Origin of the sequence: Enterobacter sp. RHBSTW-00994 (assembly GCF_013782625.1) — a bacterium.
Taxonomy (GTDB): domain Bacteria; phylum Pseudomonadota; class Gammaproteobacteria; order Enterobacterales; family Enterobacteriaceae; genus Enterobacter.
Genome location: NZ_CP056199.1, coordinates 748852 through 806522 on the forward strand (window position 1 = coordinate 748852; position 57671 = coordinate 806522).

48 protein-coding genes and 1 riboswitch (2 of these 49 only partly in view) are annotated in these 57671 nt (G+C 52.5%); of the genes, 31 read left to right on the forward strand and 17 right to left on the reverse strand.

Annotated elements, in window-relative coordinates; translation table 11 throughout:
• The 4 genes from polB to araB form a co-directional block, all read right to left on the reverse strand.
• Positions 1–1298 carry the 5' portion of a DNA polymerase II gene (gene polB, locus HV346_RS03575; protein WP_181622222.1) on the reverse strand. The gene continues 1060 nt to the left of window position 1, outside the view, so the window shows 1298 of its 2358 coding nt (coding positions 1–1298); its start codon is at positions 1296–1298; its stop codon lies off the left edge, out of view.
• A 116-nt stretch (positions 1299–1414) separates the two neighbouring features.
• Positions 1415–2110, reverse strand: a complete 696-nt coding sequence (araD, locus tag HV346_RS03580) for an L-ribulose-5-phosphate 4-epimerase (protein WP_181622223.1) — start codon at positions 2108–2110, stop codon at positions 1415–1417.
• Positions 2111–2162: 52 nt separating this feature from the next.
• Entirely contained in the window at positions 2163–3665 is a 1503-nt protein-coding gene (gene araA, locus HV346_RS03585; protein WP_181622224.1) for an L-arabinose isomerase, read from the reverse strand.
• Positions 3666–3675: 10 nt separating this feature from the next.
• The gene (araB, locus tag HV346_RS03590; RefSeq protein ID WP_181622225.1) at positions 3676–5385 is read right to left on the reverse strand and encodes a ribulokinase; all 1710 of its coding nucleotides are present in this window, start codon (positions 5383–5385) and stop codon (positions 3676–3678) included.
• Between the two features lie 335 nt (positions 5386–5720).
• Here araB and araC point away from each other — a divergent pair, with 335 nt between their 5' ends.
• On the forward strand, positions 5721–6566 hold the full coding sequence (gene araC, locus HV346_RS03595) for an arabinose operon transcriptional regulator AraC (protein ID WP_181622226.1): 846 nt from the start codon (positions 5721–5723) through the stop codon (positions 6564–6566).
• Positions 6567–6694: 128 nt separating this feature from the next.
• Positions 6695–7462, forward strand: coding sequence for a DedA family protein (locus HV346_RS03600; RefSeq protein ID WP_181622227.1), 768 nt, complete (start codon positions 6695–6697; stop codon positions 7460–7462).
• A gap of 31 nt (positions 7463–7493) precedes the next feature.
• Here HV346_RS03600 and thiQ read toward each other — a convergent pair whose 3' ends face one another.
• The 4 genes from thiQ to sgrR form a co-directional block, all read right to left on the reverse strand.
• The gene (gene thiQ, locus HV346_RS03605) at positions 7494–8195 is read right to left on the reverse strand and encodes a thiamine ABC transporter ATP-binding protein ThiQ (protein WP_181622228.1); all 702 of its coding nucleotides are present in this window, start codon (positions 8193–8195) and stop codon (positions 7494–7496) included.
• Positions 8179–9789 carry a thiamine/thiamine pyrophosphate ABC transporter permease ThiP gene (gene thiP / locus HV346_RS03610; RefSeq protein ID WP_181622229.1) on the reverse strand — a complete coding sequence of 537 codons (1611 nt, stop codon included), beginning with the start codon at positions 9787–9789 and terminating at the stop codon, positions 8179–8181. The genes thiQ and thiP overlap by 17 nt, the downstream gene beginning before the upstream one ends.
• On the reverse strand, positions 9765–10748 hold the full coding sequence (gene thiB / locus HV346_RS03615) for a thiamine ABC transporter substrate binding subunit (protein WP_181622230.1): 984 nt from the start codon (positions 10746–10748) through the stop codon (positions 9765–9767). The genes thiP and thiB overlap by 25 nt, the downstream gene beginning before the upstream one ends.
• 31 nt (positions 10749–10779) lie before the next feature.
• A riboswitch (TPP riboswitch) is annotated at positions 10780–10883 on the reverse strand.
• A 36-nt stretch (positions 10884–10919) separates the two neighbouring features.
• Positions 10920–12575, reverse strand: coding sequence for an HTH-type transcriptional regulator SgrR (gene sgrR, locus HV346_RS03620; protein ID WP_181622231.1), 1656 nt, complete (start codon positions 12573–12575; stop codon positions 10920–10922).
• Positions 12576–12663: 88 nt separating this feature from the next.
• Between sgrR and sgrT the strand changes: the two genes are divergently transcribed.
• The 5 genes from sgrT to HV346_RS03645 all read left to right on the forward strand — a co-directional run bounded on the left by sgrT (position 12664) and on the right by HV346_RS03645 (position 20551).
• Entirely contained in the window at positions 12664–12816 is a 153-nt protein-coding gene (gene sgrT / locus HV346_RS03625; RefSeq protein ID WP_181622232.1) for a glucose uptake inhibitor SgrT, read from the forward strand.
• Between the two features lie 123 nt (positions 12817–12939).
• Positions 12940–14118: a sugar efflux transporter gene (locus tag HV346_RS03630; RefSeq protein WP_181622233.1), complete on the forward strand. Its 1179-nt coding sequence runs from the start codon at positions 12940–12942 to the stop codon at positions 14116–14118.
• A gap of 420 nt (positions 14119–14538) precedes the next feature.
• The gene (gene nrfB, locus HV346_RS03635) at positions 14539–16773 is read left to right on the forward strand and encodes a cyclic di-3',5'-guanylate-activated glycosyltransferase NrfB (protein WP_181622234.1); all 2235 of its coding nucleotides are present in this window, start codon (positions 14539–14541) and stop codon (positions 16771–16773) included.
• Positions 16770–19658, forward strand: a complete 2889-nt coding sequence (locus HV346_RS03640; protein ID WP_181622235.1) for a tetratricopeptide repeat protein — start codon at positions 16770–16772, stop codon at positions 19656–19658. Before nrfB ends, HV346_RS03640 begins: the two co-directional genes overlap by 4 nt.
• On the forward strand, positions 19658–20551 hold the full coding sequence (locus HV346_RS03645; RefSeq protein ID WP_181622236.1) for a DUF4434 family protein: 894 nt from the start codon (positions 19658–19660) through the stop codon (positions 20549–20551). The genes HV346_RS03640 and HV346_RS03645 overlap by 1 nt, the downstream gene beginning before the upstream one ends.
• A gap of 37 nt (positions 20552–20588) precedes the next feature.
• On the opposite strand, the gene leuD is transcribed toward HV346_RS03645, so the two are convergent.
• Genes leuD through leuA form a run of 4 tightly spaced genes read right to left on the reverse strand, consistent with a single transcriptional unit; the run spans position 20589 to position 25270 of the window.
• Positions 20589–21194 (reverse strand): 3-isopropylmalate dehydratase small subunit, encoded by a 606-nt coding sequence (gene leuD, locus HV346_RS03650; protein WP_181622237.1) that lies wholly within the window; start codon positions 21192–21194, stop codon positions 20589–20591.
• A 10-nt stretch (positions 21195–21204) separates the two neighbouring features.
• The gene (leuC, locus tag HV346_RS03655) at positions 21205–22605 is read right to left on the reverse strand and encodes a 3-isopropylmalate dehydratase large subunit (protein WP_181622238.1); all 1401 of its coding nucleotides are present in this window, start codon (positions 22603–22605) and stop codon (positions 21205–21207) included.
• A 2-nt stretch (positions 22606–22607) separates the two neighbouring features.
• A complete protein-coding gene (gene leuB, locus HV346_RS03660) occupies positions 22608–23699 on the reverse strand; it encodes a 3-isopropylmalate dehydrogenase (protein WP_181622239.1) in 1092 nt (363 codons plus the stop codon).
• Entirely contained in the window at positions 23699–25270 is a 1572-nt protein-coding gene (gene leuA / locus HV346_RS03665; protein WP_181622240.1) for a 2-isopropylmalate synthase, read from the reverse strand. Before leuA ends, leuB begins: the two co-directional genes overlap by 1 nt.
• Positions 25271–26076: 806 nt before the next feature.
• Here leuA and leuO point away from each other — a divergent pair.
• The 23 genes from leuO to mutT all read left to right on the forward strand — a co-directional run bounded on the left by leuO (position 26077) and on the right by mutT (position 53252).
• Complete coding sequence (gene leuO / locus HV346_RS03675) at positions 26077–27021, forward strand: transcriptional regulator LeuO (RefSeq protein ID WP_181623688.1); 945 nt, start codon at positions 26077–26079, stop codon at positions 27019–27021.
• 379 nt (positions 27022–27400) lie between these two features.
• Complete coding sequence (gene ilvI / locus HV346_RS03680) at positions 27401–29125, forward strand: acetolactate synthase 3 large subunit (protein WP_181622241.1); 1725 nt, start codon at positions 27401–27403, stop codon at positions 29123–29125.
• A gap of 1 nt (position 29126) precedes the next feature.
• A complete protein-coding gene (gene ilvN / locus HV346_RS03685) occupies positions 29127–29618 on the forward strand; it encodes an acetolactate synthase small subunit (protein WP_181622242.1) in 492 nt (163 codons plus the stop codon).
• A 179-nt stretch (positions 29619–29797) separates the two neighbouring features.
• Entirely contained in the window at positions 29798–30802 is a 1005-nt protein-coding gene (cra, locus tag HV346_RS03690) for a catabolite repressor/activator (RefSeq protein ID WP_013095565.1), read from the forward strand.
• Between the two features lie 603 nt (positions 30803–31405).
• The gene (gene mraZ / locus HV346_RS03695; RefSeq protein ID WP_181622243.1) at positions 31406–31864 is read left to right on the forward strand and encodes a division/cell wall cluster transcriptional repressor MraZ; all 459 of its coding nucleotides are present in this window, start codon (positions 31406–31408) and stop codon (positions 31862–31864) included.
• Between the two features lie 2 nt (positions 31865–31866).
• Positions 31867–32808 (forward strand): 16S rRNA (cytosine(1402)-N(4))-methyltransferase RsmH, encoded by a 942-nt coding sequence (gene rsmH / locus HV346_RS03700; RefSeq protein WP_181622244.1) that lies wholly within the window; start codon positions 31867–31869, stop codon positions 32806–32808.
• The gene (gene ftsL, locus HV346_RS03705; RefSeq protein WP_014068894.1) at positions 32805–33170 is read left to right on the forward strand and encodes a cell division protein FtsL; all 366 of its coding nucleotides are present in this window, start codon (positions 32805–32807) and stop codon (positions 33168–33170) included. Before rsmH ends, ftsL begins: the two co-directional genes overlap by 4 nt.
• A 15-nt stretch (positions 33171–33185) precedes the next feature.
• Positions 33186–34952, forward strand: a complete 1767-nt coding sequence (locus HV346_RS03710; RefSeq protein WP_181622245.1) for a peptidoglycan glycosyltransferase FtsI — start codon at positions 33186–33188, stop codon at positions 34950–34952.
• Positions 34939–36426 (forward strand): UDP-N-acetylmuramoyl-L-alanyl-D-glutamate--2,6-diaminopimelate ligase, encoded by a 1488-nt coding sequence (gene murE, locus HV346_RS03715; RefSeq protein WP_181622246.1) that lies wholly within the window; start codon positions 34939–34941, stop codon positions 36424–36426. Before HV346_RS03710 ends, murE begins: the two co-directional genes overlap by 14 nt.
• Positions 36423–37781: a UDP-N-acetylmuramoyl-tripeptide--D-alanyl-D-alanine ligase gene (gene murF / locus HV346_RS03720; RefSeq protein ID WP_181622247.1), complete on the forward strand. Its 1359-nt coding sequence runs from the start codon at positions 36423–36425 to the stop codon at positions 37779–37781. The genes murE and murF overlap by 4 nt, the downstream gene beginning before the upstream one ends.
• On the forward strand, positions 37775–38857 hold the full coding sequence (gene mraY / locus HV346_RS03725; RefSeq protein ID WP_028016681.1) for a phospho-N-acetylmuramoyl-pentapeptide-transferase: 1083 nt from the start codon (positions 37775–37777) through the stop codon (positions 38855–38857). Before murF ends, mraY begins: the two co-directional genes overlap by 7 nt.
• A 2-nt stretch (positions 38858–38859) precedes the next feature.
• The gene (gene murD, locus HV346_RS03730) at positions 38860–40176 is read left to right on the forward strand and encodes a UDP-N-acetylmuramoyl-L-alanine--D-glutamate ligase (RefSeq protein ID WP_181622248.1); all 1317 of its coding nucleotides are present in this window, start codon (positions 38860–38862) and stop codon (positions 40174–40176) included.
• Entirely contained in the window at positions 40176–41420 is a 1245-nt protein-coding gene (gene ftsW / locus HV346_RS03735; protein ID WP_181622249.1) for a cell division protein FtsW, read from the forward strand. Before murD ends, ftsW begins: the two co-directional genes overlap by 1 nt.
• Positions 41417–42481: an undecaprenyldiphospho-muramoylpentapeptide beta-N-acetylglucosaminyltransferase gene (gene murG / locus HV346_RS03740; RefSeq protein ID WP_181622250.1), complete on the forward strand. Its 1065-nt coding sequence runs from the start codon at positions 41417–41419 to the stop codon at positions 42479–42481. Before ftsW ends, murG begins: the two co-directional genes overlap by 4 nt.
• A gap of 59 nt (positions 42482–42540) precedes the next feature.
• Positions 42541–44016 (forward strand): UDP-N-acetylmuramate--L-alanine ligase, encoded by a 1476-nt coding sequence (gene murC, locus HV346_RS03745; RefSeq protein ID WP_181622251.1) that lies wholly within the window; start codon positions 42541–42543, stop codon positions 44014–44016.
• Positions 44009–44929, forward strand: coding sequence for a D-alanine--D-alanine ligase (locus HV346_RS03750; protein ID WP_181622252.1), 921 nt, complete (start codon positions 44009–44011; stop codon positions 44927–44929). Before murC ends, HV346_RS03750 begins: the two co-directional genes overlap by 8 nt.
• A 1-nt stretch (position 44930) precedes the next feature.
• Entirely contained in the window at positions 44931–45770 is an 840-nt protein-coding gene (gene ftsQ, locus HV346_RS03755) for a cell division protein FtsQ (RefSeq protein WP_181622253.1), read from the forward strand.
• A complete protein-coding gene (ftsA, locus tag HV346_RS03760; RefSeq protein WP_010426970.1) occupies positions 45767–47023 on the forward strand; it encodes a cell division protein FtsA in 1257 nt (418 codons plus the stop codon). Before ftsQ ends, ftsA begins: the two co-directional genes overlap by 4 nt.
• A gap of 63 nt (positions 47024–47086) precedes the next feature.
• Complete coding sequence (ftsZ, locus tag HV346_RS03765) at positions 47087–48238, forward strand: cell division protein FtsZ (RefSeq protein WP_181622254.1); 1152 nt, start codon at positions 47087–47089, stop codon at positions 48236–48238.
• Positions 48239–48339: 101 nt separating this feature from the next.
• Complete coding sequence (gene lpxC / locus HV346_RS03770) at positions 48340–49257, forward strand: UDP-3-O-acyl-N-acetylglucosamine deacetylase (RefSeq protein ID WP_181622255.1); 918 nt, start codon at positions 48340–48342, stop codon at positions 49255–49257.
• A gap of 276 nt (positions 49258–49533) precedes the next feature.
• Positions 49534–50037 carry a secA translation cis-regulator SecM gene (gene secM, locus HV346_RS03775; RefSeq protein WP_181622256.1) on the forward strand — a complete coding sequence of 168 codons (504 nt, stop codon included), beginning with the start codon at positions 49534–49536 and terminating at the stop codon, positions 50035–50037.
• A 59-nt stretch (positions 50038–50096) separates the two neighbouring features.
• Positions 50097–52802, forward strand: a complete 2706-nt coding sequence (gene secA, locus HV346_RS03780) for a preprotein translocase subunit SecA (protein ID WP_181622257.1) — start codon at positions 50097–50099, stop codon at positions 52800–52802.
• A gap of 57 nt (positions 52803–52859) precedes the next feature.
• Positions 52860–53252, forward strand: a complete 393-nt coding sequence (mutT, locus tag HV346_RS03785) for an 8-oxo-dGTP diphosphatase MutT (protein WP_181622258.1) — start codon at positions 52860–52862, stop codon at positions 53250–53252.
• A 31-nt stretch (positions 53253–53283) separates the two neighbouring features.
• On the opposite strand, the gene yacG is transcribed toward mutT, so the two are convergent.
• Genes yacG through coaE form a run of 3 tightly spaced genes read right to left on the reverse strand, consistent with a single transcriptional unit; the run spans position 53284 to position 54854 of the window.
• Complete coding sequence (gene yacG, locus HV346_RS03790) at positions 53284–53481, reverse strand: DNA gyrase inhibitor YacG (protein WP_181622259.1); 198 nt, start codon at positions 53479–53481, stop codon at positions 53284–53286.
• A 9-nt stretch (positions 53482–53490) separates the two neighbouring features.
• Positions 53491–54234 carry a cell division protein ZapD gene (zapD, locus tag HV346_RS03795; RefSeq protein ID WP_181622260.1) on the reverse strand — a complete coding sequence of 248 codons (744 nt, stop codon included), beginning with the start codon at positions 54232–54234 and terminating at the stop codon, positions 53491–53493.
• Positions 54234–54854, reverse strand: a complete 621-nt coding sequence (gene coaE / locus HV346_RS03800; protein WP_181622261.1) for a dephospho-CoA kinase — start codon at positions 54852–54854, stop codon at positions 54234–54236. Before coaE ends, zapD begins: the two co-directional genes overlap by 1 nt.
• Before the next feature lie 228 nt (positions 54855–55082).
• Between coaE and HV346_RS03805 the strand changes: the two genes are divergently transcribed.
• On the forward strand, positions 55083–56126 hold the full coding sequence (locus HV346_RS03805) for a GMP reductase (RefSeq protein WP_181622262.1): 1044 nt from the start codon (positions 55083–55085) through the stop codon (positions 56124–56126).
• A 34-nt stretch (positions 56127–56160) separates the two neighbouring features.
• On the opposite strand, the gene hofC is transcribed toward HV346_RS03805, so the two are convergent.
• Both hofC and gspE read right to left on the reverse strand, forming a co-directional pair.
• A complete protein-coding gene (gene hofC / locus HV346_RS03810; protein WP_181622263.1) occupies positions 56161–57357 on the reverse strand; it encodes a protein transport protein HofC in 1197 nt (398 codons plus the stop codon).
• A protein-coding gene (gene gspE, locus HV346_RS03815; RefSeq protein WP_181623689.1) for a type II secretion system protein GspE crosses the window boundary here: on the reverse strand, positions 57347–57671 show its 3' portion. Its footprint extends 1061 nt past the window's final position; the window shows 325 of its 1386 coding nt (coding positions 1062–1386); the start codon falls outside the window, past its right edge; the stop codon is at positions 57347–57349. The genes hofC and gspE overlap by 11 nt, the downstream gene beginning before the upstream one ends.

A 57671-nucleotide genomic window follows, 5' to 3' on the forward strand; every position in this document is an offset into this window, starting at 1 on the left:
AAGGTGCGAATAATCGACGGGTAAAGGCTTTTGTAATCCAGCACCAGGACAGAGTCGTACAGGCCGGGGCGGGAATCCATGACATAACCGCCGGGGCTTGCCTGCGGAGGGATTTCACCGAGGTTGGGGGCAACGTACCCAGCCCGATGCATTCGCGGCAGATACAGGTGGCCGAATGCGGCGACAGATCCTCCGTGCCTGTCCACCGCCAGTCCATTGACGGTTGCGCGTTCCAGCAGGAAGGGCATGATCTCTGTTTTGTGAAAAATCCGCGTAACCAGCTCGCAATCTTTCAGATTATAGGTCGCCAGGGCGGGTTTATCTTCGTTAAAACGCCGGTCAATCTCATCCATTCTGTCCCAGGGATTATCGATAGATTTCCCTTCGCCGAGCAGTTCCTGGGAGACGGTCTCAAGAGAGAATGACGAGAAACTCCAGAAGGCCGACTTCAGGGCTTCGATGCCGTCGATAAACAAACGGCCATTGGCCTGTGCGAAAAATACGCCGTTTTTAAAGCCGTGTTCACGCCATTCAATTTCGGTGTTGTCGCGCCCCAGCATCAGGGGAATACGGTAGCGTTCGGCATGTTTTTGCAGAACACGCAGGTCAAACTGGACGAGGTTCCAGCCGATGATCACATCAGGATCATGCTCAACAAACCAGTGGTTAAGCTTCTCCAGCAGTTGCGGACGGCTATTCACATACTCAAGCTGGAAATCGAGCGCAGCGGCGTCGCCATTGGGCGGTCCGAGCATATACACAACCCGTTGCCCGCATCCTTCCAGGCCGATGCAGTACAGCTCGCCATGGCGTGTGGTTTCGATATCCAGCGAGACCCACTTCAGTGGCGGACGATAGTCCGGGTTCGGTTTAAGGCGGGCATTAACCAGGCGTTTGCCTTGCGGTGTTCCATCAACCCAGACTGGTGCGGTAATAAACCGTTCCATCAGGAAACGTTCGGGGGGACGAATATCGGCTTCGTATAAGGTGATACCCGTTTCCCGCAGCAGCTTTTCATAGCGCATTAACTGGCGATGGGCGCGACAATAAAGGCCGTAAACAGGTTGACGATGGAAGTCTTTCAGCGCCAGTGGGGTGATGCGCCAGCCGTTTTCGCCCCGCAACATGTGTTTGGCTTTTTCGACATCAGACTCGGGGATAAAGGCGACAGATTCCTGCGGCGGTAGCGTCACGTTTAGCGGGCCATTATCTGTTGCCAGCCAGAACTCGACTTCTGTCCCCTGCGGAGTGTCCCGCCAGTGACGGGTCAGTAAAAAGCCAGCTTGTGCCTGCGTCACGCCGTTATCCCCTGAAATAAAACCAGGCGTGAGTATAGCCTGGTTGAGGGGGTTATGCTGTGGTTTTATACAGGTGTGATTTGCCGGATAATCACTCGTCCCGAAGGGGGAGATTATTACTGCCCGTAATAGGCTTTTGCGCCGTGTTTACGCAGGTAATGTTTATCCAGCAACGTTTGTTGCATATCCGGCAGTTGCGGTGAGAGCTGGCGGCAGAAAATCCCCATATAGGCCACTTCCTCCAGCACGATGGCATTATGCACTGCATCTTCCGCATCTTTTCCCCATGCGAACGGGCCGTGAGAGTGCACCAGCACGCCTGGCATTTGTGCGGCGCCGATACCCTGTTTTTCAAAGGTTTCAACGATCACATTGCCTGTTTCCCATTCGTACTCGCCGTTGATTTCCGCATCGGTCATTTTCCGCGTGCAGGGGATCGTGCCATAAAAATAGTCTGCATGCGTTGTGCCCGTCGCCGGGATAGATTGTCCGGCCTGAGCCCAGATGGTCGCATGGCGAGAATGGGTATGCACAATACCGCCAATGGACGGGAATGACTGGTACAACAGACGGTGGGTCGGGGTATCGGAAGAGGGTTTTTTCTTCCCTTCCACAACGTCACCGGTCGCGATGCTGACCACCACCATATCTTCCGCCGTCATCGCGCTGTAATCGACGCCAGAAGGCTTGATAATGAATACCCCTTTGTCACGGTCGACTGCGCTGACGTTGCCCCAGGTCAGCGTCACGAGGTTATGCCTCGGCAGCGCCAGGTTGGCTTCAAGCACCTGACGTTTAAGATCTTCTAACATGCAATCCTCCAGGAAAAGAGGCCCACCCTGCGGCAGGCCAAAGGTTCCCCTGTTAACGTTTTGAACCGAAATAGACTTCGTTCCAGCGCAGTGCATCTTTGAATGCCGGCAGACGGGTATCGTTATCGATCACCGTCAGCTCAATATCGTGGAGTTCTGCAAACTGACGCATATCGTTCAGATCCAGCGCGTGGCTGAAGACGGTGTGGTGTGCGCCACCGGCCACAATCCAGGCTTCGGAAGCTGTTGGTAGATCAGGCTGTGCTTTCCACAGTGCGTTAGCGACCGGCAGTTTCGGCAGTGCGTGCGGGGTTTCGACAGCATCGACGCAGTTCACCAGAAGGCGGAAGCGATCGCCCAGATCGATCAGGCTGGCGTTGATCGCCGGTCCGGTACGGGTGTTGAAGATCAGGCGTGCCGGATCGGCTTTGCCTCCGATGCCGAGGTGCTGAACATCGAGGATCGGCTTATCTTCGACCGCGATAGAAGGACACACTTCCAGCATATGCGAGCCGAGCACCAGATCATTGCCGTTCTCGAAGTGGTAGGTGTAATCCTCCATAAAGGAAGTGCCGCCCTGCAGACCGGTTGACATCACCTTCATGATGCGAAGCAGGGCGGCGGTTTTCCAGTCGCCTTCGCCAGCAAAGCCATAGCCCTGCTGCATCAGACGTTGTACTGCAAGGCCTGGAAGTTGTTTCAGGCCATGGAGATCTTCAAACGTGGTGGTAAAGGCATGGAAGCCGCCCTGTTCCAGGAAACGCTTCATCCCCAGTTCGATGCGTGCCGCATCCAGTACGTTTTGACGTTTGTCACCGTGTATCTGCGCGGCTGCGGTCAGGCGATAGCTACTTTCGTATTCATCGACCAGCGCGCTGACTTCCCCGTCAGTAATCTCGTTCACGACCTGTACCAGATCGCCCACCGCCCAGGTATTCACGGAGAAGCCGAACTTGATCTGCGCGGCGACTTTGTCGCCGTCGGTCACTGCAACTTCACGCATGTTGTCGCCAAAACGCACCACTTTCAGGTGGCGGGTATCCTGTCTGGAGACCGCCTGGCGCATCCAGGAGCCGATGCGCTGTTGCGCATGTTGATCCTGCCAGTGACCAGTCACCACACCATGCTGCTGGCGCATACGTGCGCCGATGAAACCGAACTCGCGGCCGCCGTGCGCAGTCTGGTTCAGGTTCATAAAGTCCATATCAATGCTGTCCCACGGAAGGGAAGCGTTGAACTGGGTATGGAATTGCAGCAGTGGTTTATTAAGGATGGTCAGGCCGTTGATCCACATTTTGGCCGGAGAGAAGGTGTGCAGCCACACCACCATGCCTGCACATTTGTCATCGTAGTTTGCATCGCGGCAAATATGGGTGATCTCATCGGGAGATGTTCCCAGTGGCTTTAACACGAGTTTGCACGGCAGTTTTGCTTCTGCATTCAGTGCATTCACGACATGCTCTGCATGTTGTGTCACCTGACGCAGTGCTTCCGGCCCGTACAGGTGCTGGCTGCCAATGACAAACCACACTTCATAATTATTAAAAATGGTCATTATTGTGTCCTTAATGTGTCAGGGTTGCCGTAGTGTCCGCGGTGTGTTTGGCCGGGGCGGCGACAGGGAGATAGTGAAGTTCGGCGCTTTTCGACCATTGCTGGTAGCGCTGATAAAGTTGTTCAAAGCGTTGAGCCTGCTCGGCGCGTGGCTGAAGCGTATTTTCAACGGCGCTTGCCATCTGTTTCTGCGCTGTCGGAATGTCTGCATGAACACCTGCGGCTACCGCAGCGAAAATAGCGGCCCCCAGTGCACAGCACTGATCGGAGGCCACAATTTGTAGCGGACGGTTAAGAACGTCGCAGCAGGCCTGCATGATCACCGGGTTTTTACGGGCGATCCCGCCCAGTGCCAGCACGTTGTTAACGTCGATCCCTTGTTCGGTGAAGCACTCCATAATGGCGCGTGCGCCAAAAGCAGTGGCGGCAATCAGGCCACCAAACAGAGCCGGAGCATCGGTGGCCAGGTTGAGATCGGTAATCACCCCTTTCAGACGCTGGTTGGCAAACGGCGTCCGGCGACCGTTAAACCAGTCGAGCACGACCGGGAGGTGATCAAGTGATGGATTTTGTGCCCAGGCATCGGTGAGTTGCGGCAGTAACTGTTTTTTACTGGCGGCGATTTGTGCCTTCAGCTCAGGATGTGCTGCGGCCAGCTGATCAAGCGGCCAGCCTAATACGCGACCAAACCAGGCGTAGATATCACCAAATGCTGATTGACCTGCCTCCAGTCCGATAAAGTCAGGAACGACACTCCCGTCCACCTGGCCGCAAATGCCTTTCACTGCGCGGTCACCCACGCTCGCTTTATCGGCCGTCAGGATGTCGCAGGTTGACGTCCCAATGACTTTGACCAGCGTATTTGGCTGTGCACCTGCGCCGACTGCGCCCATATGGCAGTCAAATGCGCCACCTGAAATCGTCACATTTTTCGGCAAGCCCAGGCGTTTGGCCCACTCGTCACACAGTGTGCCAACAGGCATGTCTGCGGTGTATGTATCCGTAAACAGGGGATACGTGAGATTTTTATTGATGATCGGATCGAGTTCATCAAAGAACGCAGCGGGTGGCAGCCCACCCCAGCTCTCATGCCACAGCGATTTATGCCCGGCGCTGCAACGACCACGGCGGATGTCCTGCGGACGCGTTATGCCGGAAAGGAGTGCCGGAACCCAGTCGCAGAGTTCAATCCACGAGACTGCGGCCTGTGCAACGGCCCTGTCGGCGCGCGTGACATGTAAAATTTTCGCCCAGAACCACTCACTGGAATAAATTCCCCCGATATAGCGGGAATAATCAGTTTTGCCTGGCTGATGGCACAAACGGGTGATGGCTTCTGCTTCTTCGACGGCGGTATGGTCTTTCCACAATACGAACATGGCGTTTGGGTTATCGGCAAATTCAGGGCGAAGGGCCAGAACCCGGCCCTCAGCATCAACAGGGGCGGGTGTTGAGCCAGTACTGTCGACGCCAATCCCGACGATTTGCGCACGCTGAGCTTCATTCAATTCCGCCAGTACGGTCTTAATTGCTGCTTCCATCGACTCAATGTAATCACGCGGGTGATGACGGAACTGGTTGTTTGGCGCATCGCAGTAGCGCCCTTCCTGCCAGCGCGGATACCACTCAACGCTGGTTGCTATTTCCTGGCCAGTTGTACACTCCACTGCCAGGGCGCGAACTGAGTCGCTGCCAAAATCGAGGCCAATCGCAATTGCCATGGTGTTGCTCCATCAAAAAACAGGTATGAAAGAACATTAGAGACTGGGGGCGAAAATCGTCAGGCAGGATCCGCTAATCTTATGGACTAACGTGCTGTTGCGGTTGAAAGTGTGACGCCGTGCAAATATTCAATGTGGACATTTCTGCCGCAGTTATAGACACTTTTGTTACTGCTGATCCGCGCTCATCAACGGATAAATCAGGGGGAAGGGCTGAGTTAAGGCGGACCTAAAAGCGAAGTGATACTTTTTAGTGCTTTCAGAGGCCCGTTTTTATACTGCTTTTTTAGATATGGACAATTGGTTTCCTTCGGGACTGCCGGGAGAACTGAAATATGGCCGAAACGCAAAATGACCCCTTACTGCCGGGCTACTCATTTAATGCCCATCTGGTCGCGGGGCTGACCCCGATTGAATCGGAAGGCTATCTCGATTTTTTCGTTGATCGACCGCTGGGAATGAAAGGGTTTATTTTGAACCTGACTGTGCGTGGTGAAGGGGTGATCAAAAATAATGACCAGCAGTTTGTCTGCCGTCCTGGCGATATGTTGCTGTTCCCGCCGGGTGAAATTCACCATTACGGGCGTCATCCGGATGCTAAAGAGTGGTATCACCAGTGGGTCTATTTCCGCCCCCGCGCCTACTGGCAGGAGTGGCTCTCCTGGCCCGCTATTTTTGCCCATACGGGTTTCTATCGTCCTGATGAAGCTCATCTGACTCAGTTCCGGGAATTATTCGCCCAGATTATCGAGGCCGGGCAGGCAGGGGGACGTTATGCAGAACTGCTGGCGATTAATCTGCTGGAACAGGTGCTACTACGGCGTATGGAGGCCATCAACGAATCGCTCAATCCACCGCTGGATAACCGGGTCCGCGATGCCTGTCAGTACATCAGCGACCATCTGGCAGATAGTCAGTTCGATATCGCCAGCGTTGCCCAGCACGTCTGCCTGTCACCGTCACGTTTGTCACATTTGTTTCGTCAGCAACTGGGAGTCAGTGTGTTGAGCTGGCGTGAAGATCAACGTATCAGCCAGGCGAAACTGTTGCTCAGTACGACCCGAATGCCTATCGCAACCGTAGGACGAAATGTGGGCTTTGAGGATCAGCTTTATTTCTCGCGTGTTTTTAAGAAATGTACCGGTGCGAGCCCCAGTGAATTCCGTGCAGGATGTGAATGAAAAGTAAAAAAAGATAAACACGCAGGTGAAGTTTCATCACAGCCAGTAAACTATTTAGACAATTGTTGTCTTGACGTGCCAGGGACCTCTTTGCAGAATCCCTGCTTCGTTTTCTGACCGGAATAGTTATGCAGGCATTGCTGGAACATTTTATTACTCAGTCCGTTATGTATTCGCTGATCGCGGTTGCGCTGGTGGCGTTTCTTGAGTCGCTGGCGCTGGTTGGGCTGATTCTACCTGGCACGGTTATGATGGCGGGCCTCGGCGCGCTTATTGGTAGCGGCGAGGTAAATTTCTGGCAGGCGTGGCTGGCCGGTATTATCGGTTGTTTGCTGGGGGACTGGATCTCTTTCTGGCTGGGCTGGCGTTTTAAGAGACCGCTGCACCGCTGGTCATTCATGAAAAAGAATAAAGCGCTGCTGGATAAAACCGAGCACGCTCTTCATCAGCACAGCATGTTCACCATTCTGGTCGGTCGGTTTGTGGGGCCAACACGCCCGTTAGTGCCGATGGTCGCAGGGATGCTGGATCTTCCCGTATCGAAATTTATCCTGCCCAACATCATTGGCTGTGTGTTCTGGCCGCCTTTCTATTTCTTGCCGGGGATTCTGGCCGGGGCCGCCATTGATATTCCTGCCGATATGCAAAGCGGCCATTTTAAATGGCTGTTGCTGGCGACGGCAGTGCTGTTGTGGCTGGCGGTGTGGTTGTGCTGGCGACTGTGGCGCAGTGGTAAAGCGGCAGTGGATCGCCTGACGCATTTTCTGCCTCGCTCACGTTTACTCTGGCTTGCACCGCTAATGTTGGGTATTGCAGTGGTCGCACTGGTGGCGCTTATTCGTCACCCGTTGATGCCGGTCTATTCTGAGATTTTATTGAAAGTGGTAAGCCGATAACTGACGAGCCCTCTGTTCTGCTTTGAGGGCATCAGTTCGCGCGGATCCCCAACAGGGAAGATGCATCCGCGGTGCCGCTTAGCAGTGCCTCCGTCTCACCATCCCAGGCAATACGTCCATCCGCAATGACTACCGAACGAGGCGCAATCCGGGCGGCATCTTCAATGCTGTGGGAAACCATCAGCATGGTGAGTTGCTGGCGCTGGCAGACCTCTTTCACCAGAGAAAGCATCTCCTGGCGCAGAGCAGGATCGAGAGCGGAAAATGGCTCGTCGAGCAGTAATACTGGCTGCTCGCGAACCAGACATCGTGCCAGTGCCACGCGCTGACGTTGTCCGCCTGAAAGCGCGCCAGGCAGACGGTCAATAAATGCGGTGATCCCCATTTGCGCTGCGATGATATCCAGTTTCTGCTGTTGCGCGGCGTTGAGTTTCAGCCCTGGATCCATTCCCAGCGCGATGTTTTGCCGGACTGTCAGGTGGGTAAACAGGTTGTTTTCCTGAAACAGCATTGATACCGGACGCCTGGCGGGCGGCGTGCGAGTATGTTCCCGGCCTTCAATCATAATTGTGCCGCTGGCAGGCGGGAGGAAACCGGCTATCAGGTTCAGCAAGGTGCTTTTCCCCGCACCACTCGGGCCGAGGACAGCAATCATTTCACCCTGCTGAACGGACAGCGTAAAACGCATCGGCAGATGCTGGTAAAGCCAGGTCACATCAATCAGTTTTAACATCACGCCCCGGAAGTTTTTCGATAACGGTAAATAAGGCGAAGCACAGTAAGAGCAGCAGCAATGCCGTTACGGCGCCATCCTGGCTGCGGTAAGAGCCAATTTGCTGATAGAGCCAGAAGGGTAACGTGCGGAAATCGTCGTTACCAAAAAGCGCAACCACGCCAAAATCACCAATCGACAAGACGCTGGCAAATGCCAGAGCCTGAGCCAGCGGGCGTTTTAACGCGCGCAGTTCCACGACTTTTAACCGTCGCCAGCCGCGCATCCCCAGCGATTGGCACAGCACGCTGTAACGACTGTTCACATCGCGCATGGGGTTTTCCAGCACTTTAAGCGCGTAGGGGATAGCCATTAGCGCATTGGTGAAAATCACAATACCATCAGCCCTTTCCGGCAGCCCAATGGTGGTGTTGAACAGTAAAAAGAAGCCTGTCGCCAGCACAATACCGGGCATCGCCAGAATCAACATGCCCGTCAACTCAAGCGCCTGCCCGGCCTTGCTGGCCTGGCGGGCGTAAAGCTCACGGCTGCTCCATAACAGCATCATGGTCAGTATTACGCATAACACCCCGGCAGCCAGCGCAATGCGCAGAGAGGTCCACAGGGCTTGCCAGAGCACAGGTTGCCATAATACGGACAACATGTTCAGGTTCAGACCATCGGCAACAACCGCCATCAGTGGCGGCAGCAGGAGCAATAATGCCAGCGTAATCAAGGCGGTATCGGTAATGCGGCTGTACAGACAATCCTGCGGATCGCGCCAGCCTGCTATTTGATTACTGCCCGGAGGAATCGCTTTACTTAAGCGCTGGCTCAGTAGCACCAGCCCCAGACAACAGACCATTTGCACCATGGCCAGCAATGCGGCCCGTCCTGGATCGTAGTCGTAGCTCAGTGCCTGATAGATTGCCAGCTCAATGGTGGTTGCCTGGGGGCCGCCGCCGAGCGAGAGGACTGTCGCAAAACTGGCAAAGCAGAGCATAAAAATAAGTGCAGCGACGGGGGGGATTTGTCGCCGCAGCCAGGGCCATTCGACAAAACGAAAGAACGGCCAGCCGCGCATTCCGAGCTGTGCTGCGAGCTGGCGCTGTTCACCGGGGATATTTTCCAGCGCCTGCAAAAAGAGCCGTGTTGCCATCGGCATATTGAAAAAGATGTGTGCCAGCAGGATGCCTTTCAGACCGTAGGGCGAAAAGGTCCACTCCAGTCCGAGAAGGCTGAACAGTGAGGCCAGCCAGCCCTGACGCCCGTAAACACTCAAAATACCGAACACCGCGACGAGCACAGGAAGGATCAACGTCATGGCACACAGACGCAACAATGCCTGTCGGCCAGGAAAATGTCGTCGGTAGAGCGCGCGAGCCAGAAAGATCGCCGGAACGACGGACAGCAATGCGGAGAGAAAAGCCTGCCAGAAGGAAAAACGGATGACATGCCAGAGATAGCTATCATGCCAGAGGGAGACAAGATCGCGCTCTGGCGCGTTTAACCACAACGCAAGGAATGCACCCAGGCTGACCGCCACCATCAGGATGGCGGCGAGCAGCCCAGGGACTAACCAGCCGGGGATTAACGGCTGACGGCGCGTTGCCATTCACTTACCCATGCAGCACGCTGCGCAGCAACCTGCTGCGGTGTAAATTCCAGTGAGGTTTGCGGTTTGGTCAGTTGATCAAAACCGGCAGGCAGCGTCACATTGGTCACCGGATACATCCAGTTGCCCGTTGGGATCGCATTCTGGAACGCAGGAGAAACCATAAACTTCAGGAACTTTTCGGCCAGTTCAGGCTGTTTGCTGGCGGTGGTACGCGCAGCGACTTCTACCTGCAGGTAGTGTCCTTCAGCAAAATTGGCGGCAGCGTAGTGGTCTTTCTTCTCAGCAATAATGTGATAGGCCGGGGAGGTGGTGTAGCTCAGCACCAGGTCACTTTCTCCTTTCAGGAACAAACCATAGGCTTCGCTCCAGCCTTTCGTGACGGTGACGGTTTTGGCCGCCAGCTTCTGCCAGGCTTCCGGTGCTTTATCGCCATACACTTTTTGCATCCACAGCAGCAGACCAAGCCCCGGTGTGCTGGTACGCGGATCTTCATAAATCACGCGCCATTTTTGATCGCTTTCAACCAGCTCTTTCAGGCTTTTCGGTGGGTTTTTCAGTTTGTTTTTGTCATACACAAACGCAAAATAGCCATAGTCGAAAGGCACGAAGGTATCGTTTTTCCAGCCGCCAGGAACGCTGACGGCATCGGTTGCTACGCCGCTTTTGGCAAACAGTTTGGTTTGTGAGGCGGCATCAAGCAGGTTGTTATCCAGGCCGAGGACGACATCGGCTTTGCTGTTTTTTCCTTCCATCCGCAGACGGTTGAGCAAGGAGACACCATCTTCCAGCGCCACGAACTTCAGCTCGCAGTTGCAGTCCGCTTCGAAGGCTTTTTTGACCACCGGGCCAGGACCCCAGTCGGCAGAGAAAGAGTCATAGGTGTAGACCGTCAGGACGGGTTTTGCGACAGCAGGCAGTGCGAAAAGCACCAGCAGGGGAAGAACTTTTTTTAACACTTTGCACCTCAGAGTTGAGTGGCAAAGGATTTTGAGCGACAGCCTCAAATCCCTTCGCCGGCGTTATCCGGATCAGGTTCGACGGGTATTATCTCAGCGCACATCAGCAGTGATGCAGCACCCCGTTGAGAACGGCGGTATTGTAATGATTTGGTGAAAATTACGAAAGTATTATGGTTCTGGTGGCGCAAACCAGGCCGATTTGAAGTCAAACCAGCCCAGGGTGTTCATGCGCAAACCACGCATACTTCGCTGGCCCTGGATCATCAGCCAGTGGTGAATGAGTGGCACAATTGCCTGTCCGGCAAGTAACTGCTGACACCAGGACGCCAGATTCATCTCGCCTGCGCGCCACTGCGCGGCATCCTGCTGCCAGTCGCGATCGATGCAGTGCTGGATCAGCGGAACTTCATACAGATGCGAAAACAGCGAGAAATCAAGCGGCAGGGTGAAGTTGGCGCTGTTCAGCCAGATATCGCTGATGATGTCACCGCGATGCCATTCATCATAGTCGACTTCCTGGATCTCCAGCTTGACGCCTTCAGCCGCCAGCAGTTTGCTCATGATTCTGGCTATGAAGCGGTGCTCGACGTGCTCGCGGTAGTAACTGAGGGTGATGGATTCCAGCCCAGCGGGTTTTTCACTGCTAATCGGGCGAGCATGATGCCAGCGGGGAAGTAATCCATAGGCCGGGAACCAGTAAGTCTGGTACTGCTCTTCGGCATGGTAAATCAGGTTTGCAGGAGCCAGAATGTGGCTCACCCATCGGCGAACATCCACGTTTGCACCGCGATGGGTCCGGGCATCAAACAGCAGATAGTAGCAGCCCTCTTCAAGGCGGCTCTCTACGGCTTTTTCCCCTGTTGTGGGGCCTTCTATTGTCAGACCAACGCTGAGTTCTTCGCTGATGTCCGGTAGCACCCAGACGTTCACTTCGTCGATCAGCGCCCGGTAGCCAAAATAGTCATCGAACGCCCGGATCTTCAACTGGTTATTATTGTTGCGTGATACCGAGTATGGCCCTGTGCCAATCGGCAGGCTGGCGAAATTATTCAGAGACCCCCATTCGGCCGGCAAGATCATGGATGGCACATAGCCAAGCAGCCAGGGCAGCCATTTATCGGGTTGGGATAACTCAATATCCAGCGTCCAGGCTGTAGGTGAGTGAATATGTAAAATGTGGGAATAAAGCGGCAGTTTGCGGGCACGCTCAAGCGAGGCAATGACATCGCTCATTTCCAGTTCACGGCCATGGTGGAAATGGATGCCTGGACGAAGAAAAAAGCGCCAGTGGAGTGGGGTAAGTTGTTGCCAGTGGTGCGCAATATCCGCTTCCAGTTCCCCGTTTTCCTCATTTATGCGCGTCAGCCCGCTGAAGATCTGGCGAGCCATGTGCGTTTCAGAGCGGCGTAATGCCGTACCAGGCAACAGATTTTTCATCGGACGGTAGTAGAGCACCCGCAGGATGTGGCGTCCCTGGCGAAAGCTGCGGCCAAGATGAGACACCAGCATCTGGCGTACAGCCGCCTTGTCGCCAACCAGTTGCACCAGTTGATCGATTCTGTCCTGCTCCAGCAGATCCTCTGCTCGTTGTTGCTGAAGCGCCAGCCCGGTATAGAGGAAGGTCAGATGCGAGCGTTTGCCGCGCCCCGCTTCGGCTTCCCAGTTCAGCCAGCCCTGCTGCTGCATGGTGTTGAGCAATGTACGCATATGTCGGCGGGAACAGTTCAGCAGTTCGGCCAGCTCGTTTAGCGTGGTGTCCTGTGATTGCCCCTCACAGCACTGCCAAAGGCGGATAAATTGTTGTTGCAGACGACCGGACGGCATAAAAGGGGAACTCCTGACAAAAAATCAGCAATTTATTAATCCCTATATTAAGCCAATAATTCTTCCCGATGAAGCGAGGAGGTAAATTATGAAGAGGTCTACCGCACGTCAGTTTTATCAGCAGTATTTTTCAGCGACAAAGGGAGTGTCCTGGCTGGCCCGCCGGTGCGCAGAACAGCGGCTGAAAATGTTGGAGGATCTGATGCAGTGGGATGTTACGAAACCGACCTCTTCTCGCTAACTCGCCTCGATCATGTGTGACTGAGTATTGGTGCTAATCACCCGCCAGCAAAATGTTTTTGCTGGCTTTTTTCGTTTATTATTCCACCCACTTTTGAATCGCTTTCTTCATAAGGATTTGCGCATGCTCTGGTTGATGACAATGGGGCGACGCCTGAACGGCGTCTATGCCGCTTTTATGCTGGTGGCCTTTATGATGGGCGTGGCTGGGGCATTACAGGCTCCGACGCTCAGCCTGTTCCTCAGCCGTGAAGTCGGTGCGCAACCTTTCTGGGTTGGCCTGTTTTACACCATCAACGCGATTGCCGGGATCCTGGTCAGCCTTGGGCTGGCGAAACGATCGGATAGCCGTGGGGATCGCCGTAAGCTGATTCTGTTTTGCTGCGCGATGGCGGTAGGAAATGCGTTGCTGTTTGCTTTCAACCGCCATTACCTGACGCTTCTTACCTGCGGCGTGTTGCTCGCCTCGTTGGCGAATACCGCAATGCCGCAGCTTTTCGCGCTGGCCCGTGAATACGCCGATAATTCTGCGCGTGAAGTGGTGATGTTCAGTTCGGTAATGCGTGCGCAACTCTCACTGGCATGGGTTATTGGCCCGCCGCTGGCGTTTATGCTGGCGTTGAATTATGGCTTCACCATGATGTTCTCCATTGCGGCGGGGATTTTTGCCATCAGTCTGGCGCTGATTGCCTTCGTGTTACCCTCGGTGGCGCGGGTGGAACAGACAGCAGATAAGCCGATAACTCAGGTGAGCGGCTGGAAAGATAAAAACGTTCGCATGTTGTTTATCGCCTCTACGCTGATGTGGACTTGCAACACCATGTACATCATTGATATGCCGCTGTGGATCAGCAGCGATCTGGGGCTTCCGGACAAACTTGCTGGGATATTGATGGGAACGGCTGCCGGGCTTGAGATCCCGGCGATGATTCTGGCGGGTTACTACGTCAAACGTTTTGGAAAACGCCCGATGATGGTGATTGCCGTCGCCGCAGGTGTAGTGTTCTATCTCGGGTTAATTTTCTTCCACTCACGTGAGGCGTTACTGGTGCTGCAACTGTTCAATGCGGTCTTCATTGGTATCGTCGCCGGGATCGGCATGCTCTGGTTCCAGGATCTGATGCCCGGAAGAGCGGGTTCTGCAACCACGCTCTTTACCAACAGCATCTCAACGGGCGTTATTCTGGCGGGGGTTATTCAGGGAGCATTGTCCCAAAGCTACGGTCATTCGGCGGTGTATTGGGTGATTGCGGTGATATCCGTTGTCACACTGCTGCTGACCTGCCGTGTCAAAGATGTGTGATAGACACGTTTTTTGAATATAGCCTGGCTGACGGAAGCATATTGTTTCCGTCATTTTCTCAGGTGTTATGAAATAGATACATGAGAAACAGCCTAAGTGTGTATGGCACACAGAATTGAGCCGCTTTAATTAATCGCTTGTTGCACTTCTGAGATCAATAAAATACTATTTTTGTGATGTAAAATATCGCCCCATTATTGATATTTTTACCTTACTGTTCAACGGACTGACGGTGAAAACTGTTGCTGGCGCACCTGCAAGAGTACGCTATTATGGTCTACGGACACACCCCAGACGGCGATGGATATGCCAGTGAAAAGTCATCTCTGCTGCCTATGAATTTCTTTAAAAAACCGCAGTTTAGCCTTCATTTATGTTGCTATTTTGCCACTCATTAACAAATTATAATCGGTAAACACGATGAATTCGTTCGTGGATATTTTTTCCGCCTATCTTTATGGTCTTAAATTTGTTGCAATTACGCTTGCCATAATGATGTTAATCAGTGGCTTAGATGATTTATTCATCGATATTGTCTACTGGTGTCGTCGCCTTTTCAGGCTATTAACGGTATATCGTCGCCACCCGCGCATGGATTATCGCGAGCTGTATAAGCCCGATGAAAAACCGCTGGCGATTATGGTTCCAGCATGGAATGAAACCGGTGTGATTGGCAATATGGCTGAACTGGCGGCAATGACGCTGGACTACGAGAATTACCATATCTTCGTGGGTACTTATCCAAACGATCCAGATACTCAGCGAGATGTGGATGAAGTCTGCGCCCGTTTTCCGAATGTGCACAAAGTCGTGTGTGCCCGGCCTGGCCCCACCAGTAAAGCGGATTGCCTGAATAATATTCTCGACGCCATTACCCAGTTTGAACGCAGCGCGAATTTCACCTTTGCCGGCTTTATTTTGCATGATGCGGAAGATGTTATTTCGCCGATGGAGCTGCGTTTGTTTAACTATCTGGTCGACAGAAAAGATCTTATCCAAATCCCTGTCTATCCGTTTGAACGTAGCTGGACGCATTTTACCAGCATGTCCTATATCGATGAATTCGCCGAACTCCACGGTAAAGATGTACCGGTGCGTGAGGCCATCGCTGGTCAAGTTCCCAGTGCAGGTGTAGGGACATGTTTTAGCCGTCGTGCGGTAATGGCACTGCTGGCTGATGGTGATGGTATTGCTTTTGATGTACAGAGTCTTACCGAAGATTACGACATTGGCTTCCGTCTGAAGGCCAAAGGGATGACGGAAATCTTTGTACGTTTCCCGGTGGTGGACCCTTCTCAGGAAGCCAAACGTCCACGCCGGTTTTTACAGAACGTCCGTTGGTCGTCCGTGATTTGTGTGCGGGAATATTTTCCGGATACCTTTACGACCGCCATGCGCCAGAAATCACGCTGGATCATCGGCATCGTTTTCCAGGGATTTAAAACCCACCGCTGGGCTGATAGCCCTACGCTTAACTACTTCCTGTGGCGAGATCGGAAAGGAGCGATCAGTAACTTCCTGAGCTTCTTTGCCATGATCATTATGATCCAGCTGGTGATGCTGCTGATTTACCAGCGGTTGTGGCCAGATGCCTGGCAGTTCCTCTCTATTTTCACGGGTGGGCCCTGGTTAGTGACGCTGCTCTGGATTAACTTCGGTCTCATGGCTAACCGAATTCTCCAGCGCGTGATTTTTGTGACAGCCTATTATGGCCTTACGCAAGGTTTGCTGTCCGTGTTGCGTTTGTTCTGGGGCAACCTGATCAACTTCATGGCCAACTGGCGTGCCCTGCGCCAGGTGATTCAGCATGGGGATCCGCGCCGCGTGGCATGGGATAAAACCACCCATGATTTCCCAAGCGTGACGGGCGAAAACCGCGCACTGCGTCCATTAGGGCAAATTCTGATTGAGCAGAAGGTGATTACCGAAGAACAGCTCGAAGATGCGCTGACAAACCGTATTTTGGGTTTACGTCTGGGCGGATCGCTGTTGATGCAGGGAATGATTACGGCGGAACAGCTTGCTGCCGCGCTGGCGGAGCAAAATGGTGTTAAAACCGAATCCATTGATGCGTGGGAGATTGATAAGTCGCTCATCGCTATGATCCCTGCTTCGGTTGCCTTGCGATATGCCGTATTACCCCTGCGCGTTGACGGTAATCTGCTGACGGTTGCCAGTGAGGATGGGATCGACCCGGTATCGCTGGCGGCGCTGGAGCGTAAAGTTGGGCATCAGGTGAATTATGTCATTGTGCCACGTGGTCAGGTGGTTACTGGCTTGCGCTACTGGTATGCACGTTATCGCAATCGGGATGACCGGGAGATGCTCCGCTCAGCGGTGACAAAAGGCTGGCTCACACCATCACAGGCTGATGACATCTGGCAATACTTCGTTCCTCGACAACTGCTCTTCGCTGAAGTGTTGACGACGCTCGGACATATCAACCACTCCGCAATGTCGGTGCTGTTGTTGCGTCATGAGCGAAGCGATATGCCACTGGGGGAATTCCTGGTGTCAGAAGGCGTCATTACGCAAGAGATGCTTGATCATGTTCTTGAATTACAAAAAGAACTTCAGGTATCCATGCGCGAGCTGTTGTTACGCGCCGGAATTAATGAGTCGCAACTGGATGAACTGGAGCAGGAACAGGCATGAACAGGGAACATGAAATCCGCATTGCACCGCGATTATTAACGGTACTGGTTGCTGCACTGCTCAGTAGCCCGGTGCTGGCGGAAAGCCAGATCACAGAGACTTCAGCCACCGCACTGGGGCTGAGTGATTATCGACACTTTGTGATTTATCCGCATCTGGAAAAGGCAGTACGAGCGCAAAAGAGTCAGGATGAACAGACTGCGCTCAAAGAGTTCCGCTACATCCATCAGCAACTTCCTGACAATGTGCCATTGACGCTGTACCTGGCTGATGCCTATCGCCATTTCGGGCATGATGAGCAAGCCCGTCAGGTGCTGACAGCGCAACTGAAACGCTATCCAGGCGATAAACGCCTGGTGCAGCGGCTGGAAGAGATCCCGGTTATTACCACCCCGGTGACGACGATTGAGCAACTGCTTGCACAGCAAAAAAGCTGTGATGCCGCACCTACTGCGCGTTGTCGGGCTGAGACGGGCCAAAATGCATTGAAGCTGGAACAGCTGGCAGTTGCCAGAGCGCAGTTGAACGATACCGCTTTTGCCGCTTCTGGCGAAGGACGTGAGCTGGAAGACGCGATTATACAGCGGGCGATTTACCTCAAAGTCTGGCCAGCGGCTGATGACATTTTTACCCGTAAACAGCAGCAAAACCGGTTGAGTGATGCCGAGAAAAAACAGTGGTTTGACGTACTGCTCGCCGGGAAACTTGACGATCGCCTGTTGGCTCTGCAATCGCAAGGTGTGTTTAGCGATGCCCAGCATCAACTGGATTATGCCGGTACGCTGGCCACGCGGGGTGATCGCGCGGCGTTGCAGCGTTACCTCAGGGAGAATAAGCCTCACTTCCAGGATGCCGCCCAGGAAAAACGCTGGCTGTACCTGATTTCCCGCTTCGGAAACGATCCGTATCAACTGCTTCGCCAGTATTCCCCACAGTTTCCGGCCAATGACATGCTGGAAGAGCGATTTGCTCTGAGTACCTCGAACCAGGATACGGCGGAAAGTATTCGCTTAGCACGCCAGATGTACCAGCGCGATCCCGGTAATCTTAAGCAACTTGATCAACTGACATGGCTGCTGATGCAGGCCAACCAGTCCCGTGATGCGGCGGTACTTTTGCTTCAGCGTTATCCTTTTGGTGGACAATCTCATGCAGCTGGACAGCTGATCGAACGTCTGGCGGGATTACTGCAGACCTATCCTGAGCTGATGACAGCCGCGCAGCGTGCGCGGCTGTCCGCGCCGCTGGCTACGGCATCTTTGCGCCAGGCACAAAGTCAGTTACCTGGGGTTAATCAGGATTGCGAGACGACACGTCGGCTGTTTGGGGATATGTCGGCTAATTATAATGCTGCGACATGGCGCAGCCTTGCCGGGTGCTACCAGCACGACAATCCTGGTATGGCGCTGCACGCGCTCCAGCAGGCGGAAAAACGTCAGCCAGATGCCTGGCAGCATCGCGCCGTGGCTTATCAGGCCTACGCTGTTGAGGACTATCCTGTCGCCATGCGTGCCTGGAAAGCGCTGAGTCTGGCGGACATGAAGAATGAAGATGTGATGGCGGCAGCCACCACGGCCCATGCGGCAGGGGATACGGCAAACCGCGACAAATGGCTTGATGAAGCCCAGCGCCGTGGACTCGACAATACCGAGGCCTGGTGGTGGTTACATGCCCAGCGTTTCCTGCCTTCGCAGCCTGAAAACGCCATCAGCGATCTTAGCCATGCGATTGCGATCCAGCCAACGGTGAAGGCGCTGCTTGCCAGAGCCGCGCTGTATCGCGAGCAGGGTAAAACGCAAACGGCTGTTGACGATTTGCGGCAGGCTTTGTCGATCGAACCCGCTAACAGCGACGCGCAGGCGGCGCTTGGCTATGCCCTGTGGAGCAACGGCGACTATGCTTCGTCGCGGGATATGCTCGAAACTGCGCTCAAGTCCACGCCTGATGATCCGCAACTGGTGCGTCAACTGATGTATGTGAATGAGCGTCTGGCCGATATTCCGCAGACCCAACAGTATGCCCGTGTGGTGGTCGATGATATTGATGCCAATGCGCAGATCAGCCCGCTGACGCCGGCGCAAAACCAGGAGAGGTTTAACGTTCGCCGCCTGCATGAGGACATTGCCCGCCGTTGGAGCTTCAGTTTTGATTCCACAATAGGTCTGCGTTCCGGTGCAATGAACTCCGCGAGTACGATACCGGGGAACGTTGCTATGGGTAAAAGCTACCGTAGCTATGGCCAGATGGAGGCTGAGTATCGTATTGGCCGTAATATGTTGCTGGAAGGCGATATGTTGTCGGTGTATAGCCGTCTGTTTGCCGATACCAGTGGAAGCAATGTGGTGCTGCCCGTCAAACAGCCGATGCTGGGAACGGGGATCCGCTGGAAACCGTTGCACGATTACACGCTGTTTTTTGCCGCAGAACAGCAAGTTCCCCTTGATCACCACCACGGTGAGGCCGATGCGATGCTACGCGTAAGCGCGTCGTTCTTTAACAACGGGCGATACAGCGACGAGTGGCATCCGAACGGACCAGGCTGGTTTGCGCAGAACCTCTATCTTGATGGCGCACAGTACGTTCGCCAGGATACGCAGGCCTGGACGGTGGATTACCGTACCAGCTGGCATCAGAAAGTTGCGCAAGGGCAGACGGTTGAGCCCTATGCGCATGTTCAGCTCAACGGTTATCGTGATGACTATACGGTGGGAAGTCAGTTAGGTGGTGTTGGTGTTCGCTGGAACATCTGGACCGGGCAGACACATTACGACGCCTGGCCGCATAAAGTCAGTCTTGGACTGGAATACCAGCACACCTTTAAATCGATTAACCAGAATGTTGGGGAACGTAATAACGCTTTCCTCACCGTGGGAGTTCATTGGTAATGTTTAAACGATGTCAAATTGTGCTGCTTCTGCTGTTGGTAAGTCCTCTGGCCTGTGCGATGAAAGGGGTGTTTTGGCAGCCACAGCTGAGAGATAACAGCGTAACAGAGGTCCAGTGGACGTCTCTGATGCAGACGTTGCGCCAGCAGGGGTTTGATACGCTGGTGCTGCAATGGACGCAGTACGGCGATGCTTTTGCTGATGAAAATGGTCGTTTTCTGTTACGCCAGCGTGCAGAGCACGCACGTGCGGCCGGGCTGAAAGTCGTGCTCGGGTTGAACGCAGACCCTGCGTTTTTTGACCGTCAGAAACAACCCGCAGCCGCGCTGGAACACTACCTGGGTCGACTGCGTGTGGCGGATATCGCTCAGGCGAAACGCTGGCGCGATCAGATGGCGTTTCAGCCTGATGGCTGGTACATCAGTGCTGAAATTGACGACCATAACTGGCGCAATACACATGCCCGCGAGTTACTGCTTAGCTGGCTGGAGAATACCCGTAAACAGCTCACTGCGGTGGAGAATAAACCGGTCTATATCAGTAGCTTCTTTGCCGGGAATATGACGCCAGAGAGCTATAGCCAGATGCTGGCAGAGATCCATGTCCGTGGCATTAACGTCTGGGTGCAGGATGGGCGGGGCGTTGGGACACGGAGTGATGCCGTTCGGGATCTTTATCTGGCGGCGAGTTCTGGTTGTCAGGGCGATACGCCTGCCAGTGGGATCGTCTATGAAATCTTTAGCGTTCGTCCTGGTAAGACATTCAGTGCTGTGCCTCAGCCTGCGGACGCCATCGCGAAAGCTCTGAGACAATCATCTTCCTGCGGTAAGGATCGGTTGTACTTCTCACTGCGTTACTTGCCTGTCGCAGAGAACATGCTGAAACATGACTAACCGATAAAAAAGGGCCTGCATGACGCAGGCCCTTTTTTTAGCCCATAAACGCAGGCTGTTTATTTTCGTAAGCGGCAATCGCATCGTCGTGTTGCAGGGTTAAACCAATGCTGTCCAGGCCATTGATCATGCAATGGCGGCGGAAAGCATCAATCGTAAAGCTGTAGGTATTATCCCCGGCTTTTACGACTTGCCCTTCCAGATCCACTTCAAACGACATCCCCGGATTCGCCTGCACCAGGTTGAACAATTCGTCGACCTGATCATCGCTCAGCGTCACAGGCAGCAACTGGTTGTTGAAGCTGTTGCCGTAGAAGATATCGGCGAAACTCGGCGCGATCACCACTTTGAAACCGTAGTCTGTCAGTGCCCACGGAGCATGCTCGCGCGATGAGCCACAGCCAAAGTTTTCCCGCGCCAGTAAAATCGACGCACCCTTAAATTGCGGGAAGTTCAGCACAAATTCAGGGTTAGGCTGTTGCCCCTGATCATCGAGGAAACGCCAGTCATTAAACAGATGCGCGCCAAACCCCGTGCGGGTGACTTTCTGCAAAAATTGCTTGGGAATGATCGCGTCAGTATCAACGTTGGCTGCATCCAGTGGGACAACCAGGCCTGTATGTTGGGTAAATTTCTCTGCCATGATTGTCTCCTTATTTCAGGCTGCGAATATCGGCAAAATGGCCGGTGACGGCAGCAGCAGCGGCCATCGCCGGGCTGACCAGGTGGGTACGTCCACCACGACCCTGACGGCCTTCAAAGTTACGGTTGCTGGTAGAGGCACAACGTTCGCCTGGGTTCAGACGGTCATTGTTCATCGCCAGACACATGGAGCAACCCGGCAAACGCCATTCGAAACCGGCTTCAATAAAGATTTTGTCCAGACCTTCTGCTTCCGCCTGTGCTTTCACCGGGCCAGAACCCGGTACAACCAGCGCTTGCACGCCCGGCGCGACTTTACGTCCTTTGGCGATCTCAGCTGCGGCACGCAAATCTTCAATACGGGAGTTGGTGCAGGATCCGATAAAGACTTTATCAATGGTGACATCTGTCAGTGGTACACCAGGTTTCAGCCCCATGTAGGCTAACGCTTTTTCTGCGCTGGCACGTTCGACTGGATCGGCGAAGGAGGCCGGATCAGGCACGTTGTCGTTGACGGAAATGACCTGACCTGGGTTTGTTCCCCAGGTGACCTGTGGCGCAATCTCTTCTGCCTGCAAGGTCACAACGGTATCAAAAGCTGCACCGTCGTCAGTTTTCAGCGTTGTCCAGTAGTTGACCGCATCATCAAAATTCTTGCCTTTCGGCGCATGCAGGCGGCCTTTCACATAGTTGAAAGTGGTTTCGTCTGGCGCAACCAGCCCGGCTTTTGCACCCATCTCAATGGCCATGTTGCACAGGGTCATACGGCCTTCCATGCTCAGCGCCTGGATGGCTTCGCCGCAAAATTCAACGACGTGACCTGTACCGCCTGCACTGCCGGTTTTACCGATGATCGCCAGTACGATGTCTTTTGCAGTGATGCCTGGCGCGGCTTTGCCCTTCACTTCAATTTTCATGGTTTTGGCGCGGCCCTGTTTCAGGGTCTGTGTCGCCAGAACGTGTTCAACTTCAGATGTGCCAATACCAAAGGCCAGTGCACCAAACGCACCGTGTGTGGCGGTATGAGAGTCACCACAGACGATGGTCATGCCCGGCAGCGTGATACCTTGCTCTGGCCCCATAACGTGGACGATGCCTTGATACGGGTGATTCAGGTCATACAACTCTACGCCAAACTCGTTGCAGTTCTTAATCAGCTCCTGCATCTGGATACGCGCCATTTCACCTGACGCATTGATATCTTTGGTCTGGGTGGAGACGTTGTGATCCATGGTGGCGAAGGTTTTTCCCGGTTGACGAACCGGACGTTTGTGCGCACGCAGGCCGTCAAAGGCTTGTGGAGAGGTCACTTCGTGGACCAGATGACGGTCGATGTACAGCAACGGGGTTTCGTTTGGCGCTTCATACACAACGTGCGCATCAAACAATTTTTCGTATAACGTCTTCGCCATGATTACACCCCTTCAGCGACATAGCGGGCAATGATATCGCCCATTTCATCGGTACTGACTGCTGCCGCGCCGCGGGCTAAATCCCCGGTACGGATACCTTCTTCTAACGCACGGTTGATGGCATTTTCGATGGCGGTGGCGGCATCGTTCGCATCCAGGCTGTAGCGCAGCAGCAGGGCCAGGGACAGGATCTGGGCAATCGGGTTTGCGATGTTTTTGCCTGCGATATCCGGTGCGGAACCGCCTGCAGGTTCGTACAGACCAAACCCTTCTTCATTCAGGCTTGCGGAAGGCAGCATGCCCATGGAACCGGTGATCATCGCGCATTCATCCGACAGGATGTCGCCAAACAGGTTGGAGCACAGCAGAACATCGAACTGAGAAGGATCTTTGATCAACTGCATAGTCGCGTTGTCGATATACATGTGTGCCAGCTCGACGTCCGGATACCCTTTTGCGACTTCGCTGACGATCTCACGCCATAAAATAGAGGACTGCAGAACGTTCGCTTTATCAATCGACGTCACTTTACGGCGGCGTTTACGCGCGGATTCAAAGGCGATATGGGCGATACGTTCGATTTCAAAACGGTGATACACCTCGGTATCAAAAGCTTTCTCATGCTGACCGCTGCCTTCACGGCCTTTAGGCTGACCAAAATAGATCCCCCCGGTCAGCTCACGCACGCACAGGATATCGAAGCCATTCGCGGCGATGTCCGCACGCAGTGGGCAGAACTCTTCCAGCCCCTGGTACAGCTTCGCTGGACGCAGGTTGCTGAACAATTTGAAATGCTTACGCAATGGCAGCAGTGCGCCACGCTCAGGTTGTTCAGCGGGGGGCAGATGCTCCCATTTCGGACCACCCACGGAGCCAAACAGGACAGCATCGGCATTTTCACAGCCTTCGACGGTTGCTTTTGGCAATGGCGTCCCGTGATTATCGATAGCGATCCCACCCACGTCATGGTGGCTGGTGCTAATTTTCATCGCAAAACGCGTGCGAACGGCTTCCAGTACTTTCAGCGCCTGTGCCATCACTTCCGGACCAATACCGTCGCCCGGTAACACAGCAATATGGTAATTCTTCGACATTACACGGTTTCCTTTTTGTTCTCTTTATTCTGAGCTTTGCGTTGCAATTCTTTTTCGACTTCGGCGGCGCGCCAGATGTTGTTCAGGACATGCACCATTGCTTTGGCAGAAGATTCAACGATATCGGTCGCCAGGCCGACGCCATGGAAGCGGCGACCGTTGTAATTGACCACGATATCCACCTGACCCAGTGCGTTTTTACCCTGGCCTTTGGCAGTCAGATCATATTTGACCAGTTCCACGTCATAGCTGGTGACGCGGTTGATTGCCTGATAAATCGCATCAACCGGGCCGTTGCCGTTAGCGGCTTCCGCTTTAACTTCATCGCCACAGGCCAGTTTGACGGAGGCGGTGGCAATGTCGCTGGAGCCAGACTGCACACTGAAGTAGTCCAGACGGAAGTGTTCAGGTTCTTCCTGCTGTTTGTTTATGAATGCCAGCGCTTCCAGATCGTAGTCGAAGACCTGGCCTTTCTTGTCGGCCAGCTTCAGGAAAGCGTCGTACAGGTGATCCATGTTGTAGTCGCTTTCTTTGTAGCCCATCTCTTCCATGCGATGTTTCACCGCAGCGCGGCCGGAACGTGACGTCAGGTTCAGTTGCACCTGGTTCAGGCCAATGGACTCTGGCGTCATGATTTCGTAGTTTTCGCGGTTTTTCAGGACGCCGTCCTGGTGAATACCTGAGGAGTGCGCAAATGCACCAATACCGACAATCGCTTTATTCGCCGGAACCGGCATGTTGCAAATCTGGCTGACGGTCTGGCTGGTGCGCCAGATTTCGTTGTGATTAATCTGAGTGTGCACGTTCATGATGTCCCGGCGCACTTTGATGGCCATGATCACTTCTTCCAGCGAACAGTTACCTGCGCGCTCACCGATACCGTTCATCGCGCCTTCAACCTGGCGTGCACCGGCATGAACGGCGGCAATGGCGTTGCCGACGGCCAGGCCCAAATCATCATGGGTATGAACGGAGATGATGGCTTTATCAATATTTGGAACGCGGTCATACAGACCGGTGATGATGTTGGCGAATTCGAACGGCATGGTGTAGCCGACGGTGTCCGGAATGTTGATGGTGCGCGCGCCGGCATTGATGGCCGCTTCAACCACACGAGCCAGGTCTTCAATTGGCGTTCTGCCGGCATCTTCACAAGAGAATTCAACATCATCGGTGTAGTTGCGGGCGCGTTTAACCATATAAACTGCACGTTCGATAACCTCATCCAGCGTGCTGCGCAACTTGGTCGCAATGTGCATCGGCGAGGTGGCGATAAAGGTATGAATACGGAATGCCTCCGCGACTTTCAGCGATTCGGCTGCGACATCAATATCTTTCTCAACACAACGGGCCAGGCCACATACACGGCTGTTTTTGACATGACGTGCGATGGTTTGAACCGACTCAAAATCACCCGGTGAAGAGACAGGGAAGCCCACTTCCATCACGTCGACGCCCATGCGTTCGAGGGCCAGTGCAATTTGCAGTTTTTCTTTCACACTCAGGCTTGCCTGTAATGCCTGTTCACCGTCACGTAAGGTCGTATCGAAAATAATGACTTGCTGGCTCATGGGTTAGGTCCTTGTCTGTCTTAGGTCGCCTTGCTACGAGCATAAAAAAACCCGCGCAATGGCGCGGGTTTCTTGTTTACTGAAGACGATTCAATGCTGAATTTCGCCCGCCAGTCTACCGCGCACAGTGGATGCGTTTAGTAGTAGTAGACCGAGTGAACGAATGTTGCGAGTCATGAATCATGCTCCAGATAAATACGATATGTATCTAGTGGTACTGGATACGGTGATTCATGTCAACCCCTTGGGGTAAAATGACATCAATTCCCCGACGTGATGCACCCATTAACTTTAGCTTATTGTGCTGGTTTTTTCTTTTATGACCATTCTAATTGTCTAATTTTGGAAATGGCATTCATCTTCGGAATGATTTAAATATAATTTGTATCAATTAAACATAATATGATTTTTACTCCCTGTGATCGTAAATCTTTTAAGTATCATTAAATTATAACTATGATGAATGATGTGGAGGCCCAAAAATGGGATGTTATGATAATGGAATGTTAACTACTGCGCGTGCTTTGGCTTTAATAGTTTAATAATACTTAAACCATCATTAACCTGACAGGTGATTGTTTATTTACATCATTTATGATTTGATCTCGCGCATATTGCTTTTTATATGTTTAGAACTCTCTTCTTTGTCAGTAAAGCGCTTGTCGTTTTCTCGTTGATTACGGCTTTATATATTCCGAATTTTAAATAATTCGCTTTCGTAGGTTGTATATGCATGGTAAATCATATTTTTCGAAGTTATTACTGCTCATTGATAAAGGGAGTTTAGTGTGACAGTGGAATCAGGAATGCCAGAAAATAATATTAAACAGGCCCGAGTGTATGATGGCGTTAAACCTCAGTTGCGCACGGTTGATCTCAATCTTTTAACCGTGTTTGATGCGGTGATGCAGGAACAAAATATCACGCGAGCGGCACAGACACTTGGGATGTCGCAACCCGCGGTGAGTAACGCTGTCGCCCGGCTTAAGGTAATGTTTAATGACGAGTTATTTGTGCGTTATGGACGAGGCATTCAGCCCACGGCCCGCGCATTTCAACTGTTCGGAGCCATCCGGCAGGCGCTTCAGCTAGTTCAAAATGAGCTTCCTGGGTCTGGTTTTGAACCGTTGGTGAGTGAGCGTGCGTTCAATCTTTGTGTGTGCAGTCCGCTGGATAATTATTTGACGTCGATTATTTACAATCGAGTTGAAGAAATTGCGCCAAATATTCATCTGGTATTTAAATCGTCGCTAAATCAAAACACTGAACACCAACTTCGTTATCAGGAGACAGAATTTGTCCTGGGTTATGAGGAGTTTCGGCGTCCAGAGTTTTCATGTGTACCGCTGTTTAAGGATGAAATGGTTTTAGTGGCCAGTAAAAAACATCCACGTATGAATGGACCATTGCGGGAAAGCGATGTGTATAACGAACAGCATGCGGTTGTTGCTCTCGACCGATATGCTTCATTTAGCCAACCGTGGTATGACACTATCGATAAACAAGCGAGTGTTGCTTATCAGGGAATGGCAATGGTGAGCGTATTAAATATTGTCTCACAAACTCAACTGGTCGCTATTGCACCGCGCTGGCTGGCTGAAGAATTCGCCCCTCAGTTAAATCTGCAAGTTCTTCCTCTGCCTTTAAAGCTAAATAGCCGAACCTGTTATCTTTCCTGGCATGAAGCGGCTGGAAGGGATAAAGGCCATCAATGGATGGAAGAGTTACTCATCAGCGTTTGTCGGCGATAAGCTTATCGGGATAAATCGTCCCTGAACTTGCGATTTATCCTGCATTTTTTTATTTCCATGTTATTTTGTCCTGTATGATTTTTTTCTGCTTGCTGTGAACCTCGCAAAAATAGATGAATTCCTGAATCCGCTCTCTTTTAACCGATGAATTGTCATCGTGTTCACTTATTCCAGATGAATTCACCATATCCAGTCGCAATGCGTGTTGTTTCTGCTTTCATTGCCATTTGCTGCCCTCCGTTTGCTAATTGCCTGCCTCATAACGAGCGGTTAAGGTAACTGTCACTCTGCAAAATATAAGATTGGGACATCCCGATCAGAAGACGGAACGGAAATGAATTCTGCCATCCGTCTATAACAAAAAGCCTGGAGGCAAAGCATGGAGATGTTGTCTGGCGCGGAAATGGTCGTCCGATCGCTTATTGATCAGGGCGTGAAGCAAGTGTTCGGCTATCCCGGAGGCGCGGTACTTGATATTTATGATGCGCTACATACGGTAGGTGGCATTGACCATGTTCTGGTACGTCACGAACAGGCGGCTGTGCATATGGCTGATGGGCTGGCGCGAGCAACGGGTGAAGTAGGCGTTGTACTGGTTACGTCTGGCCCTGGGGCAACCAATGCCATCACCGGTATTGCCACTGCGTATATGGATTCGATCCCACTGGTCATTCTCTCCGGCCAAGTTGCTACCTCGCTGATTGGCTATGATGCTTTTCAGGAGTGCGACATGGTGGGGATCTCGCGTCCTGTCGTAAAGCACAGTTTCCTGGTCAAACAAACGGAAGACATTCCCGGTGTGCTTAAGAAAGCTTTCTGGCTGGCGGCAAGCGGCCGTCCTGGCCCGGTGGTTGTCGATCTGCCAAAAGATATTCTGAACCCGGCAAACAAACTGCCTTATGCCTGGCCAGAATCGGTGAGCATGCGCTCTTATAACCCGACGACCCAGGGACATAAAGGGCAGATTAAGCGAGCGCTGCAAACACTCCTGGCGGCCAAAAAACCGGTTGTCTACGTAGGCGGTGGGGCGGTTAACTCAGCTTGTGAAACGCAACTGCGTGAGCTGGTTGAAAAGCTCAATCTTCCTGTTGCATCGTCGCTGATGGGGTTAGGGGCGTTCCCGGCAACACATCGTCAGGCTTTGGGTATGTTGGGGATGCACGGGACGTATGAAGCCAATATGACCATGCATAACGCCGATGTGATTTTTGCTGTCGGGGTACGTTTTGACGATCGCACCACCAATAATCTGGCGAAATACTGTCCTAACGCAACGGTGTTGCATATCGATATTGATCCCACATCGATTTCCAAAACGGTTCCAGCCGATGTTCCGATTGTTGGTGATGCACGTCAGGTGCTGGATCAAATGCTGGATCTGTTGGGGCAAGAAACGATCACACAGCCACTGGATGAGATCCGTGACTGGTGGCAGAACATCGAACAGTGGCGTGCGCGTCATTGTCTGAAATACGACACGAAAAGCGAAAATATCAAACCGCAGGCTGTTATCGAAACGATCTGGCGTCTGACCAAAGGCGAGGCCTACGTGACGTCCGATGTGGGCCAGCATCAGATGTTTGCTGCACTTTATTACCCGTTTGATAAACCTCGTCACTGGATCAATTCTGGTGGTCTGGGAACTATGGGTTTTGGCCTGCCTGCTGCACTTGGCGTAAAACTGGCTTTACCGAATGAAACTGTCGTGTGCGTGACGGGTGATGGCAGTATTCAGATGAATATCCAGGAACTGTCTACGGCACTGCAATATGAGCTTCCGGTTCTGGTGTTGAACCTGAACAATGGCTATCTCGGTATGGTGAAGCAGTGGCAGGACATGATCTACTCTGGTCGCCATTCCCAGTCTTATATGACGTCATTACCCGATTTTGTCCGCCTGGCTGAAGCTTACGGCCACGTTGGCATGCGTGTGACTGACCCAACTGAACTGGAAGCAAAACTCGGTGAAGCACTTGAGCACGTTAAGAACAACCGCCTCGTTTTTGTCGATGTCATTGTCGACGGTACAGAGCACGTGTATCCGATGCACATTCGCGGAGGGGGTATGGACGAAATGTGGTTAAGCAAAACGGAGAGAACCTGATATGCGCCGGATATTATCTGTATTACTGGAAAACGAGTCAGGCGCGTTGTCACGTGTCATTGGGCTTTTTGCACAGCGCGGCTACAACATTGAAAGCCTGACCGTAGCCCCAACGGACGATCCGACGCTTTCGCGCATGACTATTCAGACCGTGGGCGATGCGAAAGTGCTTGAGCAGATCGAAAAACAGTTGCACAAACTGGTCGATGTACTGCGAGTGAGCGAATTAGGGCAGGGCGCATATGTCGAGCGTGAAGTCATGCTGGTTAAGATTCAGGCTAGCGGGTATGGACGTGAGGAAGTCAAACGGAACACGGATATTTTTCGTGGGCAGATTATCGATGTAACGCCTTCTATATATACTGTGCAACTCGCAGGAACCAGCGACAAGCTGGATGCATTCCTGGCATCCATCCGGGATGTGGCGAAAATTGTAGAGGTTGCGCGCTCAGGTATCGTGGGGCTCTCCCGCGGTGATAAAATCATGCGTTAGATGTCAAAACAATTTGCCTCTTTCTGCCCGGTCGCCAAAGCCGGGCTTTTTTTTGCGTAACGGGCAGTCAATGCAGATAAAAGCGGTTGCCGCGATGACTATTCTGCGTTTACATGTTAAAAGATTTAACCATAACCTTGACAAGGCCATGGACTCTTTTCTTTTTTTAAGGGGCAATTGTGAAACTGGATGAAATCGCCCGGCTAGCCGGCGTGTCACGAACTACGGCAAGCTATGTGATTAACGGTAAAGCAAAGCAATACCGTGTCAGCGATAAGACCGTTGAGAAAGTCATGGCAGTGGTGCGTGAACATAACTACCATCCGAATGCTGTCGCTGCTGGCCTTCGTGCCGGACGAACCCGCTCTATAGGCCTGGTGATCCCCGATCTGGAAAACACCAGCTACACCCGTATTGCTAACTATCTCGAACGTCAGGCTCGCCAGCGCGGTTATCAACTTTTGATTGCCTGTTCGGAAGATCAGCCAGATAACGAGATGCGTTGCATTGAACATCTGCTTCAACGGCAGGTGGATGCGATCATCGTTTCAACCTCGTTACCGCCTGAACACCCGTTTTATCAACGCTGGGCAAATGATCCGTTCCCCATCGTTGCACTGGACCGAGCGTTGGACAGAGAGCACTTCACCAGTGTTGTGGGTGCAGACCAGGATGATGCTGAAATGCTGGCGGCAGAGTTGAGAACGTTTCCGGCAGAAACGGTGCTCTATTTGGGAGCCCTACCGGAGCTTTCTGTGAGTTTCCTGCGTGAGCAAGGATTCCGGACCGCCTGGAAAGATGATCCACGTGAAGTGCACTATCTCTATGCCAATAGCTACGAGCGCGAAGCCGCAGCGCAGTTGTTCGAAAAATGGCTGGAAACGCACCCTATGCCGCAGGCATTGTTCACGACCTCTTTTGCGCTGCTGCAAGGGGTTATGGATGTGACATTACGCCGCGACGGGAAATTGCCATCCGATCTGGCGATTGCAACCTTCGGTGATAATGAACTGCTGGACTTCCTCCAGTGTCCGGTTCTTGCCGTTGCCCAGCGCCATCGCGATGTAGCAGAACGTGTATTGGAAATTGTTCTGGCAAGCCTTGATGAGCCGCGTAAGCCTAAACCGGGGTTAACCCGCATCAAACGTAATCTTTATCGTCGCGGAATTCTGAGTCGCCATTAATGAAATAGAGAAAGGGGAGTGAAAACTGCCCCTTTTTTTGTGGAATAATTCAGAATCGTAATTCCCGGATAAAATTTAGGATAATTCCTTAGGAATCATAGCCTGCTATTTTTCTTAATTGATTTGGGCTTTTAAATTCTTTAAAAGCGCATTTAGCCCTTTCTCATTCGTTGTTTTGTATTGTTTTGTTACAAAGACTGTCCGGCCGATGAATAATCAGCCGTTTTTTCTGTCCACCGACCAGCCTGTGCTGCTCTGCTGCGGTTCCACGTGCCGTTATGATGAATCTGACGCTGTTATCACCAGACAATATGTCTTAAAATGCCGCCCGCGTCGCAAACTGACACTTTATATTTCCCTGCGATGATATTGAGTGGCCCTTAACGCTAGTGTGCATATTCTGTTTTTTTCTTACAAATATTCATAACGTTAATTTTGCCTCGCCAGTTGTGCAGTTATTAATCAGGTCGGGTTATATCCCTAAATAGACGCCTTTCGGGCCGATATAGCGATAGTCCTGGCTTGACAAGCTTTTCCCTCGCTCCGTAAACTCCTTTATGTGGGAATTTGTGGGTTAAAGTGGTGAGGAGGGGTGAGGCTGGCATGTTCCGTGGAGCAACGTTAGTCAATCTTGACAGCAAAGGGCGTTTATCGGTTCCAACCCGATACCGCGATCAGCTGATCGAGAACGCTTCAGGTCAAATGGTTTGCACCATTGACATCAACCACCCCTGCCTGCTGCTTTACCCCTTACCTGAATGGGAAATTATTGAGCAAAAGCTGTCGCGACTGTCGAGCATGAACCCGCAAGAACGCCGTGTGCAGCGGCTGTTATTGGGACATGCCAGTGAGTGTCAGATGGATAACGCAGGGCGTTTACTGATAGCGCCTGTGTTGCGGCAGCATGCCGGTCTGACAAAAGAAGTGATGCTGGTCGGGCAGTTCAACAAGTTTGAACTGTGGGATGAAACGACCTGGTATCAACAGGTCAAGGAAGATATCGACGCTGAGCAGTCTGATTCCGCAACATTGTCGGAACGGCTGCAGGACTTGTCTCTATAAATATGATGGAAAATTATAAACATACAACGGTGTTGCTGGATGAGGCCGTTAACGGCCTGAATATTCGTCCAGACGGCATCTACATTGACGGAACCTTTGGCCGTGGTGGTCACTCGCGTTTGATTCTCTCTCAACTGGGCGAGGAAGGACGCTTGCTGGCAATTGACCGCGATCCGCAGGCGATTGCCGTTGCGCAAACCATCAATGACCCTCGCTTTTCCATCGTGCATGGCCCCTTTTCTGCGCTCGCCGATTATGTTGCTGAGCGTGGCCTGACGGGTAAGATCGACGGGATTCTTCTCGATCTTGGCGTATCTTCACCACAACTTGATGACGCAGAACGTGGTTTTTCCTTTATGCGCGACGGCCCACTGGACATGCGCATGGACCCTACCCGGGGTCAGTCTGCTGCCGAGTGGCTGCAAACCGCTGATGAAGCGGATATCGCCTGGGTGATAAAAACCTTTGGTGAAGAGCGTTTTGGAAAACGTATTGCGCGCGGCATCGTTGAGCGTAACCGCATCGAACCGATGACACGCACGAAAGAGTTGGCAGAGGTGATTGCTGCGGCAATGCCGGTGAAGGATAAACACAAACATCCCGCGACCCGTACCTTCCAGGCGGTTCGCATCTGGGTAAACAGTGAACTGGAGGAAATAGAGCTGGCGCTAAAAAGCTCGCTCGGCGTGCTGGCCCCTGGTGGGCGGTTATCCATTATCAGTTTCCATTCGCTGGAAGACCGTATTGTGAAGCGCTTTATGCGTGAGCAAAGCCGCGGTCCACAAGTGCCAGCGGGGTTACCGATGACGGAAGAACAACTCAGGAAGCTGGGCGGCCGTCAATTGCGAGCATTAGGCAAGTTGATGCCGGGTGAAGAAGAGGTGGCAGAGAATCCACGTGCCCGTAGTTCAGTGCTGCGAATCGCAGAGAGGACGAACGCATGATCAGCAGAGTGACAGAGACCCTAAGCAAAGTTAAAGGATCGTTAGGAAGCAACGAGCGCCATGCTTTGCCTGGCGTGATCGGCGACGATCTTTTGCGGTTTGGGAAACTGCCACTCTGCTTGTTCATTTGCATCATTGTGACGGCCGTAACGGTGGTAACAACAGCCCACCATACACGTTTATTAACTGCGCAACGCGAGCAGATGGTACTGGAACGCGATGCACTGGATATCGAATGGCGAAATCTGATTCTTGAAGAAAACGCGCTCGGCGATCACAGCCGGGTTGAACGGATCGCAACGGAAAAGCTGCAATTGCAGCATGTTGATCCTTCGCAGGAAAATATCGTAGTACAAAAATAAGGGAAAACGCGACGCATGAGAGCAGCGGCAAAAACGCAAAAACCAAAACGTCAGGAAGAGCAGGCCAACTTTATTAGTTGGCGTTTTGCGTTGCTGTGTGGCTGTATTTTGCTGGCGCTGAGTTTCCTTCTGGGACGCGTGGCGTGGCTACAAATCATCGCACCTGACATGCTGGTACGTCAGGGAGACATGCGTTCTCTTCGCGTGCAGGAGGTATCGACCTCCCGCGGGATGATTACCGATCGCTCAGGCCGTCCATTGGCAGTGAGTGTCCCTGTTAAGGCGATTTGGGCCGATCCCAAAGAATTGCACGATGCGGGTGGTATAACGCTTGATAACCGCTGGAAAGCGCTTTCGGATGCGCTGAAGATGCCACTGGATCAGTTGGCCGCCCGTGTTAATGCCAACCCAAAAGGGCGCTTTATCTATCTGGCTCGTCAGGTCAACCCTGATATGGCGGACTACATTAGAAAGCTGAAGCTGCCGGGCATACACCTGCGTGAAGAGTCTCGTCGTTATTATCCTTCCGGCGAAGTAACCGCTCACCTCATCGGCTTTACCAACGTCGATAGCCAGGGTATTGAAGGTGTTGAAAAAAGCTTTGATAAGTGGCTGACCGGTCAACCAGGCGAGCGTATCGTGCGTAAAGACCGCTATGGCCGTGTCATTGAGGATATCTCTTCCACCGACAGCCAGGCGGCGCACAACCTGGCCCTGAGTATTGATGAACGTTTGCAGGCGCTGGTGTACCGCGAGCTGAATAACGCCGTTGCTTTTAACAAGGCTGAATCCGGCAGTGCCGTGCTGGTGGACGTGAGTACCGGCGAAGTGTTGGCGATGGCGAATAGCCCATCCTATAACCCGAATAATTTTACCGGCACGGCAAAAGATGCCATGCGTAACCGGGCGATCACCGACGTGTTCGAACCGGGCTCAACGGTAAAACCGATGGTGGTGATGACAGCGCTTCAGCGTGGCATCGTCAATGAAAGTACCGTTCTGAATACGATCCCTTACCGAATTAATGGCCACGAGATTAAAGACGTGGCGCGTTACAGCGAATTGACCCTGACAGGGGTTTTGCAGAAGTCGAGTAACGTCGGTGTTTCCAAGCTGGCGTTAGCGATGCCGTCCTCAGCGTTAGTAGAGACTTACTCACGTTTTGGGCTAGGAAAGGCGACCAATTTGGGGTTGGTCGGAGAACGCAGTGGCTTATATCCTCAAAAACAACGGTGGTCTGACATAGAGAGGGCCACCTTCTCTTTCGGCTACGGGCTAATGGTAACGCCGTTACAGTTAGCGCGAGTCTATGCAACGATTGGCAGCTATGGCGTCTATCGCCCGCTGTCGATTACCAAAGTTGATCCACCGGTTCCGGGTGAGCGTATCTTCCCGGAATCCATTGTTCGTACCGTTGTTCATATGATGGAAAGCGTAGCGCTGCCTGGTGGTGGCGGCGTGAAAGCGGCGATTAAAGGTTATCGCATCGCCATTAAAACCGGTACGGCGAAAAAAGTGGGGCCGGATGGCCGCTATATCAACAAATACATTGCCTATACCGCAGGCGTTGCGCCTGCCAGCAATCCGCGTTTTGCGCTCGTGGTCGTTATCAACGACCCACAAGCGGGTAAATACTACGGTGGCGCTGTCTCCGCGCCCGTGTTCGGAGCCATCATGGGCGGCGTTTTGCGCACCATGAATATCGAACCGGATGCGCTGGCGACTGGCGAGAAAAGTGAATATGTAATTAATCAAGGCGAGGGTACAGGTGGCAGATCGTAATTTGCGCGACCTTCTCGCTCCGTGGGTGTCAAATGCACCGGAGCGAGCACTGCGAGAGATGGTACTGGACAGCCGTGCGGCTGCATCTGGCGATCTTTTTGTGGCGGTGGTCGGTCATCAGGCGGACGGGCGTCGATATATCCCGCAGGCGATTGCGCAAGGTGTAGCTGCCATTATTGCTGAGGCTAAAGATGAGGCAACCGACGGCGAAATCCGTGAAATGCACGGTGTGCCGGTTATCTATCTCAGCCAGTTAAATGAGCGTCTCTCCGCGTTGGCGGGACGTTTCTATCACGAGCCTTCCGACCAGTTGCGCCTGGTTGGCGTAACCGGCACTAACGGTAAAACCACCACCACGCAGTTGATGGCGCAATGGAGCCAGTTGTTGGGTGAAACCAGTGCGGTGATGGGAACGGTAGGGAATGGGCTGCTGGGTAAAGTTAACCCGACGGAAAATACCACCGGTTCAGCAGTTGACGTTCAGCATGTTCTGGCGGGTCTTGCAGGACAAGGCGCGACGTTTGCTGCGATGGAAGTCTCTTCACACGGACTGGTGCAGCATCGTGTTGCTGCGCTGAAATTTGCGGCTTCCGTCTTTACCAATTTAAGCCGCGACCACCTCGATTATCATGGTGATATGGAGCATTACGAAGCCGCAAAGTGGCTGCTGTACTCCACACATCACAGCGGTCAGGCGATCATTAATGCTGATGACGAAGTGGGCCGCCGCTGGCTGGCAAAACTGCCGGATGCGGTTGCGGTATCGATGGAAGATCACATTAATCCGAATTGCCGCGGCCGTTGGCTGAAGGCTGTCGAGGTCAATTATCACGATAGCGGCGCAACTATTCGCTTCAACTCCTCATGGGGCGAGGGTGAAATTGAAAGTCGCCTGATGGGGGCTTTTAACGTCAGCAACTTGTTGCTGGCATTGGCCACACTGCTGGCGTTGGGTTATCCGCTGGACGACCTGGTGAAAACCGCTGAACGCCTGCAACCAGTTTGTGGTCGCATGGAAGTGTTTAGTGCTCCAGGTAAACCGACGGTGGTCGTTGACTATGCCCACACACCGGATGCGCTAGAAAAAGCGCTGGAAGCGGCACGTCTGCATTGCGCAGGGAAACTCTGGTGTGTCTTTGGTTGCGGCGGCGATCGCGACAAAGGCAAACGTCCATTGATGGGCGCAATTGCTGAACAGTTCGCTGATATTCCGGTTGTGACCGATGACAACCCACGTACAGAAGAGCCGCGTGCCATCATTAACGACATTCTGGCGGGAATGCTGGATGCAGGTCGAGCACACGTGGTGGAAGGCCGTGCGGAAGCGGTGACAAATGCCATCATGCAAGCGCAGGAGAATGATGTGGTTCTGCTGGCGGGTAAGGGGCATGAAGATTATCAGATCGTCGGAAACCGTCGTCTGGATTACTCCGACCGCGTCACTGCAGCTCGTTTGCTGGGAGTTGTCGCATGATTAGCATCACGCTGAACCAGGCTGCTGCAATCCTGCAGGGCACACTGCATGGTCAGGATCTAACGATTGATGCAGTGACGACAGATACTCGTAAAATTACGGCGGGTTGTCTGTTTGTGGCACTCAAGGGCGAGCGTTTCGACGCACACGATTTTGCAGAACAGGCTAAAGAGAGCGGTGCGGGTGCGCTGCTGGTCAGCCGTAAGCTCGATATCGATCTGCCGCAGATTGTGGTGAAAGATACGCGTCTGGCGTTTGGCGAGCTGGCTGCGTGGGTACGCCAGCAGCTTCCGGCCAGGGTTGTGGCGTTGACGGGATCTTCAGGTAAAACCTCGGTTAAAGAGATGGCTGCGGCGATCCTCGGCCAGTGCGGCAACACGCTATATACCGCAGGAAACCTAAATAATGACATCGGCGTGCCGATGACATTACTTCGCCTCACCAAAGAACATCAATTTGCCGTGATCGAATTAGGGGCAAACCACCAGGGCGAAATTGCCTGGACGGTGAGCCTGACACGCCCGGAAGCCGCGTTGGTGAACAATCTGGCGGCTGCGCACCTGGAAGGTTTTGGTTCGCTGGAAGGTGTCGCCAAAGCCAAAGGTGAGATTTACACCGGCCTGCCGATTGACGGTATCGCGATTATGAATGCCGATAACAATGACTGGCTGAACTGGCAGAGCATTATTGGTGCGCGTAAAACCTGGCGCTTCTCACCGAATGCCGCCAATAGTGATTTTACGGCGACCAATATCCATGTGACCTCACATGGCACGGAATTTACGCTCAATACCCCAACAGGGGGTGTCGATGTTCTGTTGCCGCTGCCGGGACGACACAATATTGCTAATGCGCTGGCTGCTGCAGCCTTATCTATGGCTGTTGGCGCAACACACGACGCGATCAAAACCGGATTGTCGACGCTGAAAGCTGTACCAGGACGTCTGTTCCCGATCCCGCTTGCCGAAAACAAGTTGTTGCTGGATGACTCCTATAACGCGAACGTCGGGTCGATGACAGCGGCTGTACAGGTTCTGTCCGAAATGCCGGGCTATCGTGTGATGGTCGTTGGCGATATGGCTGAACTGGGTGATGAAAGTGAAGCCTGTCATCTCCAGATTGGGGAAGCCGCAAAAGCTGCGAGCCTTGATAGCGTTCTGAGTACCGGGAAACTGAGTCAGGCAATTAGTCAGGCGAGTGGTGTTGGCGAGCATTTTGCGGATAAAGCGGCATTGATTGAACGTCTGAAAACGTTGATTGCTGAAAAACAAATTGTGACTGTGTTAGTGAAAGGTTCACGTAGTGCCGCCATGGAAGAGGTTGTGCACGCATTACAGGAGAACGGAACATGTTAGTTTGGCTGGCCGAACATTTGGTCAAATATTACTCAGGCTTTAACGTCTTTTCCTACCTGACGTTTCGTGCCATCGTCAGCCTGCTGACTGCGCTGTTCATCTCATTGTGGATGGGCCCGCGTATGATCGCCCGTCTGCAAAAACTCTCTTTCGGCCAGGTTGTGCGTAACGATGGTCCGGAGTCGCACTTCAGCAAGCGCGGTACGCCGACCATGGGCGGCATCATGATTCTGACCGCCATCGTCGTATCGGTCCTGTTATGGGCGTATCCGTCTAACCCGTATGTCTGGTGTGTACTGACGGTCCTGATCGGCTACGGCATCATTGGCTTTGTGGATGATTACCGAAAAGTTGTGCGTAAAGATACCAAAGGCCTGATTGCCCGTTGGAAGTATTTCTGGATGTCGGTCATTGCGCTGGGTGTGGCTTTTGCGCTGTACCTTGCAGGAAAAGATACACCAGCCACCGAGCTCGTGGTTCCATTCTTTAAAGACGTGATGCCGCAGTTAGGGCTGTTCTACATTCTGCTGGCTTATTTCGTGATTGTGGGCACGGGTAATGCCGTGAATCTGACGGACGGCCTGGACGGCTTGGCAATCATGCCGACGGTTTTCGTCGCGGCTGGTTTTGCGTTAGTGGCCTGGGCCACCGGTAACATGAACTTTGCCAACTACTTGCACATTCCGTATTTACGTCACGCAGGTGAACTGGTGATCGTCTGTACGGCGATTGTCGGGGCTGGTTTGGGATTCCTGTGGTTCAACACCTATCCGGCTCAGGTATTTATGGGTGATGTTGGCTCGCTGGCACTGGGTGGTGCGCTGGGTATCATTGCTGTGCTGCTGCGTCAGGAGTTTCTGCTGGTGATCATGGGCGGTGTGTTCGTAGTAGAAACGCTGTCGGTCATTTTGCAGGTCGGTTCCTTCAAACTACGTGGACAGCGTATTTTCCGCATGGCGCCGATTCACCACCACTATGAATTGAAAGGCTGGCCAGAACCGCGTGTTATTGTGCGCTTCTGGATTATTTCGCTGATGCTGGTGCTGATTGGCCTGGCAACGCTGAAGGTACGTTAATCATGGCAGATTACCAGGGCAAAAAAGTCGTTATCATCGGGTTGGGCCTGACGGGCCTTTCCTGCGTGGACTTTTTCCTCGCACGGGGCGTGACGCCACGCGTGATGGATACGCGTGTGTCTCCGCCAGGTCTGGATACACTGCCGGAACAGGTTGAACGTCACCTGGGCGGGCTGAATGATGATTGGCTGCTGGCTGCCGATCTCATCGTTGCAAGCCCTGGCATGGCACTGGCACATCCTTCACTCAGCGCTGCGACAGATGCGGGCGTTGAGATTGTTGGAGATATCGAGCTGTTCTGTCGTGAAGCGCAAGCCCCGGTCATCGCCATTACAGGTTCTAACGGCAAAAGCACCGTCACTACCCTGGTCGGGGAGATGGCAAAAGCGGCGGGCATCAATGTAGGCGTTGGTGGCAATATTGGCCTGCCAGCCTTGATGCTGCTGGATAAGGGCTGTGAACTTTATGTTCTGGAACTTTCCAGCTTCCAGTTGGAAACGACCTCAAGCCTACAAGCGGCGGCGGCGACGATCCTGAACGTAACCGAAGATCATATGGATCGCTATCCATTCGGTCTGCAGCAGTATCGTGCGGCGAAACTGCGCGTTTATGAAAATGCCAAAGTTTGCGTGGTCAATGCCGATGACGCCCTGACCATGCCGGTGCGCGGTGCAGACGAACGCTGCATCAGCTTTGGGATCACCATGGGTGATTATCATCTGAACCGCCAGCAGGGCGAGACCTGGCTGCGCGTGAAGGGTGAAAAAGTGCTGAACGTGAAAGAGATGACGCTTTCCGGCCAGCATAACTACACCAATGCGCTGGCGGCGTTGGCACTGGCTGATGCTGTCGGTTTGCCGCGTTCTTCCAGCCTGAAAGCACTGACCACCTTTACGGGTCTGGCACACCGCTTCCAGCTGGCGCTGGAACACAACGGTGTGCGCTGGATTAACGACTCCAAAGCGACCAATGTTGGCAGTACGGAAGCGGCACTAAATGGTCTGCACGTTGATGGCACATTACATCTGCTGTTGGGTGGTGATGGTAAATCAGCGGACTTCTCTTCGCTGAAGCATTATCTGGCGGGAGATAACATCCGTCTTTACTGTTTTGGTCGTGATGGTAGCGAACTGGCTGACTTGCGCCCTGAAATCGCCGAGCAAACCGAGACAATGGAGCAGGCAATACAGTTGATTGCTCCGCGCGTTAAGCCTGGCGATATGGTACTGCTCTCTCCGGCGTGTGCAAGTCTCGATCAGTTTAAGAATTTCGAACAGCGTGGTGATGTCTTTACCCGTCTGGCGAAGGAGTTAGGCTGATGCGTTTATCTCTCCCTCGCCTCAAAATGCCGCGCCTGCCAGGATTTGGGATCCTGACGTGGCTGTTTGCGGCACTGAAAGGCTGGGTGATGGGCTCTCGGGAGAAGGATACCGACAGCCTGATCATGTACGATCGCACATTGTTCTGGCTCACTCTGGGGCTGGCTGCCGTGGGCTTTATCATGGTGACATCAGCATCAATGCCTGTAGGTCAGCGACTGGCAAACGATCCTTTTCTGTTCGCCAAACGTGACGGTTTGTACATCATTCTGGCGTTCTGCCTGGCAATGGTAACGTTACGCCTGCCGATGGAATTCTGGCAGCGCCACAGTACAGCTATGCTGATTGCCTCGATTATCATGCTGTTGATTGTACTGGTAGTGGGGAGCTCAGTTAACGGTGCATCACGCTGGATTGCGTTTGGTCCACTGCGTATTCAGCCAGCAGAGTTCACCAAATTATCGTTGTTCTGCTATCTGGCTAACTATCTCGTACGAAAAGTTGACGAAGTACGTAATAACCTCCGTGGCTTCTTAAAACCGATGGGGGTGATCCTGGTGCTCGCGGTCTTGCTGCTGGCGCAGCCTGACCTGGGTACGGTGGTGGTGCTGTTTGTAACCACATTAGCCATGCTGTTCCTGGCGGGGGCGAAATTATGGCAGTTCATTGCCATCATCGGCATGGGGATTTCGGCGGTCGTACTGTTGATCCTCGCCGAACCTTACCGTATTCGCCGTGTGACCTCTTTCTGGAACCCATGGGAAGATCCATTTGGCAGTGGTTACCAGCTGACTCAGTCTTTGATGGCCTTTGGTCGAGGCGAGGTTTGGGGCCAGGGGCTGGGCAATTCAGTGCAGAAACTGGAGTATTTGCCTGAAGCACATACCGACTTCATCTTCTCCATTATTGGGGAAGAACTGGGTTATATCGGTGTGGTATTGGCACTATTAATGGTATTCTTCGTCGCTTTCCGTGCCATGTCGATTGGCAGGAAAGCGCTGGAAATCGATCACCGCTTCTCAGGTTTCTTAGCCTGCTCAATAGGTATCTGGTTTAGCTTCCAGGCATTGGTAAACGTAGGGGCCGCAGCGGGTATGCTGCCGACCAAGGGCCTGACGTTGCCGCTTATCAGTTATGGTGGTTCCAGTCTGTTGATTATGTCGACGGCCATCATGTTGTTGTTACGCATAGATTATGAGACGCGTCTGGAAAAAGCTCAGGCGTTTACGCGAGGTTCACGATGAATCAACCGAAGCGGTTAATGGTGATGGCGGGAGGGACTGGCGGGCATGTGTTCCCAGGGCTTGCTGTCGCGCACCATTTAATGGACCAGGGCTGGCAGGTTCGCTGGCTGGGAACCGCCGATCGCATGGAAGCCGATCTCGTACCGAAACACGGTATTGAGATCGATTTTATCCGCATTTCCGGATTACGCGGCAAAGGGATCAAGGCACTACTTCTGGCTCCGGTGCGTATTTTTAACGCCTGGCGTCAGGCGCGCACCATTATGAAGCGTTTCAAGCCGGATGTGGTGTTAGGTATGGGCGGCTATGTTTCAGGTCCGGGTGGACTCGCTGCGTGGTCGCTGGGTATTCCTGTTGTGCTACACGAACAGAATGGCATTGCCGGACTGACCAACAAGTGGCTGGCGAAAATTGCCACCAAAGTGATGCAGGCCTTCCCTGGTGCATTTCCTAAAGCCGATGTGGTTGGCAACCCGGTTCGTGTAGATGTACTGGCGCTGCCATTACCTGACTCTCGTCTTGCGGGCCGTGAAGGGCCGGTTCGTGTGTTGGTCGTGGGTGGCTCTCAAGGGGCTCGTATTCTTAACCAGACGATGCCGCAGGTTGCAGAGAAACTGGGTGATGCAGTGACTATCTGGCATCAAAGCGGCAAAGGTGCGCAACAGACAGTAGAACAAGCTTATGCTGAAGCTGGGCAACCGCAGCATAAGGTGACTGAATTTATTGATGACATGGCTGCGGCTTATGCCTGGGCCGATGTCGTGGTATGCCGCTCTGGGGCGCTTACCGTGAGTGAGATTGCTGCAGCTGGCTTGCCTGCGCTGTTTGTCCCTTTTCAGCACAAAGACAGGCAGCAGTACTGGAATGCGCTTCCGCTTGAGAAAGCGGGAGCCGCGAAAATATTTGAACAGCCACAATTTACCGCAGATGCGGTCGCCACCACCCTGGCGGGCTGGAATCGGGAAGCATTGCTGGATATGGCACAACGTGCTCGCGCGGCGGCTATTCCCGATGCGACAGAGCGGGTGGCTAAAGAAGTGAGACTGGCCGCACAGGCTTAACCCTCGCAGCGCGTGTTGCGCTGCACGTTTTTTTTGAAGTAGTCGATGGCGTTTAGAGAATGAATACACAACAACTGGCGAAACTGCGTTCAATCGTGCCCGAGATGCGTCGCGTCCGGCACATTCACTTCGTTGGCATCGGTGGTGCTGGCATGGGCGGTATTGCCGAAGTGTTAGCTAACGAAGGTTACCAGATCAGTGGTTCCGATCTGGCACCAAACCCTGTTACGCAGCAGTTGACGGCGCTTGGGGCGACGATCTATTTCAACCATCGTCCAGAAAACGTGCGTGACGCGAGTGTGGTTGTGGTATCCAGCGCCATCTCTTCCGATAACCCTGAGATTGTTGCCGCACATGAAGCGCGTATCCCGGTGATTCGTCGCGCAGAAATGCTGGCAGAACTGATGCGTTTTCGTCATGGCATTGCGGTTGCCGGGACCCATGGTAAAACCACCACGACGGCAATGGTATCCAGCATTTATGCGGAAGCGGGGCTTGATCCGACGTTTGTTAACGGTGGTTTGGTGAAGGCGGCGGGTGTACATGCACGCCTGGGTCATAGCCGTTACCTGATTGCTGAAGCGGATGAAAGTGATGCATCTTTCCTGCACTTACAGCCAATGGTGGCGATTGTCACCAACATCGAAGCTGACCATATGGATACCTACCAGGGCGACTTCGAGAACTTAAAGCAGACGTTCATTAACTTCCTGCACAACCTGCCGTTCTATGGACGCGCGGTGATGTGCGTTGATGACCTTGTGATCCGTGAACTGCTGCCACGTGTTGGCCGTCAAATAACTACCTATGGATTCAGTGAAGACGCTGACGTCCGTGTGGAAGATTACAAACAAGTTGGTGCTCAGGGGCATTTCACACTGGCACGCCAGGATAAAGCATTGTTGCATGTGACGCTGAATGCGCCGGGCCGCCATAATGCATTGAACGCGGCCGCGGCGGTTGCGGTTGCGACTGAAGAAGGCATTGACGACGAGGCTATTTTACGCGCACTGGAAAGTTTTCAGGGAACGGGCCGCCGTTTTGATTTCCTCGGCGAATTCCCGCTGGATAGCGTAAACGGTAAATCCGGTACGGCAATGCTGGTTGATGACTACGGCCACCATCCGACAGAAGTCGATGCCACGATTAAAGCAGCACGCGCAGGTTGGCCAGATAAAAACCTGGTGATGATTTTCCAGCCGCATCGTTTTACCCGTACCCGCGATCTGTATGACGATTTTGCCAGCGTGTTGTCTCAGGTTGATACGTTGCTGATGTTGGATGTTTATTCTGCGGGTGAAAGTCCTATTCCAGGGGCTGATAGCCGTTCTTTGTGTCGCACCATTCGTGGACGCGGTAAAGTAGACCCTATTTTGGTGTCCGATCCTGCTCAGGCCGCGGCAATTTTGGCTCCTGTGTTGACCGGTAACGATTTGATTCTCATCCAGGGCGCAGGAAATATTGGCAAAATCGCCCGTACCTTAGCTGAAATCAAACTGAAGCCGCAAACTCCGGAGGATGAACGCCATGGCTGATAAGATTGCAGTCCTGCTCGGCGGAACCTCTGCGGAGCGCGAAGTCTCACTGAACTCTGGCGCAGCTGTTGTGGCTGGCCTGCGTGAAGGCGGAGTGAATGCTCACCCTGTCGATCCTAAAGAGGTGGATGTCACGCAGCTAAAAGCGATGGGCTTCGATAAAGCCTTTATTGCACTTCATGGTCGCGGCGGTGAAGACGGCACGTTACAGGGGTTGCTTGATTTAATTGGTCTTCCCTATACCGGCAGCGGAGTGATGGCGTCCGCTATCTCTATGGACAAATTGCGCAGCAAATTACTGTGGCAGGGCGCAGGTCTGCCTGTCGCTCCATGGGTGGCGTTGACGCGACGCGAATTTGAAATGGGCCTTCAGGATAGCGTTAATACACGCATTGTGGCGCTAGGGTTACCGGTTATTGTAAAGCCCAGCCGCGAAGGTTCGAGTGTAGGGATGTCAAAAGTCGACAAAGCGGGTGATTTGTCTGCTGCCTTAGCATTGGCATTTCAACATGATGAAGAAGTTTTGATTGAAAAATGGCTCAGCGGGCCAGAATTTACCGTTGCGATGCTCGGTGAAGAAATTTTACCGTCAATTCGTATCCAACCGGCTGGAACCTTCTATGATTATGAGGCGAAGTATCTCTCTGATGAGACGCAATATTTCTGCCCAAGTGGTCTGGAAGTTGAACGCGAAACGGATTTGCAGTCCCTGGTGCTTAAAGCCTGGAATGTTCTGGGGTGTCGCGGCTGGGGGCGAATTGATGTCATGCTCGATAGTGACGGACAATTTTACTTGTTAGAGGCGAATACTTCACCAGGCATGACCAGCCACAGCCTCGTGCCAATGGCAGCGCGTCAGGCGGGAATGAGCTTCTCACAGCTAGTCGTACGTATTTTGGACCAGGCAGGCTGATATGTCTCAGGCTGCCTTGAACACGCGCAACCGCGAAGAGGAAGAAGAGTATTCCTCCCGGCGGAGTAATGGAACGCGTCTTGCAGGGATCATTTTCCTGCTCGGTGTGCTGTGCACCGTGTTTATCAGCGGCTGGATGGTACTGGGCTGGATGGAAGATGCACAACGGTTACCCCTGTCAAAACTGGTGGTCACCGGAGAACGTCACTACACGCGTAATGATGACATCCGCCAGTCAATTCTGGCGTTGGGGTCGCCTGGCACGTTCATGACTCAGGACGTCAATATTATCCAGAGCCAGATTGAACGTCTGCCGTGGATAAAACAGGCGAGTGTAAGAAAGCAATGGCCTGATGAATTGAAGATTCATCTGGTTGAATATGTGCCCATTGCGCGCTGGAATGATCAGCACATGGTTGACGTAGATGGAAACTCCTTTAGCGTCCCAAGCGATCGTGTCAGTAAGCAAAATTTACCGATGTTGTACGGCCCGGAAGGTAGTGAAAACGAAGTGTTACAGGGTTTTCGTGATATGGGGCAGGTGCTGGCTAAGGACAGATTTACGTTAAAAGATGCAGCAATGACGGCACGCCGCTCATGGCAACTGACTTTAACGAATGGAATTAAGCTCAATCTTGGCCGTGGCGACACGATGAAGCGTCTGGCGCGTTTTGTGGAACTTTACCCGGTTTTACAGCAGCAGGCACAGACTGACGGCAAACGGATAAGCTACGTTGATTTGCGTTATGACTCAGGCGCAGCAGTCGGTTGGGTTCCGGCTCCGGTTGAGGAACCTAATCAGCAACAGAATCAGGCACAGGTACAGGCAGAACAACAATGATCAAGGCGACGGACAGAAAACTGGTAGTTGGACTGGAGATTGGGACCGCGAAGGTTGCCGCTTTAGTAGGGGAAGTTCTGCCCGACGGTATGGTCAATATCATTGGTGTGGGAAGTTGCCCGTCCCGTGGTATGGATAAAGGTGGGGTAAACGATCTTGAGTCGGTGGTGAAATGCGTACAGCGTGCCATCGATCAGGCTGAGTTAATGGCAGATTGCCAGATTTCCTCTGTCTATCTGGCTCTTTCTGGCAAGCATATTAGCTGCCAGAATGAAATCGGCATGGTTCCGATTTCAGAAGAAGAAGTGACGCAAGAAGACGTTGAAAACGTTGTGCACACGGCGAAATCTGTGCGCGTTCGCGATGAGCATCGCGTGCTTCACGTGATTCCGCAGGAATATGCGATCGACTATCAAGAGGGGATCAAGAACCCAGTCGGTCTTTCTGGCGTCCGGATGCAGGCAAAAGTGCACTTAATTACGTGTCACAACGACATGGCGAAGAACATTGTTAAAGCCGTTGAACGTTGTGGCCTGAAAGTTGACCAACTTATTTTCGCCGGTCTGGCAGCAAGCTATTCTGTGCTGACCGAAGACGAACGTGAATTAGGCGTCTGTGTGGTCGATATTGGTGGTGGTACAATGGATATGGCCGTGTATACCGGCGGAGCCTTGCGCCACACAAAAGTTATCCCTTATGCAGGGAATGTTGTCACCAGCGATATTGCCTACGCCTTTGGTACGCCACCGAGCGATGCAGAGGCCATCAAGGTACGCCATGGATGTGCACTGGGTTCTATCGTCGGTAAAGATGAGAGCGTTGAAGTGCCAAGCGTAGGGGGGCGTCCGCCACGCAGCCTGCAACGCCAGACGCTGGCTGAGGTCATTGAGCCTCGTTACACCGAGTTGCTCAACCTGGTCAACGAAGAGATTTTGCAGTTACAGGAACAGCTTCGCCAGCAGGGTGTTAAACACCATCTTGCCGCGGGGATTGTATTAACCGGCGGTGCGGCGCAAATTGAAGGTCTTGCGGCCTGCGCTCAGCGCGTGTTCCATACACAAGTGCGTATTGGTGCACCGCTGAATATCACCGGTTTAACGGATTATGCTCAGGAGCCGTACTATTCAACGGCTGTGGGCCTGCTTCATTATGGGAAAGAATCCCATCTTAGTGGCGAAGCAGAAGTGGAAAAGCGAGTGTCAGTGGGGTCGTGGGTCAAACGACTCAATACCTGGCTGCGAAAAGAGTTTTAATTTTTTTAAGAGACCAGAGAAAATTAGCGGTCTCGGGCGACAGGCACAAAACGGAGAGAAATTATGTTTGAACCTATGGAATTGACCAACGACGCGGTGATTAAAGTCATCGGCGTCGGTGGCGGCGGCGGTAATGCCGTAGAGCATATGGTGCGTGAGCGTATTGAAGGTGTTGAATTTTTTGCGGTTAACACCGATGCACAGGCACTGCGTAAGACGGCTGTAGGCCAGACTATTCAGATCGGCGGTGGCATCACCAAAGGTCTGGGCGCTGGAGCTAACCCAGAAGTTGGGCGTAATGCTGCCGAAGAAGATCGTGAAGCCCTGCGTGCTGCACTGGAAGGTGCGGACATGGTATTTATCGCCGCAGGTATGGGCGGTGGTACTGGAACAGGTGCTGCACCGGTTGTTGCTGAAGTAGCAAAAGATTTAGGTATTCTGACCGTTGCTGTTGTGACTAAGCCTTTCAACTTTGAAGGCAAGAAGCGTATGGCATTCGCGGAGCAGGGTATCACTGAGTTGTCCAAGCATGTGGACTCTCTGATTACCATCCCGAACGACAAACTGCTGAAAGTGCTGGGTCGCGGTATCTCCCTGCTGGATGCGTTTGGCGCAGCGAACGATGTGCTCAAAGGTGCAGTTCAGGGTATCGCTGAGCTGATCACGCGTCCGGGTCTGATGAACGTTGACTTTGCAGACGTTCGCACCGTGATGTCTGAAATGGGCTATGCGATGATGGGTTCTGGTGTGGCGAGCGGTGAAGACCGTGCTGAAGAAGCGGCTGAAATGGCTATCTCTTCTCCACTGCTGGAAGACATCGACCTGTCTGGTGCGCGCGGCGTTCTGGTCAACATCACTGCTGGCTTTGACCTGCGTCTGGATGAGTTCGAAACGGTGGGTAACACTATTCGTGCGTTCGCATCGGATAACGCAACTGTTGTTATCGGTACTTCCCTTGATCCGGAAATGAACGATGAACTGCGTGTGACTGTGGTAGCTACTGGTATCGGCATGGACAAACGTCCAGAGATCACCCTGGTGACCAATAAGCAGACTCAGCAGCCCGTGATGGATCGTTACCAGCAGCACGGTATGGCTCCACTGACTCAAGAGCAGAAACCGGCCGCTAAAGTGGTGAACGACAATACGCCGCAAACCGCGAAAGAGCCAGATTATCTGGATATCCCAGCGTTCCTGCGCAAGCAAGCTGACTAAGAATTGGCTGGAATTTGGGGATTTTCGCTCTTTGTGCTAAACTGGCCCATCGATAGTGATATACACTCTCGGTTGGATAGGTAATTTGGCGAGATTATACGATGATCAAACAAAGGACACTTAAACGTATCGTTCAGGCGACTGGCGTCGGTTTGCATACCGGCAAGAAAGTCACACTGACGTTACGCCCTGCGCCGGCCAATACCGGGGTCATCTATCGTCGCACCGACTTGAATCCACCGGTAGATTTTCCGGCTGATGCCAAATCTGTGCGTGATACTATGCTCTGTACTTGCCTGGTGAATGAGCATGACGTGCGGATTTCTACCGTAGAGCACCTGAACGCTGCCCTGGCTGGTTTGGGTATCGACAACATTATGATTGAAGTCGATGCACCAGAAATCCCAATCATGGATGGTAGTGCTGCTCCGTTCGTTTATTTATTGCTGGATGCCGGCATTGAAGAACTGAACTGTGCGAAGAAATTTGTTCGCATCAAAGAGACGGTTCGTGTTGAAGATGGCGATAAGTGGGCTGAGTTCAAGCCGTTTAATGGTTTTTCGTTGGACTTTACCATCGATTTCAACCATCCGGCGATTGATGCCAGTACCCAACGCTATGCAATGAACTTCTCTGCTGATGCGTTTATGCGCCAGATTAGTCGTGCGCGTACTTTCGGTTTCATGCGTGATATCGAATATCTGCAGTCCCGTGGTTTGTGCCTGGGCGGCAGCTTCGATTGTGCCATCGTTGTTGACGATTATCGCGTATTGAACGAAGACGGTCTGCGTTTTGAAGACGAATTTGTTCGTCACAAAATGCTCGATGCAATTGGTGATCTGTTCATGTGTGGTCACAACATCATTGGTGCATTTACCGCGTTTAAATCCGGTCATGCACTGAACAACAAATTGTTGCAGGCCGTCCTGGCAAAACAGGAAGCCTGGGAATATGTGACCTTCCAGGACGACGCAGAATTGCCTCTGGCATTCAAAGCACCGAATCTGGTTCTGGCATAACGGTTAATCCCGTTTCGTAAAATCGACTGATTTATCTGGTACTCTCTCCGGCCAGGTGAACAGTCGATTTTTCTTTTTCCCCCTTCTGATGCTTTTTCCTGCCCTTTTAACGTTTACTGAACATTGAAAATGTGCGCGTTAGCTGCATTCTTGACCGTTTTTACCTGGTGCATTACGTCATTCCTGCTGCTGTACAGTAGCTTTAGTGGTAATATCTGGGCGCTAAAAAGAATAAATGAACTCAGCTGGCACTGGCCGGCTTATGTGGTGGATTAGGTGAGCGGAATTCTGACGCGCTGGCGACAATTTGGCAGACGCTACTTCTGGCCGCATCTCTTATTAGGGATGGTCGCGGCGAGTTTCGGCTTGCCTGCGCTCAGCAACAGCGCTGAAGCGGCAACACCCACCAAAACCACCACGACAAAACATGATCTCTCTGCGCGGGTTAATTTTACTAACCTCGCGTTGCTGGAAGCCAATCGTCGTCCAAATTTCTCGGTTGATTACTGGCATCAGCATGCTATCCGCACGGTTATCCGCCACCTTTCGTTTGCAATGACGCCGCAGGTTATGCCTGTTGCAGAAGAGTCGTTGCCGGTTCAGGCTCAGCATCTCGCATTACTGGATACGCTCAACGCGTTGCTGACGCAGGAAAGCAAACCGCCGGTTATCGTCCGTCAGATGGCGAAAACTGCTTTTGTTCCTCCAGTCGTTTTTTCTGTGCCAGCCTGGATTAGCCAGGTTCAGGGCATTCGCGCCGGGCCTCTTTGCCTCAGCTAAATTAACTTTTTTCAATACCTTAATTTATCTGCCCATCACGGGGCGTTTGAGAATTTATTATGCTAATTAAATTATTAACCAAAGTTTTCGGTAGTCGTAACGATCGTACTCTGCGCCGCATGCGCAAAGCCGTCACCGTCATCAATGGCATGGAACCGGCGATGGAAAAGCTCACTGATGATGAGCTGAAAGCGAAAACCGGCGAGTTTCGTGCACGCCTTGAAAAAGGTGAAACCTTAGAAAGCTTGATCCCGGAAGCATTTGCCGTTGTGCGTGAGGCGAGTAAACGTGTTTTTGGCATGCGTCACTTCGACGTACAGCTGCTGGGCGGTATGGTCTTAAACGAACGCTGCATTGCAGAAATGCGTACTGGTGAAGGTAAAACACTGACTGCAACCCTGCCTGCTTATCTGAACGCGTTGACCGGCAAGGGCGTTCACGTGGTTACCGTCAACGACTATCTTGCGCAGCGCGATGCGGAAAACAACCGTCCGCTGTTTGAATTCCTGGGAATGACCGTAGGCATCAACATGTCTGGTCTGCCTGCTCCTGCAAAACGCGAAGCTTACGGTGCAGACATTACTTACGGTACTAACAACGAGTACGGCTTTGACTATCTGCGTGACAATATGGCGTTCAGCCCTGAAGAACGCGTACAGCGCAAACTGCACTATGCGCTGGTGGATGAGGTGGACTCCATCCTAATCGATGAAGCGCGTACTCCGCTTATCATCTCCGGTCCGGCTGAAGATAGCTCCGAGATGTACCGTAAAGTAGATAAAATTATTCCCCATCTGGTGCGTCAGGAGAAAGAAGATTCCGACACCTTCCAGGGTGAAGGCCACTTCTCTGTAGATGAAAAAGCGCGTCAGGTTAACCTGACAGAACGCGGCCTGGTAAAAATTGAAGAGCTGCTGGTTGCGCAGGGCATTATGGAAGAGGGCGAATCCCTTTACTCCCCGAGCAACATTATGTTGATGCACCACGTGACTGCGGCGTTACGTGCCCACGCGCTGTTCACCCGTGATGTGGACTACATTGTGAAAGACGGTGAAGTCATCATTGTTGATGAACATACTGGCCGTACCATGCAAGGCCGTCGCTGGTCTGATGGTCTTCACCAGGCGGTTGAAGCCAAAGAAGGCGTTGATATTCAAAACGAAAACCAGACGCTGGCGTCTATCACCTTCCAGAACTACTTCCGTCTGTACGAGAAGCTGGCAGGGATGACCGGTACTGCGGACACCGAAGCATTTGAATTCAGCTCCATCTATAAGCTGGATACTGTAGTCGTTCCAACCAACCGACCAATGATCCGTAAGGACATGCCGGATCTGGTGTACATGACCGAAGCGGAAAAAATTCAGGCAATCATCGAAGATATCCGCGAACGTACCGCAGCAGGACAGCCTGTGTTGGTGGGGACCATTTCGATTGAAAAATCTGAAGTTGTTTCACATGAACTGGATAAAGCTGGTATCAAGCACAACGTACTGAACGCCAAATTCCATGCGAAAGAAGCAGATATCGTTGCGCAAGCGGGCTATCCGGCTGCTGTGACTATTGCTACCAACATGGCGGGTCGTGGTACGGATATTATGCTCGGTGGTAGCTGGCAGGCCGAAGTGGCAGAGCTGGAAAATCCAACACCGGAACAGATCGCACAAATTAAAGCCGACTGGCAGGTGCGTCATGATGCCGTTCTGGCCTCTGGCGGTCTGCACATCATCGGTACTGAGCGCCATGAATCTCGCCGTATCGATAACCAGTTGCGTGGCCGTGCTGGTCGTCAGGGTGATGCCGGTTCTTCTCGTTTCTACCTGTCTATGGAAGATGCGCTGATGCGTATTTTCGCATCAGACCGTGTTTCCGGCATGATGCGTAAATTGGGTATGAAACCAGGTGAAGCGATTGAACACCCTTGGGTGACTAAAGCGATTGCCAATGCGCAGCGTAAAGTGGAAAGCCGCAACTTCGACATCCGTAAGCAACTGCTTGAATATGATGATGTAGCTAACGATCAACGCCGTGCAATCTACACCCAGCGTAACGAACTGCTGGATGTGTCCGACGTGAGCGAAACCATCAACAGCATTCGTGAAGACGTCTTCAAAGCGACTATTGACGGACATATCCCTCCGCAGTCTCTGGAAGAGATGTGGGATATCGAAGGTTTACAGGAACGCCTGAAAAACGACTTCGACCTCGAACTGCCAATCAAAGAGTGGCTGGACAAAGAGCCAGAACTGCACGAAGAAACGCTGCGCGAACGTATTTACGAAAACGCACTGGAAGTTTATAAGCGCAAAGAAGAAGTGGTTGGCGCTGAGATGATGCGTCACTTCGAGAAAGGCGTGATGCTGCAGACACTCGACTCCCTGTGGAAAGAGCACCTGGCCGCAATGGATTATCTGCGTCAGGGCATCCATCTGCGTGGTTATGCGCAGAAGGATCCGAAACAGGAGTACAAACGTGAATCTTTCGCTATGTTTGCCTCTATGCTGGAATCATTGAAATATGAAGTGATCAGCACCCTCAGCAAAGTACAGGTGCGTATGCCGGAAGAAGTGGAAGCGATGGAGCAACAACGTCGTGAAGAAGCTGAACGTCTGTCGCAGATGCAACAGCTGAGCCATCAGACTGATGAGAGTGAAGCTGCTGCAGCGATTGCCGCACAGACGGGTGATCGCAAAGTCGGGCGTAACGATCCGTGCCCGTGCGGCTCCGGTAAAAAATACAAGGCGTGCCACGGCCGTCTGAGCTAAGCACGTAAAAAATCAAAAAGGCGCAGATATCTGCGCCTTTTTTATGGAAGTGACAATATGAAAATACTGCAAATCGCTGTCGGGATTATCCGCAACCCACATAATCAAATCTTCATTACCCAACGTGCCGCCGATGCACACATGGCAAACAAGTGGGAATTTCCTGGAGGCAAAATTGAGTCAGGCGAAACGCCGGAACAGGCGCTGATTCGTGAACTTCAGGAAGAGGTGGGCATCACGCCTCTGAACCCCTCGCTTTTCGATAAACTTGAGTATCAGTTCCCGGATCGCCATATCACTTTGTGGTTCTGGCTGGTTGAGAACTGGGAAGGTGAACCCTGGGGAAAAGAAGGGCAACCGGGTAACTGGATTGAGCTTCAGGCGCTGGATGCCGACAAATTCCCGCCAGCAAATGAGCCTGTTATTACCCGATTAATACGAGGCGCTTGAGCCTGCTTAGCGAAACGCCAGCAGGCTTGTATTATGACTGCTGGTCTTCGCTCCAGTTATCACTATCAGAAAGATCGCCTGCGCTTGGAATGCGTTTCTCCTCTGCGGCCCACTCGCCTAAATCAATAAGCTGGCAGCGTTTAGAGCAGAAAGGGCGGAAAGGACTGCTTTCACCCCAGACAACGGTTTTTCCGCAGGTCGGGCAGTTGACCATGGTTACATCAGACATCGGTACTCCTTAACAGCAGGCCAGTTCAAAATCGAGGCGATCCGGCACTGTGCCATTTTCGCTATCCAGCGGCATGAATCGAATGGCAAAACGACTCTTATGCCCGGAAATCTGCGGATAAAGTTGATCGTTCAGTGACAAATTCAGACGCAGCAGATCGGCATCATCCCCATTATCCTGATAAAAACCGTTCAGACTGGTTTGTTTGCGGAACGGCGCTGAGTTTCGGATAAGATCGAGGATTAGCAAAAGTGTCTGCTGCATCGGCTCCAGACTGTTCAGCCAATTTTTTACCTGCGTATCACGCTGCTCTTGAGGCATGTGTAGCCACATATGAAGCGTTGGCAGGTCAAAACTACAGCACCCCCCTGGAATACTCAGGCGTTGACGAACCAGCCCGATGAGGCGGTCTTCCCGTAAAAATTGTCCCACACGTGGTGCAGACATCAGGACGCTGCTGCTGTTTTTCAGCTGTTGGCGAAGTGAGTCGATACGGCTCTGATCGACCCCTGGAACTTCCGTCCACGCCTGTAATTTGCGCTGTTGGCGCTCCAGCTCTTTCAGCAGCTCGGTGCGCACATCGCCGCGTTCGATCACATCCAGCAAGTCGCCCACATTGCGGAAAAAATGCAGTGCGGTGGCGTGGTCGCTAATCGGGAGGTGATGTGAAAGCTGTTGAATCAAAAATTCAATGCGTAACCAGGTACGCATTTTTTCGTTAAGTGGGTGCTCAAAAAGGATGTGAGTTGGCATTATGATTTTTCCTGTGCAACGGCCTGCGCGGCGAACGTCAGATACTGCTCGTGCAGACGGGCAACATCCGATGCAATGGCATCTGGTGCGCCGTTATTATCAATAACATCATCCGCAACAGCAAGGCGTGCTTCACGCGTGACCTGGGCGGCAAGAATTTGTTCAGCATGTGCTCGGGAAACGTTGTCCCGTGCCATTGTCCGTTGGATCTGAGTTTCGGGGGAAACATCGATGACCAGTACGCGATCGGCTTTTTTCTCAAGCTGATTTTCAACAAGCAATGGAACAACCCATAGCACGTAAGGGGATGTGGCATCTGCAATCTGACGCTGTGTTTCCTGATGGATAATGGGGTGGAGGAGGGCATTGAGCCAGGCTTTCTCCGCAGGCTGTGAAAAAATATGTTCACGAAGCCGACGCCGGTCAAGCGTGCCATCGGAATGAATTATTTCATCCCCGAAATGAGCCTGAATAGCGTTTAACGCAGGTGTATTTGGTTCTACCACCTGACGGGCAATGATATCAGCATCAATAATCGCGATGCCCAGATGAGAAAAAGCGTCTGCAACGGTACTTTTGCCACTACCGATGCCGCCCGTTAATGCGACGATGTACCCCATTAAATCAAATCCTGGGAATTATTCATTATTAAAATCAGTTGGTTAAATTTCAAACTTATCACGGCGAAAGGTTCAATCGCATCACCCGCTTTTTACCAGGTAAATTTATAGGATTGTAGCGTAAAAAAAGAGAATTTCGCAGTCTTGCGGAGCAGGTATTAGTGCGTATGATAACGTCACTGGAGTTGTGCTTTTAACATATTTGCCTCTAACCCCAGGAATCCGCACATGCGTATCGAAGAAGATCTGAAGTTAGGTTTCAAAGACGTTCTTATCCGCCCTAAACGCTCTACACTGAAAAGCCGCTCAGACGTTGAACTCGAACGTCAATTCACCTTTAAACATTCCGGTCAGACCTGGTCTGGCGTGCCAATCATCGCGGCCAATATGGACACGGTGGGGACGTTCGAGATGGCAGCTGCGCTGGCTAAATTTGACGTGCTGACTGCTGTTCACAAACACTACAGCTCAGAAGAGTGGAATGCGTTCGTTTCGTCTGCTTCTGAAGATGTGCTGAAGCATGTGATGGTATCTACGGGCACATCTGATGCCGACTTCGAAAAAACCAAACAAATTTTGAATGCTAACCCGGTGCTCAATTTTGTCTGTATTGACGTGGCAAATGGATATTCCGAGCACTTTGTGCAGTTTGTCAGCAAGGCGCGTCAAGCCTGGCCGACGAAAACCATTATCGCGGGCAACGTGGTCACGGGTGAAATGTGTGAAGAACTGATCCTTTCCGGCGCAGATATCGTGAAAGTGGGCATTGGCCCGGGGTCTGTCTGCACGACGCGTGTGAAAACAGGGGTAGGCTATCCGCAGCTCTCCGCCGTGATTGAGTGCGCTGATGCGGCGCATGGCCTTGGTGGTCAAATCATCAGTGACGGAGGGTGCACCATGCCTGGTGATGTTGCTAAAGCCTTTGGCGGCGGCGCAGACTTCGTGATGCTGGGTGGAATGCTGGCTGGCCATGAAGAGAGCGGCGGTGTTGTCGTTGAAGAAAATGGCGAGAAATTTATGCTGTTCTATGGCATGAGTTCTGAATCAGCGATGACTCGTCACGTGGGTGGCGTGGCAAAATATCGCGCCGCAGAAGGGAAAACCGTGAAGCTGCCTCTGCGTGGACCGGTAGAAAATACGGCGCGCGATGTCCTCGGTGGTCTGCGTTCAGCCTGCACCTATGTGGGCGCATCCCGCCTGAAAGAGCTGACGAAACGCACGACGTTTATCCGCGTTCAGGAACAAGAAAACCGCGTTTTCAATAGCCTGTAATCGTCTCCCGCTGGTGCATGCCTGTGCGCCAGCATTATCCTGCACTCATGGCATCGCCCAGATGAAAAATGGGCAGATACATCGCGACGACCAGCGTTCCGATAATCACACCTGTCACTATCAGCAATAAAGGCTCCAGAAGTGCGGCCAGCTCGTCAGCAAGCAGGAATGTTTGCTCGGTGTGGTGACGGGCAAGATTCGCCATCATGATATCGAGCGCCCCGGAAACTTCGCCTGTACGGACCAGTTGAATGCATAGCGGTGTGAATACCGTGGCTTTCTGGAGGGAGGACCAGACTGGCATTCCTTGCTCGATTCGTCCTCTGACTTCCTTGAGCCGTTCCTGCCAGAATAGATTATCAACGGTACTTTCGGCACTCTCCAGCCCTTGTAAAAAGGCAATGCCAGCGTGCTGGGTGAGTGTCAGCACCGTAAATATTTGCCCCAGCTTTTGTCCTTTAGCTAGCGATCCCAGTACCGGTATACTTAGAACAAAACGATGGCGAAAATGCTGCCAACGCGGATGCCGCCGTAGAATCCAGCCGAGACCAGCAGGGAAAAGCAGTGATGTAAGAAGTACCATTCCCCACTGATGAATAAATGCGGCCAGCCTCAGGATCCACTGTGTCAGCAAGGGAAGCGGTGTGCTAAAGGTTTTGTAGATAGCGGCGAACTCCGGTAATACCAGCGTAACCATGGCTATCACAACCGTTATCGCCAGCGTCAGAATGATCAACGGATAGCGCAGCGCTTTTTTCACTTTTGTGCTGAGTTGTTGTTGGGATTTTTGTTGCTCGGCAAGTTGCCGACAACACTCTTCCAGTTTTCCCGTTAGCTCGCCAGTTCTTACCATTGCGACATACAGCGGGCTAAAAACAGTAGGCCACTCTTTTAATGCTTCAGAGAATGCTCGTCCTTCGCTGAGATCGTCGGCGAGACTTTGCAGCAATGCCTGCCACTGTTTCAAAGGGTGCTGTTGCGCCAGCATATGCAGGCTTTCTGAGAGCGTGAGGCCAGCTTGCAACAATGTGGCGAGTTGCCTGAAAATCTCGTAGCAATGGTGTGTTTGCCACCGATACTTCTGCATACAGCGAGTGAGCTTCAACGGATAAAGCGCTTTTCGTATTAATTTTGCGTTGGCGGTTTCGCTATTTGTGGCCCAGATCGTACCATTTTGCAGTTCGCCTTCTTCTGTCATGGCCCGCCAGTGCCAGAGTTGGTTAGTCTCCATTGGGCATACCCAGCACGCGCAACAGTTCTTCTATAGTGGTCAATCCTTGTTCGATGGCCAGACAGCCATGTTCAAACAAAGACATCATTCCCGCTTGCCGGGCACTGGTTTCGACGACGTCTACAGACACCCCGCTGGCAATGGCTTGCCGGAGAGAATCATCGACGGTGAGTACTTCAAAAAGCGCAATGCGGCCATAAAACCCGTGATAGCAGCGATCGCAACCTGTGGCTTGCCACTGAGGGAGCTGTCGGGGCCATACTGAACGGGGAAGTGTCGTTTTGTCGGGAGCCTCTTTCCGGCAATGCGGGCAC

Bases quoted from the DNA above. Each gene is read 5' to 3' on its own strand.
- araD (WP_181622223.1), bottom strand. From the start codon at position 2,110: ATGTTAGAAGATCTTAAACGTCAGGTGCTTGAAGCCAACCTGGCGCTG.
- araA (WP_181622224.1), bottom strand. From the start codon at position 3,665: ATGACCATTTTTAATAATTATGAAGTGTGGTTTGTCATTGGCAGCCAG.
- araB (WP_181622225.1), bottom strand. From the start codon at position 5,385: ATGGCAATTGCGATTGGCCTCGATTTTGGCAGCGACTCAGTTCGCGCC.
- araC (WP_181622226.1), top strand. From the start codon at position 5,721: ATGGCCGAAACGCAAAATGACCCCTTACTGCCGGGCTACTCATTTAAT.
- HV346_RS03600 (WP_181622227.1), top strand. From the start codon at position 6,695: ATGCAGGCATTGCTGGAACATTTTATTACTCAGTCCGTTATGTATTCG.
- thiQ (WP_181622228.1), bottom strand. From the start codon at position 8,195: ATGTTAAAACTGATTGATGTGACCTGGCTTTACCAGCATCTGCCGATG.
- thiP (WP_181622229.1), bottom strand. From the start codon at position 9,789: ATGGCAACGCGCCGTCAGCCGTTAATCCCCGGCTGGTTAGTCCCTGGG.
- sgrR (WP_181622231.1), bottom strand. From the start codon at position 12,575: ATGCCGTCCGGTCGTCTGCAACAACAATTTATCCGCCTTTGGCAGTGC.
- sgrT (WP_181622232.1), top strand. From the start codon at position 12,664: ATGAAGAGGTCTACCGCACGTCAGTTTTATCAGCAGTATTTTTCAGCG.
- HV346_RS03630 (WP_181622233.1), top strand. From the start codon at position 12,940: ATGCTCTGGTTGATGACAATGGGGCGACGCCTGAACGGCGTCTATGCC.
- nrfB (WP_181622234.1), top strand. From the start codon at position 14,539: ATGAATTCGTTCGTGGATATTTTTTCCGCCTATCTTTATGGTCTTAAA.
- HV346_RS03640 (WP_181622235.1), top strand. From the start codon at position 16,770: ATGAACAGGGAACATGAAATCCGCATTGCACCGCGATTATTAACGGTA.
- HV346_RS03645 (WP_181622236.1), top strand. From the start codon at position 19,658: ATGTTTAAACGATGTCAAATTGTGCTGCTTCTGCTGTTGGTAAGTCCT.
- leuD (WP_181622237.1), bottom strand. From the start codon at position 21,194: ATGGCAGAGAAATTTACCCAACATACAGGCCTGGTTGTCCCACTGGAT.
- leuC (WP_181622238.1), bottom strand. From the start codon at position 22,605: ATGGCGAAGACGTTATACGAAAAATTGTTTGATGCGCACGTTGTGTAT.
- leuB (WP_181622239.1), bottom strand. From the start codon at position 23,699: ATGTCGAAGAATTACCATATTGCTGTGTTACCGGGCGACGGTATTGGT.
- leuA (WP_181622240.1), bottom strand. From the start codon at position 25,270: ATGAGCCAGCAAGTCATTATTTTCGATACGACCTTACGTGACGGTGAA.
- leuO (WP_181623688.1), top strand. From the start codon at position 26,077: ATGCCAGAAAATAATATTAAACAGGCCCGAGTGTATGATGGCGTTAAA.
- ilvI (WP_181622241.1), top strand. From the start codon at position 27,401: ATGGAGATGTTGTCTGGCGCGGAAATGGTCGTCCGATCGCTTATTGAT.
- ilvN (WP_181622242.1), top strand. From the start codon at position 29,127: ATGCGCCGGATATTATCTGTATTACTGGAAAACGAGTCAGGCGCGTTG.
- mraZ (WP_181622243.1), top strand. From the start codon at position 31,406: ATGTTCCGTGGAGCAACGTTAGTCAATCTTGACAGCAAAGGGCGTTTA.
- rsmH (WP_181622244.1), top strand. From the start codon at position 31,867: ATGATGGAAAATTATAAACATACAACGGTGTTGCTGGATGAGGCCGTT.
- ftsL (WP_014068894.1), top strand. From the start codon at position 32,805: ATGATCAGCAGAGTGACAGAGACCCTAAGCAAAGTTAAAGGATCGTTA.
- HV346_RS03710 (WP_181622245.1), top strand. From the start codon at position 33,186: ATGAGAGCAGCGGCAAAAACGCAAAAACCAAAACGTCAGGAAGAGCAG.
- murF (WP_181622247.1), top strand. From the start codon at position 36,423: ATGATTAGCATCACGCTGAACCAGGCTGCTGCAATCCTGCAGGGCACA.
- mraY (WP_028016681.1), top strand. From the start codon at position 37,775: ATGTTAGTTTGGCTGGCCGAACATTTGGTCAAATATTACTCAGGCTTT.
- murD (WP_181622248.1), top strand. From the start codon at position 38,860: ATGGCAGATTACCAGGGCAAAAAAGTCGTTATCATCGGGTTGGGCCTG.
- ftsW (WP_181622249.1), top strand. From the start codon at position 40,176: ATGCGTTTATCTCTCCCTCGCCTCAAAATGCCGCGCCTGCCAGGATTT.
- murG (WP_181622250.1), top strand. From the start codon at position 41,417: ATGAATCAACCGAAGCGGTTAATGGTGATGGCGGGAGGGACTGGCGGG.
- murC (WP_181622251.1), top strand. From the start codon at position 42,541: ATGAATACACAACAACTGGCGAAACTGCGTTCAATCGTGCCCGAGATG.
- HV346_RS03750 (WP_181622252.1), top strand. From the start codon at position 44,009: ATGGCTGATAAGATTGCAGTCCTGCTCGGCGGAACCTCTGCGGAGCGC.
- ftsQ (WP_181622253.1), top strand. From the start codon at position 44,931: ATGTCTCAGGCTGCCTTGAACACGCGCAACCGCGAAGAGGAAGAAGAG.
- ftsA (WP_010426970.1), top strand. From the start codon at position 45,767: ATGATCAAGGCGACGGACAGAAAACTGGTAGTTGGACTGGAGATTGGG.
- ftsZ (WP_181622254.1), top strand. From the start codon at position 47,087: ATGTTTGAACCTATGGAATTGACCAACGACGCGGTGATTAAAGTCATC.
- lpxC (WP_181622255.1), top strand. From the start codon at position 48,340: ATGATCAAACAAAGGACACTTAAACGTATCGTTCAGGCGACTGGCGTC.
- secA (WP_181622257.1), top strand. From the start codon at position 50,097: ATGCTAATTAAATTATTAACCAAAGTTTTCGGTAGTCGTAACGATCGT.
- mutT (WP_181622258.1), top strand. From the start codon at position 52,860: ATGAAAATACTGCAAATCGCTGTCGGGATTATCCGCAACCCACATAAT.
- yacG (WP_181622259.1), bottom strand. From the start codon at position 53,481: ATGTCTGATGTAACCATGGTCAACTGCCCGACCTGCGGAAAAACCGTT.
- zapD (WP_181622260.1), bottom strand. From the start codon at position 54,234: ATGCCAACTCACATCCTTTTTGAGCACCCACTTAACGAAAAAATGCGT.
- coaE (WP_181622261.1), bottom strand. From the start codon at position 54,854: ATGGGGTACATCGTCGCATTAACGGGCGGCATCGGTAGTGGCAAAAGT.
- HV346_RS03805 (WP_181622262.1), top strand. From the start codon at position 55,083: ATGCGTATCGAAGAAGATCTGAAGTTAGGTTTCAAAGACGTTCTTATC.
- hofC (WP_181622263.1), bottom strand. From the start codon at position 57,357: ATGGAGACTAACCAACTCTGGCACTGGCGGGCCATGACAGAAGAAGGC.